This is a genomic window from Enterococcus sp. AAFC-DPL-6103 (assembly GCF_058216595.1).
In genome coordinates this window covers 1-57,671 of record NZ_JBZADC010000002.1, presented here as the reverse complement: position 1 = coordinate 57,671, position 57,671 = coordinate 1, and the positions used below count along the sequence as shown (strand labels likewise).

Annotated in this window: 45 protein-coding genes and 8 pseudogenes (1 of these 53 running past the window's edge); 19 read left to right on the top strand and 34 right to left on the bottom strand. The window is 30.6% G+C overall.

Going from position 1 to position 57,671, the window contains the following annotated elements; genetic code table 11:
* From AC4BC3_RS12875 to AC4BC3_RS12860, 4 genes and pseudogenes are all read right to left on the bottom strand, one after another.
* Positions 1-82, bottom strand: a pseudogene (locus AC4BC3_RS12875) (type VI secretion protein); its annotated part reaches 188 nt to the left of the window's first position; the annotation flags it as partial.
* 112 nt (positions 83-194) lie between these two features.
* On the bottom strand, positions 195-1,256 hold the full coding sequence (locus tag AC4BC3_RS12870; RefSeq protein ID WP_490467356.1) for a YncE family protein: 1,062 nt from the start codon (positions 1,254-1,256) through the stop codon (positions 195-197).
* Positions 1,257-1,336: 80 nt separating this feature from the next.
* Positions 1,337-1,972 carry a hypothetical protein gene (locus tag AC4BC3_RS12865; protein WP_490467355.1) on the bottom strand — a complete coding sequence of 212 codons (636 nt, stop codon included), beginning with the start codon at positions 1,970-1,972 and terminating at the stop codon, positions 1,337-1,339.
* A gap of 270 nt (positions 1,973-2,242) precedes the next feature.
* Positions 2,243-2,650, bottom strand: a complete 408-nt coding sequence (locus tag AC4BC3_RS12860; RefSeq protein WP_490467354.1) for a hypothetical protein — start codon at positions 2,648-2,650, stop codon at positions 2,243-2,245.
* 448 nt (positions 2,651-3,098) lie between these two features.
* Between AC4BC3_RS12860 and AC4BC3_RS12855 the strand changes: the two genes are divergently transcribed.
* Positions 3,099-3,455 carry a potassium channel family protein gene (locus AC4BC3_RS12855; RefSeq protein ID WP_490467353.1) on the top strand — a complete coding sequence of 119 codons (357 nt, stop codon included), beginning with the start codon at positions 3,099-3,101 and terminating at the stop codon, positions 3,453-3,455.
* A gap of 348 nt (positions 3,456-3,803) precedes the next feature.
* Entirely contained in the window at positions 3,804-4,181 is a 378-nt protein-coding gene (locus AC4BC3_RS12850) for a MarR family winged helix-turn-helix transcriptional regulator (protein WP_490467352.1), read from the top strand.
* 315 nt (positions 4,182-4,496) lie between these two features.
* Here the strand turns inward: AC4BC3_RS12850 and AC4BC3_RS12845 are convergent, their stop codons facing one another.
* The 18 genes from AC4BC3_RS12845 to AC4BC3_RS12760 all read right to left on the bottom strand — a co-directional run bounded on the left by AC4BC3_RS12845 (position 4,497) and on the right by AC4BC3_RS12760 (position 29,505).
* Entirely contained in the window at positions 4,497-5,270 is a 774-nt protein-coding gene (locus AC4BC3_RS12845) for a carbonic anhydrase (RefSeq protein WP_490467351.1), read from the bottom strand.
* 585 nt (positions 5,271-5,855) lie between these two features.
* A complete protein-coding gene (locus AC4BC3_RS12840; protein WP_490467350.1) occupies positions 5,856-6,686 on the bottom strand; it encodes a hypothetical protein in 831 nt (276 codons plus the stop codon).
* A gap of 21 nt (positions 6,687-6,707) precedes the next feature.
* Entirely contained in the window at positions 6,708-7,625 is a 918-nt protein-coding gene (locus tag AC4BC3_RS12835) for an ABC transporter ATP-binding protein (RefSeq protein ID WP_490467349.1), read from the bottom strand.
* A gap of 20 nt (positions 7,626-7,645) precedes the next feature.
* Positions 7,646-8,455: an ABC transporter permease gene (locus AC4BC3_RS12830; RefSeq protein WP_490467348.1), complete on the bottom strand. Its 810-nt coding sequence runs from the start codon at positions 8,453-8,455 to the stop codon at positions 7,646-7,648.
* Positions 8,452-9,510, bottom strand: a complete 1,059-nt coding sequence (locus AC4BC3_RS12825; RefSeq protein WP_490467347.1) for a hypothetical protein — start codon at positions 9,508-9,510, stop codon at positions 8,452-8,454. Before AC4BC3_RS12825 ends, AC4BC3_RS12830 begins: the two co-directional genes overlap by 4 nt.
* 22 nt (positions 9,511-9,532) lie before the next feature.
* Entirely contained in the window at positions 9,533-10,324 is a 792-nt protein-coding gene (locus AC4BC3_RS12820; protein ID WP_490467346.1) for a serpin family protein, read from the bottom strand.
* A 14-nt stretch (positions 10,325-10,338) separates the two neighbouring features.
* Positions 10,339-10,650, bottom strand: a complete 312-nt coding sequence (locus tag AC4BC3_RS12815; protein ID WP_490467345.1) for a hypothetical protein — start codon at positions 10,648-10,650, stop codon at positions 10,339-10,341.
* 18 nt (positions 10,651-10,668) lie between these two features.
* Positions 10,669-12,810, bottom strand: a complete 2,142-nt coding sequence (locus AC4BC3_RS12810; protein WP_490467344.1) for a glycosyltransferase — start codon at positions 12,808-12,810, stop codon at positions 10,669-10,671.
* Positions 12,811-12,819: 9 nt separating this feature from the next.
* Positions 12,820-14,994, bottom strand: a complete 2,175-nt coding sequence (locus tag AC4BC3_RS12805; RefSeq protein ID WP_490467343.1) for a CgeB family protein — start codon at positions 14,992-14,994, stop codon at positions 12,820-12,822.
* A complete protein-coding gene (locus tag AC4BC3_RS12800) occupies positions 14,967-15,416 on the bottom strand; it encodes a hypothetical protein (RefSeq protein WP_098040916.1) in 450 nt (149 codons plus the stop codon). Before AC4BC3_RS12800 ends, AC4BC3_RS12805 begins: the two co-directional genes overlap by 28 nt.
* Positions 15,417-16,652, bottom strand: a complete 1,236-nt coding sequence (locus AC4BC3_RS12795; RefSeq protein ID WP_490467342.1) for a glycosyltransferase — start codon at positions 16,650-16,652, stop codon at positions 15,417-15,419.
* Positions 16,645-17,781 carry a glycosyltransferase family 4 protein gene (locus AC4BC3_RS12790; protein WP_490467432.1) on the bottom strand — a complete coding sequence of 379 codons (1,137 nt, stop codon included), beginning with the start codon at positions 17,779-17,781 and terminating at the stop codon, positions 16,645-16,647. The genes AC4BC3_RS12795 and AC4BC3_RS12790 overlap by 8 nt, the downstream gene beginning before the upstream one ends.
* Positions 17,782-17,872: 91 nt before the next feature.
* Positions 17,873-19,129 carry a nucleotide sugar dehydrogenase gene (locus tag AC4BC3_RS12785; protein WP_490467341.1) on the bottom strand — a complete coding sequence of 419 codons (1,257 nt, stop codon included), beginning with the start codon at positions 19,127-19,129 and terminating at the stop codon, positions 17,873-17,875.
* 28 nt (positions 19,130-19,157) lie between these two features.
* On the bottom strand, positions 19,158-19,637 hold the full coding sequence (locus AC4BC3_RS12780) for a DUF4352 domain-containing protein (protein ID WP_490467340.1): 480 nt from the start codon (positions 19,635-19,637) through the stop codon (positions 19,158-19,160).
* Positions 19,638-19,748: 111 nt separating this feature from the next.
* The gene (locus tag AC4BC3_RS12775; protein ID WP_490467339.1) at positions 19,749-22,337 is read right to left on the bottom strand and encodes an immunoglobulin-like domain-containing protein; all 2,589 of its coding nucleotides are present in this window, start codon (positions 22,335-22,337) and stop codon (positions 19,749-19,751) included.
* A 434-nt stretch (positions 22,338-22,771) separates the two neighbouring features.
* Positions 22,772-24,256 carry an AcpB/EbpR/MafR family transcriptional regulator gene (locus AC4BC3_RS12770; RefSeq protein WP_490467338.1) on the bottom strand — a complete coding sequence of 495 codons (1,485 nt, stop codon included), beginning with the start codon at positions 24,254-24,256 and terminating at the stop codon, positions 22,772-22,774.
* 673 nt (positions 24,257-24,929) lie between these two features.
* Positions 24,930-26,414, bottom strand: a complete 1,485-nt coding sequence (locus AC4BC3_RS12765) for a helix-turn-helix domain-containing protein (RefSeq protein ID WP_490467337.1) — start codon at positions 26,412-26,414, stop codon at positions 24,930-24,932.
* A 607-nt stretch (positions 26,415-27,021) separates the two neighbouring features.
* Positions 27,022-29,505: a SpaA isopeptide-forming pilin-related protein gene (locus AC4BC3_RS12760; protein ID WP_490467336.1), complete on the bottom strand. Its 2,484-nt coding sequence runs from the start codon at positions 29,503-29,505 to the stop codon at positions 27,022-27,024.
* Between the two features lie 515 nt (positions 29,506-30,020).
* Between AC4BC3_RS12760 and AC4BC3_RS12755 the strand changes: the two genes are divergently transcribed.
* Positions 30,021-31,508 carry a helix-turn-helix domain-containing protein gene (locus tag AC4BC3_RS12755; protein WP_490467335.1) on the top strand — a complete coding sequence of 496 codons (1,488 nt, stop codon included), beginning with the start codon at positions 30,021-30,023 and terminating at the stop codon, positions 31,506-31,508.
* A 528-nt stretch (positions 31,509-32,036) separates the two neighbouring features.
* Here the strand turns inward: AC4BC3_RS12755 and AC4BC3_RS12750 are convergent.
* The 3 genes and pseudogenes from AC4BC3_RS12750 to AC4BC3_RS12740 form a co-directional block, all read right to left on the bottom strand.
* Positions 32,037-32,864 (bottom strand): annotated as a pseudogene (locus AC4BC3_RS12750) (nucleotidyl transferase AbiEii/AbiGii toxin family protein).
* 12 nt (positions 32,865-32,876) lie between these two features.
* Positions 32,877-33,125 (bottom strand): annotated as a pseudogene (locus AC4BC3_RS12745) (type IV toxin-antitoxin system AbiEi family antitoxin domain-containing protein); the annotation flags it as partial.
* Positions 33,126-33,345: 220 nt separating this feature from the next.
* Positions 33,346-34,434, bottom strand: coding sequence for a replication initiator protein A (locus AC4BC3_RS12740; protein WP_490467334.1), 1,089 nt, complete (start codon positions 34,432-34,434; stop codon positions 33,346-33,348).
* An 886-nt stretch (positions 34,435-35,320) separates the two neighbouring features.
* Here AC4BC3_RS12740 and AC4BC3_RS12735 point away from each other — a divergent pair.
* Both AC4BC3_RS12735 and AC4BC3_RS12730 read left to right on the top strand, forming a co-directional pair.
* Positions 35,321-36,178 carry a ParA family protein gene (locus AC4BC3_RS12735; protein WP_206911180.1) on the top strand — a complete coding sequence of 286 codons (858 nt, stop codon included), beginning with the start codon at positions 35,321-35,323 and terminating at the stop codon, positions 36,176-36,178.
* A 4-nt stretch (positions 36,179-36,182) separates the two neighbouring features.
* Positions 36,183-36,734: a hypothetical protein gene (locus AC4BC3_RS12730; RefSeq protein WP_490467333.1), complete on the top strand. Its 552-nt coding sequence runs from the start codon at positions 36,183-36,185 to the stop codon at positions 36,732-36,734.
* A 272-nt stretch (positions 36,735-37,006) separates the two neighbouring features.
* On the opposite strand, the pseudogene AC4BC3_RS12725 reads toward AC4BC3_RS12730, so the two are convergent.
* A pseudogene (locus AC4BC3_RS12725) lies at positions 37,007-37,159 on the bottom strand (tyrosine-type recombinase/integrase); the annotation flags it as partial.
* A gap of 300 nt (positions 37,160-37,459) precedes the next feature.
* On the opposite strand from AC4BC3_RS12725, the pseudogene xerS reads away from it, so the two are divergent.
* Positions 37,460-38,212 (top strand): annotated as a pseudogene (gene xerS / locus AC4BC3_RS12720) (tyrosine recombinase XerS); the annotation flags it as partial.
* A 996-nt stretch (positions 38,213-39,208) separates the two neighbouring features.
* Here xerS and AC4BC3_RS12715 read toward each other — a convergent pair.
* From AC4BC3_RS12715 to AC4BC3_RS12705, 3 genes are all read right to left on the bottom strand, one after another.
* A complete protein-coding gene (locus AC4BC3_RS12715) occupies positions 39,209-39,382 on the bottom strand; it encodes a polysaccharide deacetylase family protein (protein ID WP_490467431.1) in 174 nt (57 codons plus the stop codon).
* A 131-nt stretch (positions 39,383-39,513) separates the two neighbouring features.
* Positions 39,514-40,989 (bottom strand): glucosaminidase domain-containing protein, encoded by a 1,476-nt coding sequence (locus AC4BC3_RS12710; protein WP_490467332.1) that lies wholly within the window; start codon positions 40,987-40,989, stop codon positions 39,514-39,516.
* 1,419 nt (positions 40,990-42,408) lie between these two features.
* Entirely contained in the window at positions 42,409-42,849 is a 441-nt protein-coding gene (locus tag AC4BC3_RS12705; protein ID WP_490467331.1) for a MarR family winged helix-turn-helix transcriptional regulator, read from the bottom strand.
* 126 nt (positions 42,850-42,975) lie between these two features.
* Here AC4BC3_RS12705 and AC4BC3_RS12700 point away from each other — a divergent pair, with 126 nt between their 5' ends.
* Complete coding sequence (locus AC4BC3_RS12700) at positions 42,976-43,929, top strand: alpha/beta hydrolase (protein ID WP_490467330.1); 954 nt, start codon at positions 42,976-42,978, stop codon at positions 43,927-43,929.
* Positions 43,930-44,159: 230 nt separating this feature from the next.
* On the opposite strand, the gene AC4BC3_RS12695 is transcribed toward AC4BC3_RS12700, so the two are convergent.
* Positions 44,160-44,678, bottom strand: coding sequence for an HdeD family acid-resistance protein (locus AC4BC3_RS12695; protein ID WP_206911227.1), 519 nt, complete (start codon positions 44,676-44,678; stop codon positions 44,160-44,162).
* Positions 44,679-44,833: 155 nt separating this feature from the next.
* Between AC4BC3_RS12695 and AC4BC3_RS12690 the strand changes: the two genes are divergently transcribed.
* Positions 44,834-45,241, top strand: a complete 408-nt coding sequence (locus tag AC4BC3_RS12690; RefSeq protein WP_206911229.1) for a hypothetical protein — start codon at positions 44,834-44,836, stop codon at positions 45,239-45,241.
* Positions 45,242-45,557: 316 nt separating this feature from the next.
* A pseudogene (locus AC4BC3_RS12685) lies at positions 45,558-45,927 on the top strand (IS3 family transposase); the annotation flags it as partial.
* Positions 45,928-46,185: 258 nt separating this feature from the next.
* Here the strand turns inward: AC4BC3_RS12685 and AC4BC3_RS12680 are convergent.
* Positions 46,186-47,691, bottom strand: coding sequence for a helix-turn-helix domain-containing protein (locus tag AC4BC3_RS12680; RefSeq protein WP_490467329.1), 1,506 nt, complete (start codon positions 47,689-47,691; stop codon positions 46,186-46,188).
* A gap of 524 nt (positions 47,692-48,215) precedes the next feature.
* Positions 48,216-49,196 carry a choloylglycine hydrolase family protein gene (locus AC4BC3_RS12675; RefSeq protein WP_490467328.1) on the bottom strand — a complete coding sequence of 327 codons (981 nt, stop codon included), beginning with the start codon at positions 49,194-49,196 and terminating at the stop codon, positions 48,216-48,218.
* Between the two features lie 438 nt (positions 49,197-49,634).
* On the opposite strand from AC4BC3_RS12675, the gene AC4BC3_RS12670 reads away from it, so the two are divergent.
* The 6 genes from AC4BC3_RS12670 to AC4BC3_RS12645 all read left to right on the top strand — a co-directional run bounded on the left by AC4BC3_RS12670 (position 49,635) and on the right by AC4BC3_RS12645 (position 53,838).
* A complete protein-coding gene (locus AC4BC3_RS12670; protein ID WP_490467327.1) occupies positions 49,635-50,048 on the top strand; it encodes an SRPBCC family protein in 414 nt (137 codons plus the stop codon).
* A complete protein-coding gene (locus AC4BC3_RS12665; protein WP_490467326.1) occupies positions 50,035-50,556 on the top strand; it encodes a hypothetical protein in 522 nt (173 codons plus the stop codon). The genes AC4BC3_RS12670 and AC4BC3_RS12665 overlap by 14 nt, the downstream gene beginning before the upstream one ends.
* Positions 50,557-50,682: 126 nt before the next feature.
* Entirely contained in the window at positions 50,683-51,336 is a 654-nt protein-coding gene (gene ribB, locus AC4BC3_RS12660) for a 3,4-dihydroxy-2-butanone-4-phosphate synthase (protein ID WP_490467325.1), read from the top strand.
* Entirely contained in the window at positions 51,329-52,561 is a 1,233-nt protein-coding gene (locus AC4BC3_RS12655) for a lysophospholipid acyltransferase family protein (protein ID WP_490467324.1), read from the top strand. The genes ribB and AC4BC3_RS12655 overlap by 8 nt, the downstream gene beginning before the upstream one ends.
* Positions 52,558-53,292 (top strand): 3-oxoacyl-ACP reductase FabG, encoded by a 735-nt coding sequence (fabG, locus tag AC4BC3_RS12650; RefSeq protein WP_490467323.1) that lies wholly within the window; start codon positions 52,558-52,560, stop codon positions 53,290-53,292. Before AC4BC3_RS12655 ends, fabG begins: the two co-directional genes overlap by 4 nt.
* A gap of 24 nt (positions 53,293-53,316) precedes the next feature.
* Positions 53,317-53,838, top strand: coding sequence for a hypothetical protein (locus AC4BC3_RS12645; protein WP_490467322.1), 522 nt, complete (start codon positions 53,317-53,319; stop codon positions 53,836-53,838).
* Here the strand turns inward: AC4BC3_RS12645 and AC4BC3_RS12640 are convergent.
* Positions 53,825-54,703, bottom strand: a complete 879-nt coding sequence (locus AC4BC3_RS12640) for a helix-turn-helix domain-containing protein (protein ID WP_206911184.1) — start codon at positions 54,701-54,703, stop codon at positions 53,825-53,827. The genes AC4BC3_RS12645 and AC4BC3_RS12640 overlap by 14 nt on opposite strands.
* A 144-nt stretch (positions 54,704-54,847) precedes the next feature.
* Here AC4BC3_RS12640 and AC4BC3_RS12635 point away from each other — a divergent pair, with 144 nt between their 5' ends.
* Positions 54,848-55,666 carry a helix-turn-helix domain-containing protein gene (locus AC4BC3_RS12635; protein ID WP_490467321.1) on the top strand — a complete coding sequence of 273 codons (819 nt, stop codon included), beginning with the start codon at positions 54,848-54,850 and terminating at the stop codon, positions 55,664-55,666.
* 29 nt (positions 55,667-55,695) lie between these two features.
* On the opposite strand, the pseudogene AC4BC3_RS12630 reads toward AC4BC3_RS12635, so the two are convergent.
* Positions 55,696-55,874: pseudogene (locus tag AC4BC3_RS12630) on the bottom strand (type III secretion system protein PrgN); the annotation flags it as partial.
* Between AC4BC3_RS12630 and AC4BC3_RS12625 the strand changes: the two are divergent.
* The 3 genes and pseudogenes from AC4BC3_RS12625 to AC4BC3_RS12615 all read left to right on the top strand — a co-directional run.
* Positions 55,869-56,039 (top strand): annotated as a pseudogene (locus AC4BC3_RS12625) (zinc ribbon domain-containing protein); the annotation flags it as partial. The pseudogenes AC4BC3_RS12630 and AC4BC3_RS12625 overlap by 6 nt on opposite strands.
* A 160-nt stretch (positions 56,040-56,199) precedes the next feature.
* Complete coding sequence (locus AC4BC3_RS12620; protein WP_490467320.1) at positions 56,200-57,042, top strand: ParA family protein; 843 nt, start codon at positions 56,200-56,202, stop codon at positions 57,040-57,042.
* A 92-nt stretch (positions 57,043-57,134) separates the two neighbouring features.
* Entirely contained in the window at positions 57,135-57,464 is a 330-nt protein-coding gene (locus tag AC4BC3_RS12615; RefSeq protein ID WP_490467319.1) for a hypothetical protein, read from the top strand.
* The last annotated feature ends 207 nt before the right edge of the window (positions 57,465-57,671 follow it).

Below are 57,671 nucleotides of genomic sequence, written 5' to 3'. Positions count from 1 at the left end.
GAAGTGACTCTGAAGTCGCATACAAATAGAACGGACTTTCCTTATATTCGTACCGAATGAATAACTGATTGAATAGCTTGCGATGGGTTTCTGATAACTCGTCAAACTGTTTATCGAATACAATGAGAACTATCTTAAAAGTTTCTTTTGTAACACACTCTTTTAAAGGAGCTACGATTCATCAGCGTCCCTTACTAATTTAATACCTTTTGTTCATCTAGTTGTAGTACTCTGTCCACTTTAATTATTTTGTTGTTTTTTCTAAAACGCTTGGTACCTGACTCGAAAATAGCATATAAACTATTTTCTTTAGAATAAATCTGCTCTAAATAAGGTGGTGCCTCAATCTCCTTAACTAAATCTTCTTTCAAAGAGAATGAATTCTTTTCATCATTATAAATCAATATTTTCGATTTCTCTGATCCATATGACTGAGAAAATAAAATATAGTTCTCATAGAATGTGACTCCTTGAATTTCTTTATTAATGTTATACGTCTGATCTGGTTTATCCTCAATTACGATTTTTCTATCAGATGTTTGCTTGACCGTTCCCTGTTCATTCAAAGTATATCTATTCAGTTTTCCATGTCTCTTATCAGAAAAGTCACCTATATAAAGAGCATGATTCTTATAGCCAATAAAAGATGCTTTATTTAAGTCAGTCAAATCAATTGTCTGGTTGTATTCAATAGGCTCATAGTTCTCACTGAATCGATATTTTTTTAAATCGGATAAAGAAATGGATGAAATCCTTGCTGTGGAAGTATTCCTTTTATCATTACAAACCCAAATATTTTGATTGACCGGATCATAGATAATACCTCCCACATGTGGATTACCATCCAAGACCACGGTCTTTATATACGAATGTGTCTTATTATCTAAAACATAGATCACTGAATTGTAATCCGTTTTGTGACTATAAGCGCTAATTAGCACATAGTCTTCTGCAACTGTTATCCCTTGCGGATCCATCTCGTCACTAATTTCTTGTTTTCCTGTTCGATTCGCTTTTAAAGTTTCTGTTTTTAAGAGACCAGGGATAACGTATGTACCGCTATCTTGCTTATCATTAGAAAAAGCTAAATCGTAAAACATAGGCATCTTCTCTAATTCCTTCTTTTGTTCATCTAAAGAATAAAGCGTGGGCTTCACGTTTGTTTGGTTTTTTCCGTTATCAGCTTCTCGATTTGAACAACCAGCTAAGCTAAGAATGAAAACACAAGCAAGGGCTAGTTTAACGTACCATTTCATAGAAGTTCCTCCTCAATTAAAAAAAGCATTTACTATCTAATGAATTGATTATTAGATAGTAAATGCCTAAAAGATTATTCCTATGGTTCTAGTGGAAGATCCACGTTGAATGTGTGGGTTTCATCATCATCTGCTTTAAAGCCGATTTCTAAAGACTTTATTTCTTCCAATTTTTGTTCTTCTTTAATTTTGAAATGTAGATACCCATCTTTATGTTTGTCATGGGTCAAAACTTCGTCATCCCAATCATCCTCAAATACAAGCGCTTCAACTTTTTCTCCATCATTTAAAATCAAATAAGCTTTATCAGGTTTGATGTGTTTGTCCTTTGAGTCTTCATTATACATTTTATATTTTATAGAGAGCAATGTACTGAACTTATCATCATTTTTATCTTTGTATTTATCGACATTAACAATTTTAATGTGATCAATCACAAATTTTGTATCATCCCAATCAGAATTTTCATAATCTGTTTGATAAGAAACTTCACTCTTTATCTTAGGATCAATTCCATTCGTTACGATATCCTTGAAATACCCATCATCTTTCAATGTTACTTCGTCTACCGCAACTTTTGTGGATGAACTACTCACAACTGTTTCTTTTCCAGACTCATCCACGATTTTTCCTGATTCTTCAGTTTTTGAACACGCACCTAGTGTTACCAATGTGATTGCTGCAAAACACATTCCGATTATTCTTTTTGATCTCATACTGTTTTCCTCCTCAATATTAATATTGTCAGATATACTCTGACTAGATATTCTTCAAACCAACTGATGGGTTTAAATTAGTAGATAGATGAATTGTTGCCAAATGTTCTTTGTCTTGTGACAATGGGTATAACAAAGTGAACCACGAAAGTCCAAAAGTTAGGGGAAGACTCTGTCACAATTCGCCAATTTTTTTGAAGATAAGGTCACTGACCACATTTTACTAAGAAGAACTTACATAAAATTATTTACAGCCTCAATCAAACTTTTTTATAAGTCAAAAAATCGACTTGCGTCGTGTAAAATATTTTTTATATCACGAATAGCTGTTTTTTGAGCGATGAACCGTTTAGCTTTGTTGGCATTACCAGTTAATGTATAAAGCTGTTTTTCAAGATCCTTTAATTTTTTATTGATTTTTTTTAAGGTCTTTACTTCACTTGAAGCCCAGTCATCAATAGCTTGTTCTTCATGAACTTCCTCTTTATCCTCTAGATTACCAAGCTTAGCTTCATTTTCTAAAATATAAGAAATGTTTGCTAATGCAGCTTGTTGTTCTGAGTAAATTAAATCAATATCATCACTTGTATTGATAATATCCAAGTCAGTATCAATATTAGTAATACTATCATTGATTTTTGATAATACTTTGCTTTCTTTTTTTTGAATGTTTACCATAATATAACCTTCTTTCAAAAATAATTATATAAATAAACAAAAAGCTTACAAATAAAAAAACGGACTAATTATGTGTAATAAAATAACGCTACAAAAAAGTTAGAGATTCTTACATATTTAAAGATTTCTGATAAGTAGAAGACAGCTAATAAATTAGGAATTGAATTTGTTTATCTACACAAATTATAGATCGATGAAAACTTTTAGTAAAAAAAATATTATTAATTGATGCGCAAGTAAGGCTTAAAAATTTAATCAGTATTAATAAAAAAACAGAAGAATTATTTATGTGACTATGTGATTGTATTGTACAAGTCCTTTTGTATAGATAACTATGACTTGTTTATCTGGTATATTATATTTTAATAACTATATTAAATATAAAGCAGGTTCAAGGAGTGGAAACACGTTTCTTATGACAGACTGCTAAGAAATGGAGCTAGTTATCATGAATATGTATAAATCAATAAATATGTTATTAAGGAAATTCGTTTTAATCTTAAAAAATGAAGATATGCGCAGTATCTTGTTTTTAATGATAATTACATTATTTGTGGGGACTATGGGGTTTTTCTTAATAGAGGATATTAGTATATTTAATTCCTTTTATTTAAGTTTTATTACCTTAACGACAATAGGCTTTGGAGATATACATCCAGTAACTATCTTAGGTAAAACATTTTTGATTATCTACGGAACTTTTGGAATGGGAGTGATGAGTATTTTTATTTCATCACTAGTAAAGTATTATATTCATTCACATGAGTCACATAAACGACATCAAAGTGATAAACATCAAGCATAATAATCAACTTTATTCTGTGGCTAATCAGACAAAGAAAATTCTGTAAAAATCAGAAAGAATCAGTATCTTATAATTTTTGAAGATACTGATTCTTTAATTACTACAGAGAACTTCAAAACAATAATCTTCCTGCAAGTTGGTGTGATAGCTATTCCCACGATGGAGGTGCCTCTTTAGCAATATGTTAATAAGGTTCGAGGCAGGGTCAATGGTTGAGAATCATAAAATAGGTTCAGGAAACTACTCTCAAGCAATCCATAGAACATATAAACCTGATTTATTATTTTCACCACTAGATTGGAGTGCACTTATGAAAGCAGATAAAAACTTAGTTCCTTTGAATGAACATTGTTTTTCGCTTTATACCTTTATACCACTTCTCGTGCCATTCAGAGACTTTATCGTCCAATGCTAGAGAAACATGGACTGACCTATCCTCAATATTTGATCTTAGTCATCCTTCACGATGAAAACACCCTTTCAGTAAAAATGATTGGTGAGAAGTTAGATTTATCAAGCAATACTCTGACACCTCTATTAAAGCGAATGGAACAACACGGATTAGTAAAACGAATTCGCAGTAAAGAAGATGAGCGTGTATTGCTGATTACTATTACCAAACTAGGAAAAACGACTCGAGAAGAAGCATATGATCTTCCGAATATTTTATTAGACCGTTCAACCCTTTCTTTTTTCCGAATGGAACGAACTAAACCGCTTACTTGATCGTTTATTTGAAGATACAAAAAATTGATTAGTTAATTAAAACATAAATATTTAATTTTATAGTCCAGTAGGATATTTCCTATTGGACTATAACTCATTGGTATTTTAGCAGGCATCTTGTCAAAATTGCCTGCATAATAATAGATGGGTGTATTGCCAATATCTATTTTTTTATTAGATAAAATATAATGTTCATAATTTCAGTTCTTAACAGCTCCTATCTTCATCGTTTAATTTTCATCAAAATTATTGATACTAATTAAGGGGCTAGCACTTATAGAATCAGATTGAAAGAAGTTTTTATCACTAATTTATTTATTCGTTATGCTCAATTATTGCTCTACCATTCAACGGTTGAATATCCCTATTATTATGAGAGTATAGTTTTTTAAAAGATTCAATTTGCTCTGGTGATACTTCAATGTTGTTTTTCATAACATACCATTCAACATTTTCAGTTAATGGGGGTGTTGTTAAAGAACCTAAATAATGATAGTAACTTTTATTAGTAGGAATCATATCATTTAAATTCTTAATAGGTTCTGGTTTCTCCTTGTTCACATCATCCAACACTTCTTGAAATCCTTTGTTTTCTGTTCCTTCTGTAAAAAAGACGCCTATTACTGCGATTCGTCCATCTTGAGACATATTAACAAAATGAGCTTCGATGGGATAATGTTCACCATCTACAGTATGCTCACTTTCCGCATGAAAATGGAATTGACTTAATTCAAAATTTCTTCCGTTAATGATAGCTTGTCCTCCTCCAGTAACCTGGATGCTGTGGCCATTATTTTCAACACTCGTGATATCCTTACTATAATCTAATGTAATTGTTCCATTATCTGGCGTCATTTTTTCAGTCTTATCCCCTAGAATGTCAATTGGAGATTGCATTTTTCCAGAAGTAAATTCCCAATCTGCTTGATCATCATAGTCAACATGGCCTGATTTTTCTGCATGTTTTGATGCCTCTGTGGTTGCCCATTCTTTTTCTGACGAATTAATTGTAGTATTACTTGAAGAACATCCAACAAATAATACAACGGTGCAGTTCAAAAGTAACATAACGAGCACTTTTCTTTTCATTTTTCATCCTTCTTAATATTAGTTTTCTCCAATATACATGAAATTAAAGTATTTAAGTGTCATATTTAGTTATTTATAATACCTATTTTTACCCACTTGAATATAAAGTACAGCATCATGTCAAATAGTTAAAAAAATTTACCAATAAATATTTGTAACTTGTTTTCCGGTCAATCGATAGTTCATGAGCTATTTCAATACCATTTTTATACCTCTCAATATTTCTTAAATAATCAAGTATTTCTATTTTTTTTCACATCATTATCAATAAAACAATTTATATCCATCTCAACCTCCTAAACATTTAAAATAATAGTGTAAACTATGAAATAACAGTGTACCATGATGAAATTGTCTAGATAAATTTCATCATGGTACACTGTTATTTTAAATGTTCATTATTTTTATAAGATATGAAAAGCTATAGAACTTATTGTTGTTAGTTAGTAACACAGGAGCTAACCTTTCGGTGGTGCACATCATAATTTTTTTTGGGTTTTCTTACAGCTAGCAATTAATCCACCTAATTTTAAAATTAGTCTAATGGGAAAATCTATTATTGCTGTAAAAGTGTTACAACTAAGTTTACTGCATACCTATAGCTTTATAAGTCGCAATATGGACATTATCTGATACAGAAGTAAACTCATCTTCGTTCCAAAGAATATCTTGATCTAATCTTTGAATTAGTGAAGTAACTAACTTTGTATGATTTTTAATCAACGGATTGTGTGGCTCAGGTGTAGGCATTATTAATAATTGACTATGTATGTCTAATACTTCGTTAAGTTTTCGATGGAAATTAACGAGTTCTTTAAAACCATAGTCACGAACCCCTGTAAAAAAGTAAAAACTTGTTTTTTTAGTAGCATACTTCATGTTTTTAAATATAATATCATTGTTAAAAATATTTTTTACTTGTTCTTCAAATAATTTATCATTGTTGAAAAAAAGATCTTTACCGCTATCACCAAAGCCATCAGTAGATATTCTTAAATCTGGTACCATTGCAAATACTTTATCAATAAACTTATTATGTAAAGCCATTAGAATAGATCCAGCACCGCCTTTAGAGCTACCCACCAAATAAACTTTTTGATAATTATTTTCCACTATAAGTTGTTCTATTTTTTGACTTAATTCTTCATAAATAAATTTACCATGATCAAAAATATACCAACCATAGAGCTTTGAGTAATAATCTTTTAAATACAAATAATCTCTTTTATCATTCCTTTGTGATAATTTCATAAAATGATAATAATTATGAAGATTTTTGACAGATTCTTCATCTATCTGTCCATTAACAATGCTTTTCGCGTACATTTCGTTTGTTTTAGAGAAAACTCCTTGTAATACAATAACTAATGTATCTGAATTATTCTTTATGTGTTTTCCCTCTATCATAACTTCCAAATTCTAACATCCCTTCTCAGATTAAAGAATACCAATTAGCTTAAATCCAGTAATAATTACAATAAAAAATAAAATTGTTACTGATATAATTGGAAACTTAAAAGAGTCATGTTTAATTTTTGTTCTTAACTTTCTTTCTTGCCCTGCCATCATTTTTTTTTGATATATTTTTTTTTCAGACCGACTCAGTTTATTAAAGTGATGGATAAACTTACTATATTCTAAACAAACGGTCTCACATTCTCCAAATTGTCGTAACTTGCCATAGTGAATCCAGGCAACAACATCAGCAATATCTCTCATTTGACTAGTCGCATGACTGACAAAAATAATAGTTTTTTTCTGACTTTTAAATTTTTCAATTTCGTCTAAGCATTTTCTATAAAAGGTTTGGTCGCCTACAGATAGCGCCTCATCAATAATTAAAATATCTGGATCTGTTTGTACAGCAATGCCAAAACCTAATTTTGCTCTCATCCCACTTGAATAATGCTTTAAAGGTTTATCAATAAAATCATATAATTCTGTAAATTCTATGATTTTATTGATTCTACGGTTAATCTCTTTATTACTGAACCCCATCAATAACATTTTCAGTCTAATATTTTCACGGCCTGTTAAATTTGGTTTAAGACCTGAACTGATCGCCAATAAAGAAGTAGTCCCTTTAAAATTAAATTCTCCGTATGTCGGTTTTAAGTGCTTAGCCAAAATATTCGCCAAAGTTGTCTTTCCTGAACCATTTAATCCAACTAACCCAACACATTGACCGGGCTTAAATGTGAATGTGATTTCATCCAAAGCTTCAAAATATTGATATCTTTTTCTATTTTTTTTATTATTCTTCTTACTATCCTTCTTTACATAATATAATTTAGTAATATTACGTACATTAATCTTTTCATTAGAATCTGATAAGAAAGTTTTTTCTTTAGCCAATAATTTCTCCTACTTTCTTGCTACATGTATTCTACAAAATCATTCTTATACTTTTCAGTAATATATATTCCTACAAGCAAAATTAAAGCGACGCTAGAAAAGAAATAAGCCATTTTGGGAATATTATGAAAAAACCATCCTCTTGAAAGAAGTGCATCTCTAAATCCTTCTATAATATAAACAAAAGGATTCAAAAGTAATAATTTAGCTAGTCTAGAATCAGTATTACTACTCACATTGATAACTGTGCCAGAAATAAAAAATAATAACCTCATACTTGAACTAATCAAAGGTTGTAAATCTCTAAACATAACGGTTATTGCAGAAGTAACTACAGAAATTGCAAGTAACGAAATTATCATGCAGAAAAAATAATAAATTAACTGTATCCATTCCAAAGTTGGATAAAATCCCTGGATTATGAAATAGAAAAGAAATAATCCCATCATGGTAAAAAAACTATTTAATCCTTTAAGAATAGAAATTGTAGGAAGGATTTCTACTGGAAATTTTGTTTTTGAAATTAAATTTAAGTTTTGATATATAGACCCTGACCCTACAACAATACTAGAACTGATGTAAAACCAAGGTATCATGCCTATCAACATCCAATCAATATATGGTATTTGAGAATTAATCATCGTTTGCCCTTTTAGTCGAACGCCAAAGACAAAATAATAAATCAAAATTTGAATTGTAGGACTTAGAAATTCCCAAAAAAATCCGAATGAATAACTTTGACTAATCGATTTTTTGTCAAAATGAGTTATTCTCAAAATGCGAGGTATGTTGAGAATTTGTAATTTCAACCATGAAAACAAAAGTTTCATTTATTATTCTCCTTATCTTGAATAATTTCATGAATTTTGTTTTGTAAAAAAGGAGTAAAATAAAGTCCTGTTTGACTATGATCATCATAAAGTTTCAAGTCCAAACTGTAATCAACTTCCTTCTTTTCAAATAAATTTAACAATGGTTTGAGGTGTTGCTCATAATGAAAGTCTCCTTCACCAACATGAAAATGCAGGTTTGGAAATTGATCTGTCATAATCACTTGATTTAAGATCAAATTGTTCCAAAAAGCTTGCCCAAATTTTCTATCTTTTCCCAATAATTTATAATATCTTTTACGCATAGATTTAGAGTTAGCGCGTTGTTGCAAATATTTGGAAATATAAATCTGTGGAGCCCCAATAATGGCATGGCCAAAATAATATTTTATACTAAAATAAAGTGCAGCTGAGCCACCTTTACTTGAACCCGTAGCAATTATATTATCTACAGGTATTTTCAATCTATTTGCAACACTCATTATTAAAGCAAACACGCTACGTTCAAATTCCTTCGATCCTCCAAAACCTACATAATAACAAAATTGTTCTTCATAAGAATCCAAGATAAATAATTTGTTTGTATCTATTGTTTCCAAAGTTCGAATATGATTATATACTGGCGGTCCACCTTGAAATTCTGTCGAATATAATCCTGAAAAAGAAATTACTAAATAAGGAGAATTATTTTTGGATTCTTGTAAAACAAATTTAACAGGGTGATCATTAAAATAGACTCTTTCTGAGTTAAAATTAGAAGGAATTGTTTTTTTTTCTTCTACACTGATCCACAGAAGATTCGATTGTTGATTTAATATGATCTTTTCTTTATATTTAACAAATAGTCGAATCTGATAGGAACCACTAAATAATGGAACTTCTACAATCTCTTGATACCTCGAAGATGATGTTTGATACCATATCCGTTTTATAACCTTTCCGTCTTGATACAAGTAGTATGCATATTCATATTCCGATGGTTGTAATGTATCTACTTCAAAAGCCAGTTTTAACTTTTCTTCTGTAAAAACCAGCTCATCTAACATTATTTTCATAATTACTAGTACTAATTTTGGGCTACTTCAAAATAAAACACTCTTCACTTATTTGATACGTTAACCGATTAGTACGTCTATCCTCCTCCTCAATTAAGTCCTCTAAAAAACTATAAATAAAATTAGTATACTGATTTACTAATCGAGTATGCTTTTCATCACTGCGGTTTAAATAAAGCTTACTGACAATATTTTTATCTTTTAAAAATTTTCTATATTCAAGTAAGTTATTGAATTGAATATCTTGGGAACCTGTGTAAAAATTAATGTTGGTTTGAGAGTAATCATTATATAAATCAGAAGAATAAAATAGATTATTTACTTTTTGTTCAAACTCTAAACTATTATGAAAAAAAAGACTTTTTTCATTTGGACAGAGTTTGTTAATAAAAGTAGCGACATTAATTTGTGGAACTAAGGAGAAGACATCCGTAATAAACGGATTGATTAAGCCGTATAGTAAGGCTCCTGTCCCCCCTTTACTAGAACCAAAACTAATCACTCTTTTATATTTATTTTTTTTAATAAACATTGTCAGTTGTTTATTAAATTCTTCATAAATAAATTTTCCTTCATCCATGATATACCAGCCATAAACACTAGAAAAATGATCCTTTACAAATAAATAATCAACTTTACTACATGTTTTCGCAAACTTAATCCAAGTATATTGTTCATGCATTTCACTAACTTCAGCTTGACTTATTTTGTTCAAATAAATATTGGGTATCGCTTCATTTAATGGTTTCGCAGCATTTTGGAAAACAATAACCAGTGTCTTTCTTCCATTTTGAAAATGTTTTCCGTGTAACATTTGCTTCTTCTCCTTTAAAAATCAATGACAGTCGTTTTTTGTACAGGTGAGCTCATCATAGTTTTAATTTCGTTTGTGGTATTATTTTTAACAAAAACCTTTACTCTATATTCACCATTATCTACTAACTTAATTTGATTAGTATCAAACGAGCTGTAATCTGAACGATATATAGCATCTGCTCTATCTTGCTGATATACATAAAAAGCAAAAGAATACCCTTTTTTTGATGTTGTTAGCTGACATTTTGTTTGTAAATACTGTTTAACTAAAAATACATCAACACTTTTAATTAAATCTTCTTTCGTTTCTTTTTTTTTACTCAAAATAGAAATCAATCCCTTTTATTTTCTTCTTTGGGTAATACTAGATCTCACCATATTTTCTATCTGCCTTGAAATTTTTTTCTTATCAAACTTATCAAAAGCTTCTTTCTTACGAGACTCCATAGCTTCTTCTGACCAATCGGCATGTTTAACTTTTTCAATTGCCGAACCTAAAGAATTTACAATATATTTCTCAAAATAGATTGTATTTGCTCCGGCCCAATTTCGAATAATAGGAATGGAGCCACTGGCTATTGCTTCTGAGACAGAAACATGTGACCCTTCATAGTCACTAGGAGAAAGGAGAAACCCAATTTTTTGCAACCATTCTGGTATATCGCTACCATGCCCATCAAATTGAACATTTTCCTTCCACGGTGCTGTTTCTATTCTATTCATCACTGATTCATAATAACTACGTTCACTTTTTCTAGCCATTAACCAAGCAACCTCTTCTGGTCTTTTCCCCTTAATAAACAGTTTATAACGATTGTCGGTTTCCCAAAGCGCCTCAAATAAATCTATAGCTATATCCAATCGTTTACGTGCTGGTAAAATCCCACATATTCCTAGATTGAATTTACTATCTTTGTTCTTTGGTAAATTTAGTTGATTAGCGTCAATCAAATTATCCACATAGTTTAATTTATATTTTGGAATTTCAAAAATACGATGAAACTCTTCTAACATATAGGGAGTGATTGCTATAAACTTATCTACTTTTTTAAAGTCTACCATTCTCAAAAATTTTAAATCTTTTTCTTGAAAATGAAGCCGTGCTATTAATGACTGATTATCTTTTTTATGGTTTGAATACCAAACTAAATTGCCTAATCCCCACTCACAAAAAATAACATCTGCCCATTCTACACATGCTTTACTGTGATTTACATCATGTTTTTCATGTGAACTAAATTGATCAATTTTTACTTCAAAACCTGCATTGTTTTCAAAGTGTTTAATAATCATGTTAGCAAATTTTAAATCATGTCCTGCAAAAACAATCTTTATAGGCTCTTTTTTAAATGACCAAATAAATTTACTTAATCGGTTATGTGCTGCCTGAAATGTATATTGAAGACTAGCATTATACATTTTTCGTGCTGCTTCGAAATATAAATCTTCATTTTGAAAAATATTTGTTACTTTGGCAATTACGTCTTCCTCTGAATCTACAAATAATGGATAATCTTTTCCAAGTAAATCTTCGTGCATTTTAGTTCTTCTAACTAAAGCCGGTTTCCCTAAGCGTCCGTATTCTAGTAATTTACTAGATAGTTCAACACTATTGTCATTGTCTAAAAACGCACTACGCCAACTAATTCCTATATCAGAATTTTCTATTATTTCTTGGCATTTTTCCCTAGAAACAGCCCCTACCCAATCAATTGATTCGGTTTCCTGTAGTGCTTTCTTTATTCGTAGCTGATTTTCTTTTTCTCTCAACGCATCTTGGAATTTATCACCAACAATTGTTGTCTTAATTCTATCGTCTAATAATGACAACTTTTTTGTTACTTTTATAATTTCCTCCGTATACCAATCTTCATGAAATTTACCACTATATACTAAACGATAATGCTTATTTCTAAAGTCTGGTTGTCCTACTGGATCCGGAATCATTGGGGTTAAAATGCGAATTTTTTCTCCTCCGACATTGATTAACTTTTGAAATGCACTTTTAGTTTCTTTGGTCTGTAAAAACATAAAATTAAAGTGATCATACACTTTTTTTAATTTTTCTCGTTCTTGCTTTGTGGAGCGTTCATCATGCTTAAAATCAGTTAAATAAGGAACTGTAATTTCTTTAAATTCTTTGTATTTCATAACTTCTGAGACTAAATCAAATCCTCTTATAATAACAAGATCATAACTTTTTTGTCTCTCTAACTTTCGCATGAAACTAACTGCTTCAATTACAGTTAGTCGTTCTGAACTATCACTATTCATTGCCTCTGATGCTGGGATGCAATGAATATTAGGGATATTTTTTACTGATTGTACTAAGTGTTTATTTTTTTCTTTAGCTTTTAACACTAAATCAATATTTACATTAGGATTTAGTGCTAGCATTTGTGCCATCGAAATTAGCCATACTGCTGAACCATCCATAAAATTTAGATCAATATCACCATATAACAAAATGTTCAAATTTCTCATGTTTCACCTCTATATTTCCACTTGCTTTCTACTGGTTGCTGTAACATTATTACAATCTTTTATAAAGTTATAACAATCGGAACTAAACATAATGCCACCATAACGTTTATATTCACTTAAACTTTCGTTATCTAAAAAACTTGAAAGCAATTGCTTAGCATCCTTACTGAAAGCATATCTGCTTTTAACTATTGAACTCTCTGGACGTAACTCATCCACATAGATATATTCTTGTCCGTCGTTGACTTTAACTAAATCTTCATTTTCATTCATACAATAATAGGTGTTTTTTCCAATAAAGTCAGCTTCTGTATAAATACTTGCTAACATTAAATCCTTTAGATAATTATATCCATAATAATTATCTAAATTAATAAACGCTAACCAATCTGTGGTAAACGCAGAACTAATTTCATCATAATTGTCCATATATGAAAGTAAATAAACGCTTATATCTTCTTCTTGATATACATTAAAGATATGATTTATATCTTTAATGTTGTTTTCTTCGTTAATTATCAAGACTAATTTTTTATTACTATAACTTTGAGATTTAAACAAAGCTATAGCTTTGTTTACGTCCTCTTCTGAATTTACAACGACCATTACTGTAACAGACTCTGGAGTAACAGCCACATCTATATCCATATTTTTTAAGATATACGATAATCTATGTTTATAGGTATGCTTTTCGTATACCTCTCTAATACCTAGTAATGATTTTCTATGATATGCTCTATCATTTTCAGAAATAAATTTTAGTTGTTTTCTTAGTCCATCTGCGTCTTCAGAGATCATTACAATATTATTAAATGTCTTCAAAATTCCCTCAGAATAACTACTCAAAATAGGGGTACCCGATGCTAAGCCCTCAAAAACTCTTCTTGAAAACATAGTTGGCGACTGTATAACACTATTGACATTTAACATAAACCGATATCCCTTATACGCTTTGTTAATGTCTTTATATGATAAACTCCCAATAATGTCTTCTGAGAATCTTTTTGGAAATCTGAATTCCTCTTCAGGACGTTCAAAATTACGATCGTAAATAACTAATCCATACTCTTGACAGATATCTAACATTTCATCCATAATTTTCCGTCGTTCTTCATGACGATTCGCATAATATGAACCTGCAAAACAAATTAAATCTTTTCGTGGTTCCTCCAGCTGGATTGGATTGTGTAACTTAGGATTAGCAGCAAATGGCAATGCAAAGACATTGTTATGATTAACATGCTTTTTATACTCACTCACCATATTTCTATCAGTGGTGTATATATAATCAAAATGCTTAGCAGTGTCGATAAATTTATTAAAATGAATAGGGTCTTCCTTATTCCAAAAAATAGTGGGGATACCATTTTGATTACACCACTTCAATAACTGAAATAGATTTTCCCGACTTACATTAGAATATTCTCCTATTTGATATTGCCATGTTCCATCGTTTCCATGCCATGCAGATTCAACAAATAAAAGGTGTGGCATATTATTTGTTAAAACAGTTTCCCAATTTTCTGGGGTAAATGTTATTAGTTCCACTTCATTTCTATAATTAGCCATTGTAAATGGATCAAAAATACACGCAATCTTTAACTCTTGAAATTTTGTTATTTGATTTGGATGTTTTTTTGCATTTTTAATTTCTTTTTTTCTATTAAACATTCTATCTAGCGTTACTTCTTTTATTCTCAAAATACCCTTACCACTAATTTTCATAGCTAATCGTAAATATTTAGTATCTTTATTCAATAAAATCTGTTCCTTTTGATTCAAATCTATAAGTGTTGTTTTTATTTTTTCAGTTACACTATATTCAATAATAGCTATTTTGGCTTTTAAACCTTCTGAAAATTCCGCTTGGATCTTAACACTCAAATTTTCATCGGGTAAAACTTCAATTTTATGATCTGGAAGACGATTAAATGCAACATTGCCTTCTAGAAAAGAAGCATAATTTGATCTATTATATGCATTCGCAAAGCAAAGTTCATCTTCTAAAATATATGCATGCAAGCCCTCATTTTTTACATACCACCAATTTTCGGCTTTACAGAATTCTTTTTGTGTAATTATTTGCGGGTAAATATCTGCAATTATTTCCTTTTGAAATGTATGCAGAGACTTATAGAAAAAATCGATTTGTTTTTTTAATGTATTTTCTTTAATAGATTCCAATACTTTCCAGTCCATTTCATTGTTTTTGTATTCATCATTTTCGTATATCTTTCCGTAATAATTTCCAGCTCTGTTTCTCTATCCAATAACTGTTTGGTTAGTTTGTCATTTTCACGTTCGATAGTGTCAACATCATTATAAAATGACTTAAGCCAAGTCTTCTGATTCTCAATCAGTCCATAAGAACGCTGTTTATAATCAATTAATTCTGATTGTAATTGTTTAACTTTTTCATTGAGTTGAATAGTTAATTCCTTATTTTCATATTTTGTTTCTATTTCCAACAGCAAATTATTTTTGTCATTGTTTAGTATTTTTACTTGTTCTTTCAAATAAGAAAGTTCTTTTTTTAATTCCTTATTTTCTGATCGCAAAGATATTTCTCTATCAATATATTGTTGAATATCTTCTTGGTCTTCCATCTACATCTCCTCCTTATATAATGCTTCATAAATTTTTAATAAATTTACTTTTTCTAATTCCCAATTGTATTTCATTCTAGCTTTAAGAGAATTTTCTTTTAACTGTGCCCATAATTGCGTATCCTCTACTAAAAGATTTACTCCATTAGCGATAGAAGTATAATCTGATGAATCCACAACTATTCCGGTACCTTCACCATCAATAATTTTTTTTATCTCTGGAAAATCACAACCAACAACTGGAACTCCAGCCATCATATATTCAAACAGCTTATTAGAAGCAGCTGAAAAATGATTGTAGCAAGTATTATTCAATAACTGAAAACCTATATATGCATTTCTGGTATACAGATGTAATAATTCCATTGGTACTTTATCAATAAATTTGATTCTATTCTCTAATTTATTTTTATGTGTCTCTTGTATTAAGTACTCTTTAAGTTTTCCATCACCTATGAAAACAACCGTACCCTTGTTAATAAAAGGGACAGCCTGTATTAATTGTTCCAACCCACGACCTTGTTGCAATCCCCCTTGATAGATCAAGAGTAATTCACTTTCGGGTAAATCTAATAGTTTGTGCATATTTATTTTCTTTTCATCTTGTCTTAAATACGGATAATTATAAAGTACTTGGGGTCGAAAACCATACAAATTTTCTATGTATTCCGCACGAGTATGATTTTCATGAATAACACAATTTGGAATGTGGATTAAAGATTTTTCCAGAAACGCGTATATCCATGAGTCATACCCTGAACGACTAGTATTAACTTCATGTGAATCAAAAATAAGCTTCTTCCCTTTGAGTTTTGCACAGATAGTTGCTTGAATTAAAGTATTTAGATCATTTGCATGATAGATATCTGTTTTTAATTTCAAACCCCAAAATAGCATTTTTGATAATAAGATTATTCTTCGTGTTATTATATTTATTTTTGAAATTTTAAGTAGGGCGCATACTACGAGAAATAAAATAGCTATTCTATAATTCCACATTAACAAATATATAGATGCACAAATAAATAGACATTTGAACATAAAACTGGTTCCAAAGTTGCGATGAGATACTCTATATATTTTAAACATTTCCTTACGATCTTCTATACTATCAGTTTTTCCTAATGCAATTAAATTAACTTGATAGCCAGCTTGTTCTAATGCTGTACACTCTCTCAATACACGAGAATCATTATAAAAATCATTCCATACGAACATTGTCACTTTTTTAGTCATCGAGATTTTTCAATACCTTTCCTAATAAATTTTGATTACTATCCCAATCAAAATGTTTCTGAGCGTATATCCTAGAGTTTTCTCCATAATATCTTCTAACATCTGAATGATAAATCAATCCTTCTATTGATTTTACCCAGCCATCAATTCCATCATCTAAATTCAAAACAATGCCCGCATCTGCTTCTTCAATTATTTTTCTTGAATATCCATATGTCAAAGCAATTATAGGTAATCCCGCTCCCATATAGTCAATAAGCTTTCCGGGTATAACTGTATGAAAAGCTGACTGATTTTCTAACCCTATATATGCAATATCCGATTCTTTCATTCTTTCGAGTACCTTTGCTCTGGGTTCTGGTTGTAAGATTTCTATATTTGTTAAGTTTCTTTTTTTTACAGTATCAATAATATCTTGGTTATAAATGCCATAACCCATTAAGATAAATGTAACTAGATTATTATCTTTAAATGCGTTAGCTAGTTCTAAAAAAACACTTAGATCTTGAGCAATCCCTAAATTACCTGCATAAATAATTTGAATGGTTTCTTTATTTTCATATTTTTTATCATAGTTAAATTCTTTAGTAGTTAAAGAGTTTGGTATAAATACAATTTCTTTATCTGGACCAATAATTTCTCGTATATATGGAATAAACGCTTCGCTATTTACAATAATACTATTAGAAGATTGATAAATTTTTTTTTCAAGCGGATAAGAAATATACTGAAGTATCAAAGAAGAAATACTTTTTATGGCCTTTAATGTTTCCGGCCATAAATCTCTAACATCTAAAATTAATTTAGCTTTAAATTTATGCTTTGCATAAATTCCTAATAGCGGAATAGATAAGGGAGGGCTGCTTACAAAAATAAAATCATACTTTTCTTTACTCAAATCGTTATGGATACCTCTAAATAATTTAATAAATACTTCTAAATATAGAAATAATCTCAACATTAAAAAATGTTTATAGGATTTTTTTTTTGTACTAACACGTATTACTTTAATATTCTCATTTACGTTACTCTGCCAATCTTTTTTATTTCTATACAATTCGGAATTTGGATACTGAGGTTCTGTAGTTAAGACCGTGACATCATAATCAGAACTGAAATATTTACTAATAAATGAAAGTCGATTAGCAGCGCTTCCTATCTCTGGGGAAAAATTTTGAGTAATTAAAAGTACTCTTTTTATTACAAGCAGCTCCTTTCTACTAAATTTGAGAAATATTTCCTAAGGTATAATAATTTTCATAATCAATACATTGATTTGCAATATTTTTAGCATCAATAACAATTGCATTTTTTGTTGTATTGAAATTTTCTGGAACCAAATTTTTAAATTCATCATGATCTACCAGTATCAGAACTAAACTAGCATCTTTTAATGCAGCCTCAAGATTATTTTCAACAATATCACTTTGCACATGTGGATCATACGCAACTACATCGTAATTTTTAGGGGAATTTTTCAACGTGTTATAAACTTCAAGTGCAGGACTTTCTCGGATATCGTCGATATTGCCTTTGTAAGTAAGTCCCATAACAACTACCTTATTTCCTGTAGCTTTTTCTAAAACATGGTTACTTTTTTCAACAATAAAATTCGGCATACTCGTATTAATTTCTCTAGAAATTTGAATTAATGGTGACACGTCAGGCACTTGTGCAGCAATGAAATAAGGATCTACAGCTAAACAATGTCCTCCTACTCCGGGTCCAGGGGTATGAAGATTAACACGTGGATGTTTGTTAGCTAATTCTATTACTTCAAGCGCGTTAATTTCTAATGAGTCACAAATTTTTACTAATTCATTAGCCAATGCGATATTGACGTCTCTATATGTGTTTTCCATTAATTTGGATAATTCTGCGACTGATGCAGATGTTCCCAAAAGTTCTCCCTTAACAAATTGTCCATATATATATTTACCTTTTTCAGTACAGTTTGGTGTAATGCCTCCAATAATTCTATTATTAAAAACAAGTTCCTCAAGCACTTTTCCTGGCAAAACTCTCTCTGGACAATGAACTAAAAAGACATCTTCTCCAGGGGTAAATCCAGCACCTTCAATCATTGGTTGAATTTTGTCTGACATACTTCTAGGTGCTATAGTAGATTCAATAATTACAGTACTTCCATTTTTTAAAACAGGTAAAATCATTTTTACTGCAGATTGAACATATGACAAATCACATGATTTCAATTCATCATTCTTATTAGGTGTAGGAACTGAAATAATATATACATCTGCTGGTTGAACTTCATTGCTAACACTAAAGTTACCTTTTTCTATTGCTTGTTCTAGCGCAGCTTGTAGACCTGGTTCCTCAATGTGCACTTTTCCTTCTGTTAGTTGCTTTAATACTTCACTATTTGTATCATAGCCAATAACTTGTTGGTCATGATTTGCAAACATAACGGCTGTAGGTAATCCAATATACCCAAGACCTAATACTGATATTTTCACAATTTAAACCTTCCTTTTCTAATAAGAATTATTCAGGTGAAGGAATTTCAATTTCCCACTCCGCTAATACTTTATCTGCTGGTTTATAGACTAATTTAGCTTTTGTTAGTTTTTCTGGAATTACAAAAGTTAAGTTTTTCTTTAATTCCTTGCCAGAATCTACTGGTTCACCGAAATTATTTGAATTTGCATCTACCGTGTATTCTTTCCCATCACCCTCTAAATAAAAATCAATTGAACCAATATCTTTTCCTTCTAAACCGTTATTTTCAATATCCATTGTTAAAATAACTTTTTTATTATTATCTTCCTTTTTTGCCACCTTTACTTCAGAAACATTTAAAAGTAAATTATCTGCATCTTGAAGTGTAAATGATTGTGTAGTTTCTGAAGAATTACTTGAAGAATTGCTCTTAGTCTCTTCTTTTGAACACCCTGTAAGTAAAACTAAACTTAAGCTTAATCCTAAGACAAGTACACTAGCGGCTTTCCAATATCTTTTTTTCAATTAAATATCCTCCTTTTTAATTTTGCCCTTGTTAAAAAAACAAGGGCAAAACTAAAATTATGCTTAAAAACTATCATTTATTTACAATAAATAACCAAACTTTTTGCTTGATTAAACTAATTTAACGTTCACTCTATTTAGTTCGTTTCTTTGGTTATCATAGGCAACCATTACAACAGTATCATTTTTAGACTCAATTGCTGGTCTAGCATAATAGTCATAAGTTCCGTCACTGTTGACTGCTTTTTGTGATACTTCCAAACCATTAACAAACATTTTTACTACGGCAACATCTCCAGTTGTTTTACCATGGATGTACGCGTCTTTACCACCAACTTCATACTCATTAGCAGTAATTGTTCCTTGTTTTGGTTTTTCCATTTCTTTAAGATTTACATTTGCGCGATCCAATTCTTTTCCATCTGGACCGTATGCAACAACTGTAACTTTATCGTTTATTGAAGTAATATTGCTACCCACATAGTATTGGTATGGGCTACTTGTTGCAGGAATTGTTGTTAGTTCTTTACCGTTAACAATGACGCTAATTCTACTTACATCGCCAGTATACGTACCTTTGACATAACCATCTTGTTTAACTGTGAAATCATTAGCAGTAATTGTTCCTACATAACTTGGCGCTTCTTTATCTTTAAGATTTACATTTGCGCGATCCAATTCTTTTCCATTTGGACCGTATGCAACAACTGTAACGCTATCGTTTACTGAAGTAATTTTGCTACCCACATAGTATTGATAAGGACTACCTGTTGCACTAATTTTCGCTTGTTCTTTCCCATTAATAATGACACTGATTGTACTTACATCGCCAGTATACGTACCTTTAACATAGCCATCTTGTTTAACTGTGAAATCATTAGCAGTAATTGTTCCTACATAACTTGGTGCTTCTTTATCTTTAAGATTTACATTTGCGCGATCCAATTCTTTTCCATCTGGGCCGTATGCAACAACTGTAACTTTATCGTTTACTGAAGTAATTTTGCTACCCACATAGTATTGGTATGGACTACCTGTTGCAGTAATTTTCGCTTGTTCTTTCCCATTAATAATGACACTGATTGAACTTACATCGCCAGTATACGTACCTTTGATATAACCATCTTGTTTAACTGTGAAATCATTAGCAGTAATTGTTCCTACATAACTTGGTGCTTCTTTATCTTTAAGATTTACATTTGCGCGATCCAATTCTTTTCCATTTGGACCGTATGCAACAACTGTAACGCTATCGTTTACTGAAGTAATTTTGTTACCAACATAGTACTGGTATGGACTACCTGTTGCCTTAATTTCCGCTTGTTCTTTCCCATTAATAAAGACCTTGATTGTAGTTACGTCGCCAGTATACGTACCTTTGATATAACCGTCTTGTTTAATTGTGAAATCATTCGCAGTAATTGTTCCTTCATAACTGTTAGTGCTGTCATCGATAACAGTTACATAAATTGTTTTAGTTACTGTTTTACCATCAGCTGTTACTTCATACGTTACAGAATAGAATCCTTCTTTACTTGTATCTACATTATTTGCTATTACTTTAATGTTTGAAGTAATATCATTGTTGTCTTTGTCTGTTGCTGTTACACCTTCTAAAGGATCAAATGGATCATTTACATGAAGTTCTTTGTCTGATGCATTGATTACTACTTCATTTTCTTCTCCAGAATTAAAGATATCATTCATATCATCAAGTAATAAATTAAGAATTCTAATTTCATTTCTTAGAAAATGAGTTGTAATAAATGTTCCAATCCAAACTTCAGCGTTTCTTTGTTTTGTAATAGCTGCTTTAACATCTTCAACTGATTGTTTTGCCGCTGCCAAATCATATTCTGTATCGCCATTATTCACATTTGCTCTAGCAATATTCAAATATCTTACAAAGCTCTCGTAGTCAGAATCGATAATACCTCTCTGTGGTAAAAATAATGCTTGATTAGCTTTTTGTTGAGAATTTCTAAAATTATTTCTATCTGCATCTGTCAAAGTAGGTACTACAGAAATCAATCCCGTTTTATGACCACCTTGGTTGAGCATATATTTATGATTTGTTCCTAAATCTTGTTGGAATCCAGCAGGATTGATCCATGTCTGTGCTGAATAATCTCTCCACAAATCACGAAGCTCCCCAGCGCGTACCTCAATGCTATCGATTAATTTTAGTACTGCAGCTGCATCCTCTTGTTTTAATGATGCGCCTTCATTCGTCGCATCACTCACTCGTGAAGCTTCCACTTCTGTATTGCTTGTACTTTCTTCAGTTACTTCATCAGATTGTGAAGATTCCACTTCTGTATTGCTTGTACTTTCTTCAGTCGCTTCATCAGATTGTGAAGATTCCACTTCTGTATTGCTTGTACTTTCTTCAGTCGCTTCATCAGATTGTGAGGATTCCACTGTACTTTCTTCAGTCGCTTCATCAGATTGTGAAGATTCCACTGTACTTTCTTCAGTCGCTTCATTAGCTTGTGAAGATTCTACTACTTCTGTGTTGCTTGTAATTTTATTAGTCACATCATTAGCTTGTGAAGATTTTACTACTTCTGTGTTGCTTTTATTGTTCTCTTCCGCAAGCACAGTTGTCGGTACTACTGATAAAGATTGGAACAACATTACTGTCGTTGCCCCCAATGTTACGCACTTTTTAAACTTATCCATATATTTGATAATTAACATCTCCTTTTTTTTACAAATAATATAAGGGACATAGACTTATGTATCGATACCTATAACGTTACTCACTTTGCACAAAAGATAGATTGCTTAATCTTTTTTATTACTAATACACGCTCCTTTCCTATGAAACATATATCTAATTAGCAAATTCTTCTGTCTTTTTCGGAATACACTACATGAATCTGAAATACTGGATCTATAATACCCAAATACACAACTTTTACTCAGCAACATATATATTTTCATCTACTTTAGATATGACACACTCACTGCCGAGTGAATATACAATAACATTTTCAGAATCGACAGATAATCAAAAACAACACCTTAAAAAACACTTTTTTGACTGGGTTTTTTCAAATAAAAAAAATACACATACAAAAATCCGAAAAATGATTTTTGTACGTGTATTTTTTTCAAGAATATTCTTTTCACTATTCTAAATTATTCAATAGCTCTCGTTCAATTCTTCTTAAATCTCTATTTCTAATTTCTCGATTAATAGCAATGATCTTCGCATTAGGATACTCTCTATCTAGTCCATCAAGCGTATTAGTTGATAGAATAATATCCATCTCATTTTCATTATAATTCATGTCACTCGTATATACGTTAATATTATATTTGAAATTAAAATGACCTTCGACCATCTGTCTAAGTGTTTCTCTTAAAGATTTGGGTAAATCTGTTTCTAAAAGTAGATTTGTCTTTTTTTCATACATAGCTGCCTTATTAAAGTGGCTAAATATCGCCCAATAGTAAATAATTAAGTAGCTTTCTTCTAAAAAAATTTTATTATTGGTAGTTTTATACAAAATGTCTATAAGGTTGGATATACGTTTCTTTAATTCCGGGTAGTATAACTCAATCTTTCTTAAATACTGATACCCATTCAAATCAGTTAGCAAGTTTTCAAACAAACTAGCTGACATATGTGTAGCATATAAATAGGGTTCAATCTGTTTAATAAAACTTGGATTTAAAGTAAAAAAATATTCTTGAAAAAGCCTTAAAGTAGCATTTACTGAAATTGCTACACCACTTTGTTTCTCTTTCTCTTGCTCAATAATTCCAGCCATATCACTTGTCCATAAGAATATCTTCCATACTTCATAATGAAATATAATCTCATCCTCACTCAAAAAAATATCTTTTTTTAGTTCAGAAAAAGCTTCAAAAAATTTATCAAAATACGAATTGCGCTCCATTTCCCAGTCACGAATTATTTTAATATATTTTTTCTCTCTTGTTCGAATTAACGTAATTGCAATATAAAACATCATACGCCTACGCTCAATTCTAGAAACTTTTGATAAACCTTTCTTCTCATCACATAAATAATCTACTATTCTCTCTACTCTATGTTCAGAAATATTTCTAAATGGCCAACCAACCCCTTGATTAATCCTCCAATAAAACAACAACATAAAAATTCTAATTTGTTTCTCGGAGCCCTCTATTGAAAAATCTCTTCTAGCTATATCTATATTATATTGTCCAAGATAAGTTCTGATTTTTCTTATATATCTTCTTACTGTTGCTTCACTAATATAGTTATTTTGTGAATAATTTATAACAGAAATGAATGTATTAGAAAATAATTCATCCAATAAAGCAATCAAGGGACTCGTCAATAATAAATGAGATAACAATGTTTTCATATCAGTTTCTGAAGGAAGAACTAAATGAACTCCACCTCTTTTTACCCTTAATAATTGAATATTTTTATCACCATGATCCTTTACATGATCCTCTAATTTTTGCACAATTTTAGTAATCTTTTTGGTTTCTTCATTAAGAACCGATGATAGCTCTGCAGTAGAAACAAACCTATCAGCATTAAATAAATAATTAACTACTTTTATCTCTAAGTCTACTTCCTGTGTTAAAAGCCATTCCCTCGCAAGCATTCTTTCCATTTTAATTCCACCTTAATAATTTCAAACATTTTAGTACTACCCTTTTAAACGAGAAAACTTATGGCGTTAATAGTTGGTCACTGGCCTTTAGATACGGTAGCCTAATTGAAAAAATTCTTATATCTAAAAGCTATTTATTTTCTCGTTGTTATGGTTATTATTACTATTACTATTACATTTTTAATCTCTTATAAAACTAACTAGCTATCCTAAATTTTAGTAGAGAAGATGACCCTTTATGCTTTAATAAGTTTCTTTCTTTTTCAATGAGGTATGGAAAGTTTCAATACCTCAGACTTTACTTTTTTATAAATAGCTACGCTAATGTTGAACATTAGAATTTTTGGTTGAATTTATCAAGCATCAGCAGTTTAAGTATCTATACCGACCATAGTTTTAACTATTTCAAACACTTTACTTCTATCTTTAAATACAATTTGTTCTATTTCATTAAATAATTGTTCAACGTACCTCACAATTATAGAGTTTTCTGATACTTTATACTTGTGTACCTCATTCAATATTTCATCTTTATAGGTATTAAAATCTAAAATAGAATTCACCATTATCTCCCCTTTCTATGTAAACTAACCCAGTTCGAACTATTGTACTGAGTTAGTTTAGTTTATAAGAACAAAGAAAACGATTCCACCAAAACTCAACCGTAAGAAGACTAATATAAATTTCGTATAGCTATGTGAATATGAATTATTTCATATAAGGTCAAATTTCGTGAAACAGTGACTCTCAAGTTATCATTAGTGTCGTACATTCTTAAGTTGGATACTATTAAATCGGGGGTAACTTCAGGGGGGAGTTCTTCTTCAAATAAAACAGATACATTATATGTTTTTTGCAAAATGTATTCTAATATATCCCGTTGATAATTTCTTATATATGAATTTAACTCTGTTTCAAATAAAACATATATTTTTTTTTCATAGACTGTTAGTTTATTTGCTAGATAGAAAATCATACAATATCGTATATTCAATAATCTTTCCTTATCAAAAATATTGCTCTGTAAATTATTTTGCAAATCATTTATGAAAAACTTTATTCTTTCAGACAATTTTGGGACTAAGGTGTTTATATAACGTATATAAGAATTACCCAATTCATCAATTTCTAAATTTGGGCTTATTTTTACCATAGTATGTGTACTAAATAAAAACATTTTTGTTTGCTTGTATACTCTCATATCACTTATTTGAAAAAACTCTTTTTCAAATAAGTCTAAGACCACGCTTGTTTGCACAGCTTCAGGTACATAGTTAGATAGTTCCTCACAAAAGCACTCCTCCATATTTGGAAGAAAATTAAAAACTTTAAATACATCAAATAGTCCATGAAATTCATGAATATTTGATGTACGAATCAAATCAGCTTTCTCCATTTCTTGTTTAAATTTTTGAAATACTTTTCCCTCATATACATCGCTATTCTCAATGAAGTTCTTTTGTGCTATCCGTAATTTCCATATAGCTATATGATAAACTAGCTTTCTTTTTTCGATTCGATTTAATTGTTTTACATATGACCACTCATTAACAATGCTGACTATTTCATTCTCATTAATATACTCGAATGGCCAAGCATCTTTGTTCACTTTCCAATAAAATGTAAAGATCAAAAATCTTATCTTATTTTCAGGACCGATTAACGTCATTTTGTTTCTATCGATAGAAACATCTAATTTTTCTACAGATTTTTTTAGCTTTGATAAATCTTTTTTTAGTTTTGACTCACTGATAAACTTTTCTTGACAATATTTTTGAACTGACGTAATTCGTTTAAAAATAATATCATGTAATAACACAACCATAGGATTTTTATATATAAGTTCTGTTATAAACCCTCTTAAATCCGTACCATCATGATCTTCTAGAAAGTATCCCTTGCCTCTAATAAAGTCAATTGAGCTCTCATTATCTTTAAAATAAGTATCCATTTCATTTTTTAAATCCAAAAGCATCATGTTACTTTTTTTATATGTAATATTAAAATTCCCAGCTATTTCATTTGCTGGCACATAATAAGGGCGGAGTTTTAGGTATTCCAAAATAAGCATCTTTAAATAGGTATCTTTATCAATAAAACGTAAAAATTCTACATTCATTTGGGTCTCTAATTTAGATTGATTATTAGGAATATACATAAAAAACATTCTCCTTCATTATAAATGTTATGTAGAATGATACCTCAATCCAAAAAACAAAGCGAATATGTTGCATAACTATCTTAATTTAAAGTAAAAAAATGAACCTGAGATATAGACATGGTTCTCAAATGTGATAACTTGCCATCCACGAATGATTTTGAAATTAGCACTATGTATGTCCAAGCAATCTGTCTTAATACCAGAACTTTACTTCCATTAAAAATTGCTCCAAACTCATCTTATCTATATTTTTTTGATAGTTTAAAAAGAGAATTAATAGAAACAAAGAAAACGCTCCAACTAAAATTAGTATTTACTATAAAACTAATAAATGACCATTTATTTTAAAAAATTGAAGTTACCAAAAAATGTAGAGTTTTTCGAAGCAGAGAACGCTACTCGTCCATTTGATTGGTAGAAGTCATAGACAATTCTGATTTTTCTTGTTTGGAAAATCGGAATCTTTTAAAACAGAGCTATAATTTAACCATAAAAAATCGACCTCCAAAAATTAGATTTTTGGTCTAATTTTTGAAGGTCCGATTAATAAAGACATCTTTTTATATCTCAAATCTTCTAGCATTTATTTACTATAAAATTTAGTTTAATGTTTTTTGCTCTTGCGTAAACTAAATACTGCTAATCCAATAAATGCTAACCCAATGATAATAACAATTGGATTACTTCCGGAATCACCTGTCTTAGGAAGAGAGCCACCGCTTGATTGATCTGAACTTCCATTTGGCTTATTACTTGATGAACCTGTTGTTAAATCATTTTTTGATTCTGTTGTACTTGGTTCTGTCGTACTTGGTTCCGTTGTACTTGGTTCTGTTGTACTTGGTTCTGTCGTGCTTGGTTCCGTTGTACTTGGTTCTGTCGTACTTGGTTCTGTCGTGCTTGGTTCCGTTGTACTTGGTTCTGTCGTACTTGGTTCTGTCGTGCTTGGTTCCGTTGTACTTGGTTCTGTCGTACTTGGTTCTGTTGTACTTGGTTCTGTTGTACTTGGTTCTGTTGTACTTGGTTCTGTTGTACTTGGTTCCGTTGGAATAAGTGTATTCTTTTTCGTCACTTTTACGTCTGTATCATCATCTTTATAAATCGTAAACGTAATTGGTGTCTCATCCAATTCATATCCATCTGGAGCTTTCGTCTCAATAAATTTATAATTACCCGGTTCTAAGTCCGATACATGGATTAGGCCATTTTCATCTGTAATTAAATTTTCATCAAGTACTGTTCCATCTTCTTTAACAAGTTTGAACTCTGCACCAGCCAATGTTTTATTACTTTCACTTGATACTTTTTTCAAAGTAACTGACCCGGTTATAGGTACATTAAGTTTATTAGTGGCAGTTAAATTAATAGCTGTTTCTTGCCCTTCTGTCACAATAAATGGAATTGGTGATTCATCTAAAACGTAGCCATTCGGAGCTTTTGTTTCAACAAAGGCATAGTTTCCTGGTGACAGTATCCCCGAATTAATAAATCCCTTTTCGTCAGTAACAAGATTTTCGACAACTGTATTTCCTTCAGCATCAACTATTTTAAATTCTGCACCAGCTAAAGGATTTTCATTATCTGCATCTATTTTATAAAGATGTGCACTACCATCTAGTGTTGTTGTAGTATCCTTACTAGATATATTTGTTCCACTGTAATTAAAATATGCTTTGTTTACAATTGTTTCTCCAGGCACAGCATCAGGGTTTTCAAAATGAACTTTAAAAGAAACTTTAACGCTCTCACCTGCTGGTAAATCTTTCAACAATTCATAAGATACACTATTTGTTTCTGAATCATATTCTACATCAGATAAATACCCACTGGAGTTATCAGTTGTAGAAACAAAAGATAGAAACTCTGGTAGTGGATCTGTCAATTTCGTGCCAGCAGTTGTTTTACCCACGTTATTCTTAAATGTTAAAGTATAAATCAGATCCCCTGAATTGACAGCTAATGTTGATTGAGAGACTTCTTTATTTAAAGTTACTGAATCAAATTGTACTTCTTTTAATGCCATGTAAGTACCAGATTGTCTGATTTCTTCTCCATTACTAGTTAATACTGCATTATTTAAACGAGATCCAAATTCATCTGGTGTAAAATCTCCATCAATATTCTGTGCATACATGAGAACATAGCTATCGTTGGGAGTTAAATTTCCAAAGTCAACTGTAAATCCGCTATCTGTTAAAAATATTTTATCAGAAAACTCTGTAGTAACATATTCCCAACTATTTGGAATCCCATTTTCATCTCTACCATTAACTTTTGCAATTCTAAAGTGGTTAATGACTGTACTATCCCCAGTTGCAGGAATATATTTATCTGGATCTGTCAAATAAGTACCTTCTGGTATCGTATCTACTATTTGAACATTATCCAAACTCTGCTGATTATAGTTCACTATAATTGCAAATTTATTCCTTGATGGGTTATTAGGATCTAAGATGGCTGAATCATGTCCATATAATTCTTCATATCCTCCATCAGTTATAGCAAACTTACTCAAAAGTGGGTTACCAGGTGTTATAGTACTCACCTGTGATACCGTTTTGTCACTACTAATAATATTATTTCCCATATACAGATCTGAACTAAACTCCACTTCATCTGGATAATTATTATTAGGATCTGTCGAATTCAAGTAAGGTGCTTTAAACAAAATTTTAACAGTGTTACCTTGGGCATCATGTGGATCATATTTTGTGTGATCATATGCAATATTGATAATATAGTTTCCCTCATTATCCTCTTCCAAGGCTGGATCAGCTAAATAAAAAGGATCATCAATAACGATGTTATTCATCATGTACTCTTTGTTTGAAACAATAACTTTAGGAATTGCAACCTTAATAACTCCATCTTCCGTAATTGTACCCGCTGTCGATGCCATTGACACATCAACCTGAACGTTACCACTCGGATAAATCGGATTTGTAGCAGTAATTGTCACTCCAGGATCATCTCCCGCAACTTTAGGAGTGGAATTTTCTGCAAATGCCATTCCCATAAACCCAAATTGGCTCATTACAATAACAATTATAGAAAGCAAATATGAATACTTCGGCAATCTCTTTTTCATTTTTTTCCTCCTTAATATTTATAGTCATTAACTATATAATAAGCAGATTATATCTTATGAAATCAATGAAAAAAGACCTATTTATGTACTATAGAAGTACCTTATAAGAACAATGAATTCCACTACAATAAATAAAAAAGCATATGGTATCTCTGCTATTCAAATCTATATTGAATAACAGAGATACCATATGCTTTTTTATTGACTATTTTAAATAAACTTTCTAGTATATACTTAATAACTATCTTGAAAAAAAGAAATTTTTCTAGTGAAGAATTTCTTTTTGCTATATTTATTAGCAACAAAATAGGTATTATTTGAACAAAATTATATTTATTTGCTTATAAACTATTCATTTTTTCATTGAACAATTTAACTCTATTTATGCTCTGTTGCTACTCACCCACTTAAAACTAGCAAACGTCCATGTTTTTGTCCATGCTCTATTGATGACTTAGTAATACATACTTATTTGCTTTTATAATATCTTTTCAAAAAGAAATGTGAGGATTACAATGGAAAATTTCAATAAGATTTTGGGAAAAGAGGTCCAAAAAAAAACTGAATTATTATCTCTGTTATATAAACAACCTACTATAATTACCACTAATGAATTGAGTAAAAAATTAAAGATGGATCGCCGATCTATTTATAAGTATTTTGGTTTACTATCAAAGCTCCCATATGTTCAAGAGAATAATGGTATTTTGGTTGAGAAACACGGTCAAGGATATAAATTTAACGGGACAAAAAAAGATTATAAAATTCTTTCTACACAGATTATACAGGAAAGCCCTTTCTTTAAATTGATTGAAAATATTTTAACTAATACGCAAGTAAATATTGTCCAATTTGCTTATGATAATTTTTTATCGGAATCTCTGGTTAATAAAAAACTATCCTTACTAAGAAAGCATCTAAATACAATGAATCTTGATTTAAAAAAAAGACAGGGAATTGTGAGATTAGTCGGAGATGAAGAAAAAATTCGATTTTTAATCGTTTCTTTTTTTTGGAGAAACTACAATGGTATCGATTGGCCTTTTGCAGGTATTTCAAAAGCTAATTGTAAAAAAATAATATCTACTATCTATACTCAAAATGGCATTGAAGTACCTCCTGCTAAAATGGAGCTAAGTTGCTATATTTTAGCAACAACTATTCTAAGATCTAAAAAAGGAGGTACAATAATCAATCAACATCTTAATACGTTAACCAAGACCTTTTTCCTTTCGGATAATTTTTTCATTAAAATAAAACATTTTAGTCGTTCTATGTATGAACATCTATCTCCTAAATATCATTTAAAAAGAGAAGACATCGAATACTTGACAATCCTAGCTTGTCGAGAACCTTTTTTTCTAATGCAAATTTTTAAAGATGTTAATACTATTTCTGAAGTTTTTAATAATAAAAATCTATTAGAATTATTATTATATTCAGATGATATCGAAAGGAATTTTACTTACTCTAATTTCCAAACAAAAAAAATTTTCATTAGTAGTATTATTGCCGCTTTTGTTTCAGCTGAAACAATCGGAAAAGTTGATTATACTATCTCTGGTTATAATATTAATAAATATATTCATAAAAATTATCCTACCATTAAACCAATAATCAATGCTATTTTAGATGAAAATAATGTATACAGTGAAGATTCTAATAAACGTTCAAGTTTAATTACCCCTTTAGCGTCTTCTTATGCCTTACTTATATCACCATCTAAAAATCAAAAGCTCATTAAAATTAAAATTGAAACAGATTTATCTCAAAGTTTAGAAACTTTGATTATTGAAAGAATTTCAGATGCATTCAAAAGTTTTTACCATCTAGAGCTTAATAGCTCAATCCCAGAATCAGAAGCTGCATTTTGTTTATGTACAAACTATAGGTCATTAGATTTTATTAATATCGATACACTTTTGATTGACGCACAAGTTTCTTTTAAAGATTTCATAAACATCCAAAATAAAATTAAAAGTATTTTAAGTAAGCATAAATGATACGTTCCTTCCCCCACCTCAAACATTAGTCGAAAAGACTAACGTTTGAGGTGTTTTTATATGACAAAATTTCGATTTAAATATCAAAATTACTAAATTTACTACAAAATTCATCAATAATCAACATTGTTCGTATGACATACTCTGCTATTCAAAGATTGCAAAAGAACAAAATATTACGAGAAAAACCGTATATAGAATAAAAAAAGACAGCGTGATTAATGACGAGTAATCAACTAAAAGCGACAAGGACAAGGGCGCGTAGTGTGCCATTTACCCTTGTCCTTGTCGCTTTTTGATGATAAAAGGCAACTTGTTGCCGGTCTGGCAAATCAATAAAGAAATAGCGAACAGGAACGAACCTTTTGGTGAGAGAAAGTTTTTTCTATTTTGTTTTGCAAGGCAAAACACCTTATCTTAGTGAACGTGCAACGTTCACTTCCTTTTTTCTCGAACGGCGGTGGCGGTTGGAGTGAGAGAAAGTTTTTTCAATTGAGAAGGCGTTTGTGCCTTCCTAAACAGGCCTTTTCATTTCTTCCTGTTTCTATGTAAAACAAAAAGCATTGTCTCTTCGTACGTGATTGACGCAGCATAAGGATTACTATTTTGATATTTCTTCCAGGTATCTTTTAGCTCGTGACTATTTTTCAGTACATCCATATCCTTCTCGTAATAAGTCTTTAACGGATCCGTTTTTCCTCGACGTGTAAATGTATTTCTCACACTATCTTTCAAGGTCTTTTCGTCGATTTTCTCCATTTTAGGAATAGTATAGAGATCATAAAAATCTTTTCCTCTCGAATTATCTGTTAAAAAATCAAAGGTTGCACTTAATTTTTCGGCAATAATTTGTTCTGTAGGATAGGATTCCTAAAGAATCGTTCGATACTCAAACATCAATTTGTGGCTGTGAGTGATTGTTTTAGGATAGATCGAATCACCTGTAGTCATATCTACCTTAAAATCTGGCCGCATGTTTTACAAATGTGCCAGCACACGTAAGCTAAATCCTGGATAGTAATCGGCTTCTCTCGTTTCTTTCATCTCTTGAATCTCAATTTGAATGCCTTCTTTCGTTGGCGTCGAAAAAATGTCGTTTAGAACCATTGTCAATGTCTCTTTGGTTACTTTCATTTCACGTAAGGTCGTATCAATGTCTTTGGTTGTGCGATTTTCAATGCCATATTTTGAGCCAATTAAGAAACTGCCTTTTAACACAAAATTTTCACGATAAGGAGACTCCGATATTTTTTCCAAGAATTTTTCCATCATAAAATGTCTTAAAACAAGTTGCGGATCAACTTCTTTTTCTCTGGAAATATTTTTCACTTTTGCTTTTAACTGTGTAGGTGTTATGTATCTTCTCCTTTAATTTAAAGCCATAATATAAGAACGCATCGATTTATCTGTTGGTAAAATTCGTCGATACTCATTCAATTTTCTAATATTTTTTCTGTCCGACGCCATGTAGTTTTTAACTGCTTTTACTTTGATTTCATCCTCAACGTTATACCAGGGATTCCAAATGTCACATAAGGTTCTTTCTGGATCATAGGCTATAACAGGATTATTGTAACGACTTTTTACTTCGATCTTACCTAATTCATACCATTCCGCAAATAACCGAAGAAGAAAAAGAAGATCTCTTTCGGCAATTAGTTCATTTCAAGTATTGGACTAATTTTTACGTTAAAATCGTCATGGATTTCACTTAGATCATACCTTTGACTATCAGCTAAGTGAAATTGGCGGTAGTAGGGTATGTTCTTTTCACATGTCTTAATTCAACAAGGAATGCCAAAATAATCTATCATCTTCTTTGAACTTGTTAGAACGGCTAAGCTTTAACAGAATTTTTTAATTCTTCTTCAAGCCAATTTTTTGTTGTCGCAATGGAATTTGAATGATTCGTTTGCAATGCAGCATATTTTGCTGGATAACAATGTTCAATAAACCAATTTCTCACATAAACAAAAATCAAATTTTGCTTATTCTCGATTTTTTCAGTCTTAATTCGTTGGTATGCTTTCAACAAAGTAGTGTATAGTTCTGTCTCTGCATTGATTCCATAACTTTCTAGGTCTTCAAAGATTAAAACGTCCCCATTATTTAACTGCTGTGCTTTATGTTTGGCATTATGGATTGTTTTGATTGTTTGCTGTGCTTCAGCGTAAGTGTCAGAAAATACTTTTATCAATTCTAGAACATGTTCGGGAACAAAGGTATCGATACTTTCATCGCTCATAATGGTTGAAAGATTGTCTAACAACAATTTATTTTGTAAAGCGTCTTTTTCAGTGTCTATATAGTGTCTATTAGTGTCTAAAGAATTAATAGAATATAATAGATTGTCTGCGATTTTCGCATTTACGGTGGAAGCCTTGATATCATTGGCTTTTTCCGTATTTGCGATTTTCGCATTTACGGTATAATCGTTGTCATAATAGTCTTTTGCCGTACTTGCGATTTTCGCATTTACGGTGGAGCTTTCAGTTTCTTGAGATGGCGGTGAAATTTGGTCACTTTCTGTAATTTTGAAAACATCAGTAGAAGTAACTTCTGCTTTACCTAGATAAAGTCGATTAGGCGTTGTTTTTATTTGGCCATTTGTTGTGTTGATACGCCCCTTTTTTTGTTTTAAAAGATTTACTTTTTCTAATTCTTTTTTTATTTTTGCTACTTTTCCTTCTCTGCAATGTAGAAGTTCCATTAATTCTGCCACGGTATAGATAAAATAAATATTATCATCGGAATCTACCCAGTTATTTTGAACAGAATGATCGAAACGATCTTTTAGCAGCATATATGCAATTTTTGCGTCATTGGATAATTGCACATATTTTTCGTTTGTAAAAAAAACTTTCGGCATTTGGTAATATTTTTCTCGATAAACTTCTTTTGATTTATAGAACTGAAATTCTGACATATCAACCCTCTACTTTCAATCTAGTAATTTATGTACTCTGTTTGAAAAATAGCAAATAAAAATAGAAAAAGCAATGTGCCAAAAACACATAAATTAATTAGTTACTACCTTTTGTTGGCAATAACATCGATTAAGTACTACCAAACAAAGCTATTAGTTACTACCAGTTTAAAAAAACATTTTCTATTAAGCACTACCTTTTTTAGGTAGTGCTTAATAATCTATGTAGATTAAATACTACCATTTTTTTCTTTAAGGTACTACCTCTAACCATAATTACATACTACCATTTTAAGGTAGTGTGTAATTATAAAGCCTTATGTTTATTAGTTAAGGATATTTTGGTTCTAATTAAGTACTACCATTTTATTTAGATTGTTTAATTATCTACTACCTCCTTTTAAAAAAAAAGGAATTAAGTACTACCTTTTAGTTATAGGTAGTACTTAATCGTTATAATTAAGTACTACCTTTTTTATATGGGAGACTTTCTTTTTATGAAATAGGTACTACCATTACACGTAATTAGGTACTACCTAACTGATCATATTTTCTTAATTAAATACTACCTTACATTAATTAAATACTACCAGTACAAAAAAGGTAGTACATAATTTTTAAGAAGTTACTTTATAGACTGCAAATAAAAGAATAAATAAAATCAACAAACTTTATCTGCTTAGTTAACGCCTAATTTTTAGATTGAATAGTTAGCAATACTACCTGTGTAGGTAGGCGATTTATCAATGATTTATAGGTTGCTATATTGAATACTACTAATTTAAGGTAGTATTCAATATAAACATTTTGGGTAGTATTTATTATTTGTGATATACTAAAATAAATCAATTAAAGTAGTATCTAATTAAAAGAAAAGAGGTAGGACATGGTAGCGAAGAAATATGTTATTGGTAATTTCAAAGGTGGGGTTGGAAAAAGCACTTGTGCACAAATGTTAGGTTTCGAATCTGCTGTTCATGAAAATAAGCGCACACTCATTATCGATTTAGATATGCAAGGGAATACTTCAGACGTGATGAATTTAACACACATGAATTTTCCAGCAGATGAAGGCGGGGGAGATGGCACACCGATTGCTTATGAAAATACTGTGACCGATGTACTCATTAATGATTTGCCAGCAGAAGAAGCTGTCTACAAAGTAATTGATAATTTATATATTTTGCCAGCAGATATGTCATTTGAAATGTATGATGATTGGGTGAAAGAACATTTCAGCGATTCTTTATCACAATTTAAGTATATGGAAGAAAGACTACAGCCATTATTCGATCAATTTGAAGTTATTTACTTAGATGTACCTCCTTCTATTTCAGTTTATAGTAAGTCAGCTATGTACATTGCCGATTGGGCCATTGTTGTTTTGCAAACCCAAGTTAAATCTATGAGAAATGCAATGCAATATTTGGAATATATGGACTTTTTTGTCAAAGAATTTGATACAGAGCTATATGTTGCAGGGGTCATTCCTTTCATGCTAGAAAGTGGTGACGCTGTTGATCAAGAAATGTATAAGCAAGCACAAGAAATTTATGGTGAACATTTAATTAAAAATGTGGTATTAAAAAATGCGCGTTTGAAGCGTTATGACGGCTCGGGAATTACTATGGAAAAAACGAAAAAAGGTTTATTAAAACAATGGGATAGAAAAAGCCATGAATTGTTTATCAACATATTAAAAGAACTGGAAGAGCATGAAAATTGGTATGCGGAGGTGAACTAATTCAATGGCAGATATTAAAGGGTTAGATATTTTTGGGAATAATAAAGGGCTTGCTAAAATAAAAAAAGAAGCGGAAGCAAAGAAAAAGCAACCAGTGGTTAAACCTAAAGTAGAAGCAAAGCCAAAAGAACAAAATAATAATTTGAATAATGTACCTACAAGTCAAAATCAATTGAAGCAGGAACATGCAAAAAAAGCAGGAGCCCCTATTAGGAAATTTGATAAAGTCTACTCTGCAAAGCATCCATTGAAATTATCAACGTTACTCAATGCAACTTCTAGAGTTTTAGTTGAAAAATATGAAACGAGTATGACGCGTGATGAATTGCTGAGAAAGGCCTTAGATGAGTACATTAAACAAAACTTGACACAAGAAGACAAGCAAGATTTATTTAATGACGTGAACAAAGAGTTGGATTTGTTTCGAGAAAAGTATCCAATTATTCCAGAGTTAGATAGTAATGGCAAGATTATTCGCTCTGCCAAACAAATTGAAAAAGATACAAAGGAATCAATCCAAAGTAATTGGGGAATGAATTCTAAATCAAGAAATTAAAAATAAGATACTACCTAATAGAGGTAGTATCTTATTTTTTTACTCAATCTTGAAAACTAGAATAAGAAAACTCGCTTTAGTATTAGCGCCGATAATTAATCATAGTTTGATAGTAGCTAAAAATTTTTTTTGCTTCTCAAGATAAAAAATTTTGTGTTGTTCAATAATATCATGAAAAAACTCTACTATTATGTAGAAGGTTTTTATGCTCTTAAAAATATGTTAGCTGCTCTTCATCCACTAAATATTTCATAATATCGTAAGTGAATTTTTCATATGCCAATTTTAAAGTCTGCTAGTGAAGCACCAATTTCATCTTCTGTAATTCCAATGTATCTTTTAGTGATTGCCTGAGAACTATGATTAAAAATAAACATCAGTGTAGCAATATCGTGTGTTCGTTTGTAGTAATGGTAACCAAAAGTCTAATGAACTTAAAAGAATTAAAAAACAAAACGTTAATAAATGCGAATTTTAGTTCATGATTTTACATAAAATAGTGAACTCAGAATATTTTATATTTATCTGTACATTAATTTGTAATATACATAATAGAAGATTTCAGAATGGGAGGAGAGGCAGAATCATTAGATTCCCTACAGATACGGATTGCTACGCAATATAAAGCCTACCTTCTTAGCAGAAAAAAACAAAATTAGAAACAGGTCAATAAGGATGGCTCTCCAAAGGAATCCACTGCAACTTTGTCAAAAGTAACAATCTAGCGAAATATTACTGCATTAAAGGTTTTATTTAAGTATCTATCGGAAAGTCACAATAATGTAATCGGCAAACCTTACCTGTCTCACAATATTATGCAGGAAATATCAAATGTGACTGAAAGACAAACACTTCAAGCTAGAGCAGATTTGCTAGAAGAAAAGCTGTTTCTCGGCAATGAAACTGAAGAGTATTTGAACTATATTAATGATGTTTATCCTAGCACTCTCTCACCGCAAGCGATGAAGTACTATAAACGGGACCGAGAAAGAGACCTTGCAATTAATGCATTGATGTTAGGTAGCGGTCTTCGATCATCCGAAGTAGTCAACTTGAATGTCGATGATATTAGTTTTGAACAAAATCGAGTTTCAGTCGTCCGTAAAGGTGACAAAAAAGACTCAGTTAGGATTGCATCTTTTGCAATGGAATACTTAGCAAATTATCTAACTATTAGAGATTCACGTTATCACCCAGATAAATACGAAACAGCATTCTTCGTCTCAATTAGCAAAGGTATAGCTAAAAGAATTACGGGATCAGCAATCGAAAAAATGGTGGAGAAATACTCTTCTGGATTTAAAGTACGTGTAACGCCGCATAAGCTTCGCCACACGCTTGCTACAAGATTATATAAGCAATCTGGAGGAGATTTGATCCTAACTGCTCAGCAACTAGGACACAGTTCAACACTTACGACGAACTTGTATGTCCACGTGGAAAACAATACAATTACAGATGCATTGAATTCTTTATAAAGCTCAACAAGACATAAGTAAAAAGTTTAAAAAGAAAAAATAGAGCTACCACAATACTTCTGTGGTAGCTCTTATCATTCAAGTAACTATGCTTTATTTTTGCAGTTACCTATTAACCGATGGCTCATTGCAGATTTTTAGATTCAATTATCTAGAAATATTAATCAAGATCCCTCACATTTAGTTACTACTGAGAGTGAAAAAGAAGAAATCAAGCATTTATTGGCACCTGATTTTACAGAAGACGATCAACAAACTGAACAAAATGGTTTATTCCAAACCTATACGAAAGAAATAAATGATGTCTCGATCCAAATAGACAAGGAAAACAAGAAAACAACGATTCAAAGTGATCAGTATAAAAAAAGAATTCTCTTGGGTAGACGATCAAGGTAACCGCCTCGTGGATGCTAATCAAGTAGAATATAGTTTTAGTAAAGAATAATATTTCTAAAACTCGTAACAAAGGCGCATGGGGTATGGATCTGTTTATTTAATTGATGTATTTCCTCTTATTTTACATAATCGCTACGATAAGTATCCGTACTATCAAGCCAATTTTACCTTAACTTTGTGAAATTCTAATTTCTAAAAATAACTTGCTTGTTATATTTACGGTATTTTTTAAGCACATTTCATGGATAAGTACCCACTCAAACAACCGAAACTGCCTTAAAATCACTATTTATTAATTGTTTAAACAATTATTTGTCTTTAAACTCATACAATATGGTTAATATTCTGGAACCCAATGCAAACCAAAGGCTCCCGACACTTTAAACAATATATTTGATACCAGCAAAGACATTGCGGATCTTGAAATTTTAGCAATGTAAAAACATATTAACGAAGTTTGTCTTCCAATCTTCAAAATCTACAGATCATTGAATAAATGGTCTATTAACGGCAAGGGTATTTTCACTCGTAATAGAGCCATAGGGTGCTTGTTTACCAGTTACTTTTTTAATAGCATCATTGGTACTTTGATTTTCATGATCATAAAGTATGATTTCCAATCTCATGACCTTCTTCTGATGCTTGTTTAACGATTTGAGAATATTTTTCTGTATTTTTTCCTAATAGAAAAAATGTAACATGCACATCTTTAGACTTTAGAATTTCAAAAAGTTGTGGTGTAGTCGATTGTCTAGGTCCATCATCAAAACTAATTGCTACACTTTTATTAGCTTCATTACTTGAATTATCATTTTCAATTGAATTTGAAAAAATATTTTATAATTATTTATTTTCATGATACAGATAACAGATTCGTAGTATAAATAAAAAAAAGGTCTTATTCTTTAGAATAAGACCTTTTCTGGATCAACCAATTGTGATTGACTTAAACTATGATCTAAACATAATTCAAAATGTAAATGGCTACCTGTGCTATTTCCTGTCGAGCCAACATAACCAATGATCTGACCTTGTTTTACTTTATCACCAACCTTGACTTGATATTCTTGTTGGTGCGCATATAAAGCCGTTGTACCGTCTTCATGCTCAATAGCTACATAATTTCCCCATGATGGGTGAAACTCTGCTTTAACGACCGTTCCTGCTTTGCTGGCATAGATTGGCTCGCCTTGTGCTGCTGCCAAATCTAATCCTCTATGAAATTCTCCCCCACGAGTACCAAATGGACTAGAAATCGTATAGTTTTTCACTGGTACAATATAGCCTTCTTTACTTAATTGTGGTCCTGCGACTTCCTTGTCGTAGTCCGTTAAATGGTAGGTCTCGATTAAACCATTTAATTTTTGATCGTATTTCGTATCAGTTGCATATCTGCCAGTTAAGAATTTGGTTGCTTCTTGATAAGTTTTTGCGTTTGTTTTCCATACACCACTATAAAATTGACTATTACCAGTCAAACCTTCTTTAAGCAACTGTGCATAATCATTTAAGCTATCTTCATAGTTTTCATACTGTCTAAAAGTGGCTTGTGTGGTGTAAAGAGTGCCGTTACCTAAATCCTCTTGTGTGGCAAAAGAAACACTTTTTCCGTTATGCGTACCTTTTATTCCAAATAAATTGTAGTTTGGTGCTTGTGCTAACTGACTTTGACCGCTAGCTGATTCCAAAATGGCTTGCGCAATTATGACAGAAGCGTATAAATCGTTTTCCTGTCCTACTTTGCGAGCAGATTCGCCGATTTTTCGGACAAAGCTTTCTACGGACTCATCTTTTTCAAAATGAATGTTTCCTTCAGCCGTTTCTTTGCTTGAAGGAACTAATTCTTGAATAGGCGCAGTTGGCGTTTGGTGATACGGTTTTGACTCGCTTTCTGCTGGGTTAGCTTGCTGCTCTTCATTTGGTGCTTTTATTTGATTGTTTGAAGGTTCAGTTGTTGACTGAGTCTGTGATTCATTCGTAGAACTACCAGTATTCGGCTTTTCTGGTTTTGATTCACTTGGCTTTGTTTCGCTAGGTTTGGTTTCATCTGGTTTAGACTCACTACTGGATTCCGTTGTACTCGTTGAATCTGTTGTACTGTCTTCTGTAGGCTTTTCAGCCGATTCTGTTGTAGATGTCGTATCCTCAGGTGTACTTTGATCTGTACTACTTTCTGTGGAATCAGTCGTTGTGTGCGTAGTAGATGTTCCTGTTTGTTCATCACTACTTGAAGTAGATTCTTCAGACTGATTATTCATCGTGCTAGATTGACTGGTTGGTATTGAAAGCTGTTCATCTGCTAATACCTGTAACGGTGTTGTCAATAGCATTTGAGAAAGAAGAACAGCAGAAGCTATTTTTGAAATATGTTTTTTTTTCAATTTTTTTTCCTTCCTTATTGCATTTAAGATACTTTTTTTGTAAAAATCTATCTAAGCTTTATCTCTTATTCAAATATGTCAATAGAATAGATAGCTTTTTTTCTGTGAAGTGTCTATTTTACTAGGAGAATTTTTGCTTTCACTTCCCTTATCTTCACCATTGGTATAAATATTGATCTGTTTCACATTTCAAAGACTTGATATTAATAGTAATCATAGAACTCAGATTATATAATAGATTTAGGTATTTCTTTATTTAAATATTATATCCAAAATTTCTTGATTAATTTCACGAAATCTATTTCTAGAAGATTAATCAAGAATGTTTAGGTAAGGTATCTCTAAAATTTTGTTTTAAAATTTCATTTATTTAGCCATCCATTTGATTTTGTAATTCCCTAACATAATAGAATAGTTTGAAATTTTTTTACAATTTATTTTCGGGACCAGAATCACGAACCTTGCAAAACACTAATTTTTATAAATCAAGGTAGATTCAATCTGATTAGCCATATTTACTTCCTACTAGTTGAAATTTTCTAGTCTGACATATAGAACCAATATTTTTTTATTGTTAAGAATGGTGCTGTAAACATATATTATCATTCTGATGATTTGGAAATAATCAAAATACGTATTTAGAATAGTACTTTATTGAGCAAATCAGAATTCTATGCTTTCTTATATATATATTGGCATCCACACTATTTTTTAACTATTATCATTTCACATGCAGTATTTTAAGAATTGGAGCTAATACTGCGGTAATGTCATTCCGATAGCTTCTTTATTCATTATTAATGTTATATTAGGAAGAATCGGGACATTGCTTTCTTTTATGAGAAAGCTAAAAATATAAGTTACTCTTCACGTCAGTTTCAATTTTCTCAACGTTCTCGATATACCTTTCGGATGTTCTTATTCGAATACCGCCTAAAATACTTTATTTAAATAATTCTTTAGGAATTTTCAATTGATTTAGCACATCTATGTCCCCTTTTCTCCTTTAACTGCAACTTTCAACATAATATTCTTTGAGCTAAGCTATCTACTTTTTTAATCTTTAAAAAAACATTTTCTAATTCTCTTCTTTTATGTATTACAAAAACATATGTTCTTAATGATAAAGAAGAAGTAGCTAAATACACAAAAGAAGAAGTAATCTATTACCTTACTTCTTCTTTCAATTTATAAGATTAATTAGTATATCACTTTATTGTAACTTTAAAAACAGCAAACTCTTTTAGAGTGAGGGTCTGCAGATTAGTTATACGGAACCTTTTTTAAGTTCCATTCTTTAATATTAACAAATAATCATTAAGCATAAAATGCCATCTGACTACAACTTCCATATTTACTTTTCACCCTTAAAAATGTCCTTTTATAGTTTTAGAGCGTGCTTACACATATAATAAAAAATTATCCATCTTTTGTATCTTCATGCAATCGCTCAATTAATCGTGTCAACTCATTCATTTCTAAATCGGTTAAGCTTGAATGATTTAAAAGAATAGCAGGAAGATCGTAAGAATCTTGTCTTTTCTGTTTACCAAAATCTGTGATAGTCACTAACACAATGCGTTCATCATCTGTATTTCTTGTACGTTTCACTAATCCATGTTGTTCCATCCTCTTCAATAATGGAGTCAGTGTGTTACTTGATAAATCTAACTTTTCACCTAATGCTTTTATGGATAAACAATCTACATCATAAAGAAGAACTAAAATCAGATATTGAGGATAAGTCAATCCATTTTTTTCTAAAGAAGGATTATACATACGCTGAACGGATCGAGATGTAACATAAAGCAAAAAGCACAGATGATCACTTAAAGGGGTTAATTTTTTTTCATTTTCCATTACATTACCTCCTTATCTACTGATTCATTAGTTTAAAACAAAAAAGTAACTCACACAAGCTTTTATCTTTGACGATTAAATCGTGTGAGATTATAATAAAAATATAAATTAAAGGAGTGATTGATTATGGAAAAACAAATTTCATTAGAAAAAGAAGCGATTGATTTTAGCGAGGCAAATGCCCCACATCCACGTATCTATGAATTAGATCCAAAAGATGGACGTGCATTACTCGAAGAGGTACAAGAATCTCCTGTTAATAAATATAATGTAGATATCGAAGATCAACTGATGGATACTGGAAAATATGGCTCAATCAATGTCCGGTTTATTCGACCAGCTGGCAATTATACTACTCTACCTGTAATTTTTTATATCCATGGTGCGGGTTGGGTATTTGGTAGTGCCAAAACACATGATAAATTAGTGCGAGAATTAGCTGTTCGAACGAATTCAGTTGTGGTATTTCCAGAGTATACATTATCTCCAGAAGCAAAATACCCAACAGCCATTGAACAAAACTACGCAATTTTACAACAATTACCAACAATTTCAGAAGCAAAAAAAATGGACATTTCCCGTTTAACTGTAGCAGGTGACTCTGTTGGTGGAAATATGGCCACAGTAATGACGATTATGACAAAACAACGTAATGGCCTGACAATCAACCAGCAATTATTGTATTATCCTGTAACAGACGCGAATTTTAACACGGAATCTTATAACGAATTTGCAGAAAATTATTTCTTAACAAAAGAAGGTATGCAATGGTTCTGGGATCAATATACAACTGATGAAAAACAACGTGCAGAAATCACTGCATCACCTTTGCGAGCAACTCTTGATGAACTGAAAGGATTGCCAAAAGCAATGATTTTAAATGGTGAAGCAGACGTTTTACGTGACGAAGGTGAAGCTTATGCACGAAAATTACGTGAAGCTGAAGTTGACGTCACACAAGTCCGATTTCAAGGAATGATTCACGATTTTGTGATGGTTAATGTATTGGATCAAACAAAAGCAGCAAGAGCTGCGATGACTTTATCTACGGAATGGATCAATCGTAACAATAATCAATAGGAACTTCTTGAACATACAATAAGCAAAAAGCTCAGCAAAGTGTAACCTTGCTGAGCTTTTTCATAAACGTCATAATTGTAATCAAATAATGCGAAAGAGAGTGGAATAATAATCAGAATTTTTTCTGATTAATATGTACCTACCCCCAAAAGTTAGACAGAAAAAGTTAACTTTTGGAGTTCACTACACTCCTCCACTCTCTTTATTTAAATTATATATCTATTGTTTGGTTAAAAAGCAAAGACAATTTCTTCTATACCTAACACTAAAAAATAGAAGCCTAGTAAAAAGCTTGCTGTGATTGCTGAAGAAATTGGATCAAATAATAAAGAGATACCAATAAAAATTCCGATAATATTAATAACTAGTGAAAATATATATCGAGATTTACTAAATTCTTTCAAATAGGAAGAATTAAATAAGTAGAAAATTGAATTAACAATAAACCAAATAGCAAAAACATAAGGTAAAAGGAGTAATCCTTGCCAAATATGAAGTGCTAATCCAATCCCCATAATAAGATAAATAGTTCCTAGAATAATATTATTCGCTTTAGTATTTCCAAAGAAACCCGTTGTTTCATTCAAGTTAACTAATAAAACTATGCCTTTTAAAGTTAATATGATACTTACCAAAACTACAATAGAAGTTAAACTACTTACAGGGTTCCTAAAGGCAATTAATGAAGCCCAAATTGATAATATTCCTAATAAAAATAAACTAAATTTAAACTGATGTTTTTCTTGCATCTAAACACTCCTATTCTAATGTAATGATTACATTATCTAGAATTCAAGAGTTTGTTGAAAGAAAAAAATACACTTTAATCGTGTATTTTTTTCTCTTTTTTCTATTCTCTATGCTTTACAATCAATTCTATCTAAAATAGAAAAGAGGTAATTTTATGACACATTTAGAAAAAAAAGAAAGCCATATTTTAAGTAAGATTCAAGGGGAAATAAATAATTTGAATTATGATCTAACTGACATGGATAATACTGACAATATTGATGTTGCCTATGCCGAAGAACAGGATGCATTGGAAACAATTGGCTCTATTCTTAAAAATGATACAAAGCTTGATAAATTAGAAGATAAAAGTGCTGCGAAAGATGAAAAAGAGTTTGATAAATGGGTAGATAATGAAGAAAAAATTTTAAAAAGAATAAAGAACGAGTTGGTTAATTTAAATAAACAGTTAAAAACATTGACTGGTGATTCAAATAAAATGAAGAGATATTTTGCACAAAAAAAAGCTTTACTAGACATCAAGAAAATTTTACATGAAGCTAGTGAGTTCTTTAAATTGTAAAAAATTTTTTAAGCTAGTAAGTAAATAATAAAAACTAAGATAGTATAATCAGATTAATCGAATTTCTTTACAAAAATCCATAACTTGTTTTTGTAAAGCGTATATGCCCTATTATCAAATTTACGAATTGTCATAAGAAAAGTGAGAACAAGGATAAGCCTACTGAGAATAGACTGATCCTTTTTCTCACTTTTCTTATACAAAACCTTCACATTTCGCAATTAAATTACAGCAGCTTTTTCCATGAAAGTATACTCCATTGACTGCCTAACATATATAATTATGGAAAAGTATTCTGTTCTATTTAAGCTGGATGCAATTGTATCTAGATCCTTTTATGGATATGTTCAATAGTGAAATTTTATCCTATCGTACCTATGAAAAATCCGATGCATTTCCAATGCATTAGCGTTAATGGAATGTTTGGAGGAAGCTATCCAGACCTCTAACGATTGTCCTTATCGTCGTACGTTTCATTCAGATCAAGGTTGGGCATATCAAATAAAAGCTTATAGAAACAAATTGAAGGAATACAAAATTTTTCACAGGAAAGTTTATAACTGTTTCGAGGAATTGAAATCAGCCATCGATAACTATATCTATTACTACACAATGAACGGATAAAACAGAAATTCAACTGGCAAAGTCCCGTCCAATTTCGTAAAACAGCCGTAACGTTTGCGTAAAAATATCACTTTAGAGCATGAAAAAAGAGTGGATTTCTCCACTCCAAAAAAGTCTAACTTTTTGGTGTCATTACATTACTACAGTTTTTTGATCTCTTTTTTTCTTCAAAGACTTCTAGATTAAAAATTGATTTTTGAATTTTTTGTGTTTCCTGTAAAGTTCGATGAAATTGTATTGAAAGAATCTCCCCTATAAGATAAGACAGCCTAACAGAATTAAATTTAGTAATTTATCTTACATTCTATTAAAAAACTAATCTAGATTTCTTTTAATTTTGATTCATATATTTCTAAAAGTATTAGGTCCAACTGTCTATAATCTTTTAATGAAACACTACTATCTACATAAGCAATATACTCATATCTCAATTTGGGCTCAATCAAACTGTAATTGATGTCTGTTGTGGTAACTAAAAGATCATATTTTTGTTCAAGTTGAATATCTTTATATCTATCACATAGTACTACATTAAAGTGTAACGTCATTATATTAGATAGTTCTCTTAAGAAGATTTTTGTTTCACTATACGGCATATCAGTATCTACCAGTACAGATATTTGAGGCTCTAAGAAAGTAAGATCTTCTACTTTCGCTAAAGCTAAACTGTATTGATTAACTAAATATTCAACTTTTTCAAAAAGGGAATATCCAGTTTTTATATAGAGTTTTTCACACATTTCCTTGAAAATATTAGTTGTTCTGATTAAATATTTTTCTGTACTCGAATTTAGAAAAAACTCTAAAGGATCTTTTTTGTCATAAAAAAAATCAGTATATAAATTAATAGAATAGAGATATTTCTTAAATTCATCTTTTTTATCTGAATCCAATGGGCAAATATTTTTATCAAAATACATAATAACCTCTTGCGTTGCCAACCAAGCTTGAGTATGCTCAATATAATTATAATTCTCCAAATAAAGATCACTATATTTTAATGTAAATGTCACTCTAGTACTTAAAAATGCCAAAAAGTAATTGCTTTCTACCTTACTTTTATTTATTTTAGCAAACCAATACTTCTGTAAACCTGTTTCTTCACCTATTAGCGTAAATAGCGTGCTATATTCCGTATTAAAAAAATCAGCAGAAATTTCTTTTTTTCTACTATATCTAATAATAGTTATTGCTAAGAAGTAAGCAATTTGTAAGCGACCATTTCCGCTAACTGGGATATCCAATTTTTCGATATAGTGATTCAATGATTTTAATAGCTCGTCTTGTGATATTCCTGCGTACTTCCATTCAGATCCTCTATAAATAGTCCATAGAAAATTAAAGTAGAAAAAGCGGATATTATTTTCTGGTCCTTCAATAGAGAAAAAACCTTTTTTATAAACAATCGTTAGACTATACTCTTCTAAATTTTTTCTCATTTCACACATTTTTTTATTTATAAATGCTTCACTTATATGATACTTTTCTATCAAGTTAGTCAAACTTTCATCTTTTGATAACAACTTAATTAAAAAGATAATAGGAAAGCAAGATTCAACCATTTTCTTTTTCAAAAATAAATATTCTTTCGTATGATTTTCATTTATTCGATAACCTTTTCCCTTAACATAATCAAGCAAAGACGATACTTTTTGTTCTTCTGCAAATATTAATAATTCCTCTAAATATTTGTAACTTGTTTTCCGGTCAATCGATAGTTCATGAGCTATTTCAATACCATTTTTATACCCCTCGATATTTCTTAAATAATCAAGTATTTCTATTTTTTTTTTCACATCATTATCAATAAAACAATTTATATCCATCTCAACCTCCTAAACATTTAAAATAATAGTGAAAACTATGAAATAACAGTGTACCATGATGAAATTGTCTAGACAAATTTCATCATGGTACACTGTTATTTTTATAAGATATGAAAATCTATAGAACTTATTGTTGTTGATTAGTAATGCAGGAGTTTATATCTAATCCTAATATTAAAAAATAAAAAACAATCAGATAACTAGCTGTTAAGGTCGAACTAACTGGATCAAAGAACAACGAAATCCCTATAATTACTCCAAGTATATTGAAGATGATAGAAAAAATATATCTGGGCTGACTAATCTCTTTGAGAATTGTAATCCATTCATTGAAGCCTACTTATCGTTGATCGAAAAGCGGGCTTCAATGAATGTCTTATTACATTTTTCGCATTTATAAACATTCTCTTTTCTATTTTTAGTGCCTTATCCTCACATTCAATGAAGCTTGCACGTTACTCTTCGTATATGCTCAATGGTAGTCCGTAAAAGTTAAAAATTCTAACAATAATGATAAATATTTTTTAGTTTAACTGAACGGAAGTAAACTCAGTATCAACTGTAAATTCAATCGGCTTTTCAGAAGAAAGTAACGCGTCATCTAATTTAACTGAGTACACCTGTTCGGTAGTATATGGATTAAAGTAATAGGTTAACTCATCTACATCTAAAATCGAACGATATTGTGTATAATCTACTGATCCATCATTTTTAATATTTACACCTTTTGGAATTGTGACACTATTTAAAATATGAAAAATCGCACTCACTGCTTCATCCGTAGTTTTCCCTGCTTGAGTGAACTGTCTATAATAAACAGTTCGTACAAAACGTTCTGGTGACGTTAGTCCCCCAGGCATCCCAAATGTACCAGAACCTTGTCCAAACGGTTTAATAGAATAGGCTCCTATTTTTTTTTCTTTAAAATTTGTGGGACGCATGGAAAGATAGTTATTTAAATTTTTTAAATGCCATTCAAGTTCAGGACTGTTAGTCATTACACCAACGGGATTTTCCTTCAATTCAATTTCTCCGGTATTTGTTTCGACTACTACCGTCATACCTGTTCTATCAGTCACAATATAATGTAAAGGCACTACTAAAGACAAAAGTGAGTTTTCTTCATTAATTATATTTATTTCAAAAATACGTTTTTTTAACTCCTCAACACTAGAAATTTCACCCAGCAGCCACATAATAAATCCATGAGGCGATATGTTCAACTTTCCCTCTCTTGATTCATTATATTTTGCTTCATCAAGGAAATAGAGTTCTGCCACCGCAAGTCCCTGTTCGTTCACACCATCTGCTAACAAATATCCGTCTAGATTCCGTCCTGTGCCAATAAAACCAAATCGTGTTTTTCTAGTTGTGTTCGACGTAGCATTCCATTCATACTGTCTAGGGATAAAGATAGGAAGTCCATTTAATTCAAAACCAAAATCCATTGTTCGTGCTAAAAAATGATGCCTGTTTCCAGATTGATAGGTTAAACTTGTACACATCATAATACCTTCTTTCAACTATTTTTAGTTCGTTTCTATTTACTCTAGGTCGGAATGTAAGTGATATCAGCTATCCATTTTTCACTTATAAGTTATATACTATTAAATATATAATACCCCTTAAAGGTTATAATGCACAGCATTTATGCGTTTTTTGAGTGTACCCTAAATATACAAAAAGTCTGTACATTATCTGTTCGTTGTTATCTCTTTCTTAAAGCAAGTTTTTATTTATGTTTGAGAAAAAGGATATACTGAATAAATTTCTTAGTTAGGCAACTTTTGTTATAGAAGTTTTATTGAATCTAGGGTGTAGTCTATACCTCAATAATAGGGAGAATATCTACAAAGAAATAAGCAATATTATTAGAATACTAATTTTTTATTTTTTGTTTTTTATCATATCCTTGGTTTATCAAATAAAGGAGGTAGTTTTAAATGAATAAACCCTTATTCACTAATGTAGTTATTGTTAATCAAAAGAAAGAGGTAGTAGAAACTTTTTTAGGTGATTTAAAAAATATTTTAAAATGGAATGATGAAATTGCTGTTATTGCAGAAGTAGAGGAAGGTTTTAAGATTGAGAGAGTTAGCCAATCTTTAAATGATAGTGAGTTAGTCAAGGTAGAACATAAAGACAATAAAATTTATTATCATAGTAAAGGGAATAGATTGAACTATGATGTTATTTTCGAATGTACATCACTTGGTGATAAGACTGAGTTGTCAGAAACAGTTTATTTATCAGAAGATGTAGATAGTCATTTGCCTATTAGTATTCTTAAACCAATTGTAAAACATGCATTTGGATCTAAACTTTATATATTAGCGAAAACTCTTGAAACAGCATAAGCTATTAGAGTCTCTTAGTTTAGAATATTTGGACTATCTGTATGTCAATAAAGTTTTACTAACCAATAAGACTGATTTTTTTAAACATATTAGTGGTATTTTTTTTGTAGAATATGAAGATAAAATTATTTATATAGGTGATGGATTTTACACTGAAAAAAAAAATAACCCAAGTGAAGAAAGATATTTATTTCAAAGAATAAATCAGCATTTTACATTATCAAATTCTGGAGGTAACAAAAATCTTCAAACTTATTTGCTTAAATCTATGAAAAAAAAGAATGTGCTAGATACAAATCTCCAGAATGCATTTAATAAATTTTGTAAAGAAGAAATTAAAATACATTATATCGATTTAACAAATATAGCTATGGATACAAATGAGGTTGAATTTATTAAATATTATTTCATAGCTAAACTAAAACCAGTGTTAATTAAATCTAAGCCCATATTAAAAATTGAAAGAAAACCTAAACGAAAAACCAATTTATCAATTAAATATGTTTAAACCTTCCTTTATATCTTAAGGAAGGTTTTTTTATAAGTATACTTATAAAATATATTATTATCTTTATTAGAATCAGTAAATAACGTTGCTATATACTATCAACATTAAGAGAAAGGAGATACAAATATGAATAAAAAATATCATGATTCAATTGAAACTGCTCTAGAAGTATTATCTGATGGAGGTGTAATTATTATTTCTGATAATGAAGATAGAGAAAACGAAGGAGATATCTTAGGTTTAGCAGAAACAATTACTGAAGATGGTCTAAATTTTATGATTACAGAAGGAAAAGGTCTGGTATGCACTCCTATTAGTGAAGAACTTGCAAAAACATTAGCATTACAACCTATGGTTAAAAACAATACCGAAATGAATGGTACAGCATTTACTAATTCTATTGATGGAAGTTATGACATTACAGGCGTTACCACAGGGATTTCAGTGGGGGATAGATTAGCCACTATAAAAAGAATGATTGATGACGATGTGAAATCAACAGATTTTGTACAACCTGGACATACATTTCCGTTAGTTGCTAAAGAAGAAGGTGTATTGGAACGAGAAGGTCATACTGAAGCTGCTGTTGATCTAGCAAAACTTTGTGGGATGAAACCAGCTGGTGTGATTTGTGAGATTATTAAACCAGATGGATCAATGGCACGCACAGATTATTTATTTGATATGGCAGAAAAGTTTAACATTCCGTTTATAACAATTAAAGACCTAGTAAACTATAGAAAAAACAATGTAGCTAGTTTGGAACTTTCTCATGCTTAACTCGCTATTTAATACTGTTATAGCTAAACTAATAGAATGGTTTTTTTTAGATAAAATTGAAGGTGTAGAAAACATAAAAATCGATGGACCTGTAATAATTGTCGCTAATCATAATAGCTATTTAGATCATTTTTTTATTTTGTATTTATACCGAAAGTATTGGAATTCAAATGAGTTATATTTTCTAACAAAAGAAGAAGCATTCAAACAATTCTTTTCTAGAAAATGGCATGAAATAATGAAGTCCATATCAGTAAGTAGAGCAAGTGCTGGTCAAGAAGGATTAAAGGAGTTAAAAAAAATACTCCTAAATAAAAAAGCAAGCGTCGTTCTTTATCCCGAAGGGACTAGAAGTAAGACTGGGTTTCTTCAACCAGGAAAAATGGGAGCAGTAGCATTGGCAGCAACCACTGGTATTCCAATAGTTCCGATTGGTTTAGAAGGTACATTTGATATTTTACCTCCTAAAAAAATTCTACCTAGGCGTACTAAGGCAAGTATAAAAGTTGGAAAGATCATAAAAGTCAAAAAAATTCCAAAAACTGAGCTACTAGAAATTCATAATAAATTAATGCAGCAATTATCTCAATTAAGTAATGAGTCTTTTGATTTGATTGTTGATAAATCTGTTGAGGATAAAAAAATTTATTATGCTAATTACTACAATGAGTTAGGCATTCGTAATTATGTAGATAATGAATACATTCCAAATGTTTATCACCGTAGAGCAAAGTATTTGTGTAACCAACTATTAAATAACGGAGTAGAATCTGATGAAATTTACTTTGAAATTTCTAGATCTGTAGGCCGGTTAGGACTCAACTCTAAAAATTTTATGTATAAGATTGTTAGATTATTACAAACTAAGTACTATGCCTATAAATCTCTTAAACAAAATAAAAAATTTGCACCTGCACACTATGTATTAGCGAACTATTATCTGAATATGTTTACTCTTTTTCCAAAAAAAAGTCTAATCAAAGCAGAAAATCATTATAAATTAGCTATTAATAGCGATTCAAGTAGTATTTATATAAAACTGGGTTTTGTAAGGTTATTATTGAAGAAAAAAAATTATACGGAAGCGGAGCAATTTTTAAATCAGATCCAGAGAGCTAAAGTTTTTAACTCTGTAGACTATCGACGAAAGTTAGAAGCTAAAATTTTATTGATGCGATTTAAACCGGTATACGCTAACAAATTTATGGAGGCAGAAATTAAATGAAGAAAGTTGCATTGGTAACTGGAGGCACTGATGGTATTGGCTATTCTATTAGTTCGAAGTTATTGGAAAAAGATGTTTTTGTTATAGCCACATATGCTTCAAATGAAGAAAAAGCGTGGGAAAGTAAACAAGAATTTGCAAAAATATCATCAAACTTTCAGATAATAAAAAGTTCTAATAATGTAGAAAAAGACGTAGTTTCATTAGCAAATATCATAAAAAAACAATTCGGGAAACTAGATTTTTTAATTAATAATGCAGGTATATCAAAGTCTAACATTTCATTAAAGATGAGTATGGAAGAATGGGATAGAGTGTTAGATGTAAATTTAACAGGGACTTTTTTAACCTCTAAAAATATGGCCCCGTTGTTGTTTAAATCAAAAACACCAAGTATAGTAAACATTTCTTCCCAAGTAGGGACCTATGGGAATATAGGTCAGGCTAACTATGCAGCAGCGAAAGCAGGTATCTTTGGGTTGACACATACCTTAGCACAAGAATTTTCCAAAAAAAAGGTACGTGTTAATTCTGTAGCTCCTGGTTTCGTAGAAACAAAGATATTAACTGAAATACCAGAGAATTTAGTTGAAAAAAGAAAAGAAAGAATTTTACTAAATAGGTTTGCAGAACCAGAAGAAATTGCAAACGTGGTGTATTTTCTTGTATCTGAAGATAGTAGCTATATAAATTCAACAACTATAAATGTTGATGGTGGGATAGCTTTTTAAATAGCTTTTTAAGGAGAAATCACAATGATTAATGAATTTAAAATAGTAGAAGGATTATCTGGGAAATCGTTGGTAATAAGCGCAGAAGGTAAGTGTAGAGCAGTTTGGAAAAGCAATGATGAAATTTCTGACTGGGCTAAATTAGAAAAAATCTTCCCGAATGAACAAGATGAAAAAGAACTGACAAAGCTTATTGAGTCTGGACATAATATTGTTTTGCCGATTGAAGATCCTAAGGTTAAGGCAACATACTGGATCTTTAAAAAAGAAAATAATTTAAGGCAAGAGAACATTATTATTAACGAATTTGATGATCTTCATGAAATTGAATTTTTCCCATTTAATTGGCTCCCAGAGAGGTTGTACAATTTAGTATTAAACTCATATGAACAATATAAAAATAGAACTGAAGTAGAAACATTATTACAACCCAATGTCGTATATGTTTATGAAACCGGGTATCTAGATGGTAAAATGATATTAACTAACCAAATAAAATATGCTACAAGTTCCATGATTGATAGTTTGCTGTCTACAAATCTTTAAAAATACTATCATGAAACAAATTATTCATGAGCTTATATGCGTCAAATGATACTTTATATTGTTCGTCATCGTCGATGTATTCATAGCATTTAGCTAATAAATAGAAAAGATTTGATAACATATAGTGTGACTGATTGATTCCTGAAAAGTTTATTCCATCTTTTAAAATGGATATAGCTAAATTTATATTTTTTTGTTTGAATAAAGAATGAGAGTATTGATAAAAAAATAGGTTAATAGATTCGTCATAAACTGTAAAATGTTCATGCTTTATCGCGTCATAGGCCATATTAAAATAAGCAGTACTCTCTTCTTTTTGATTTAAGTCAGCATAGACAACACCTAAATTACTTAAAAGAGAAATTTCAATAGGAGTTAAAAACTTTTTTTGTTTTCTACTTATATTTGTGTAATCTAAAGCTAAATGAAAATATCTCATCGATAGTTGAATTTCAGAAGTTGTTTGGTAAATTGCGCATCCATAATAGTAATAATATAACTGTAAGTCTTGGTCCTTTTTTAATGTTTGAATAATAGAAGAGTCATTTATAAAGTCCAATAATTTTTCATATTGACGCGTGTCACAGTAAGCTTTGGCTTCTGAGAAAAAATCAGCTATGTTTAGTGTTTCTGGATTATCATTTGTGAAAAATTGTTCAATAGAAATACCCAATTTGAAACAAATTTTACTCAATAAAATAGCATTTATACTGTATTCGCCCTTCTCTATGCTACTAATCATTGCTTGTGAGCAAATCTCTTTTGCTAATTCTTGTTGGGACATACCTTGTGACGTTCTCTCTGATTTGATTATTTTTCCTATATTACTCCAATAGTTGATTGAAGTGTCTAAATTATCACTCATATTTATTATCCTTGCTATTTAAAGTTAATTTAAATAGTATTATATATTATCTTAACTAATTTGTGAAAAAATTCATGAACTTAATTATATAGTATATGTAGTCTTAATAGGCAATTATTAAATTGTAGAATTGGAGATGATCTTTTGAAAAAACAATCTTTTGGAAACGAGATTAGACGAGTCAGAAAAGAAAAAAAAATATCACAGTCAGATTTAGCGAAAGATATTTGCTCTCAAGCGACCATATCTGCTATTGAATCAGGTAAATATATGCCTAACGTTAAGATTCTAGTAGAATTATGTAACAAACTAGACTTAAATACAGATATGTTGATATTACACGATTATTATAAGATTAGTTCTATTGAAAAATTTAGTGAAGAGTGTGAACGTTTATGTAAAAACCATGAATATCAGAAGTTAGAAACTTTTTTGAACTCTACTGAAGTATTAAATTCCGTAGAAACCGAATGGGAATTACAAGCATATTATTATTATTTAGCGTGTGCCAACTTTCACTTAGACTCAGATTTAACAGGAAGCTATAGAAACTTTAAACTTTCTTTAGCTGAAAAAGAAAATAATACATTGGCCAGGTTGAGTTTTGCTTGTTTAGGTTTAATTAGTTCTTTAAAAAAACAGAAAAAGCAAACTTTTGAATATTTCTTAAACGCTTTTAAAAATATTGAGTCGATACCGTATGAACCCAATTTAAACATATTATTCTATTTAGAAGCGTATTCGTATTTAAACTTAGGTATGTTGGAGACTGCATTTCTTGTATTAGAATCAGCAATTGATTTTATATCGAATAACGATTCTCATTTTATGTTAGGAAATATTTATTTTTTAGCAACGAAAGTAGCTGAACGTGCGGAACAACTTAATATAGTAAGAGATAATGAACAAAAAAGTTCTATTTTTGAAGAACTATTTAATGAAAAAATATACAAAAATATATAAAGAATATTTCTAAAAAAGAGAGATTAGATTCATAATCTCTCTTTTTTACGATGTTTTCCTTGAATTGAATGCCATTTTTTGTCTGAATATCTAGTAAATCATTATAGACTTCATACATAATTTTTCCAGCAGATAATGATAAAGAATAGATAAACGCAGTAGGTAAGCTTTCGACACTTTTTTCTCTAGTAACCCATGAATCAATTGTGGACATAAGGATGGCAAGAAATATCTCAAAATTAGAGAATGGACTTGTCCTATTTGTTGTTCTCATCATGACCGAGATGTAAACGCTAGTATAAACATTCTGACCGAAGGTCTTAGAATGAGAGCGTTAGCTTGGATAAAATCAAAAACCGTAATATTTAGCTAAGTGGTGAGTAGTTCAAAAACTAGTTGATAAACAATATCAAATAAAGATATTAAAAAAAGATATTGTTTTTAATATCTTTATTGGCTAATTTAATATTAAATGTTAATATCTATTTAAGATATTAAAAAAGATATTGCTTTTTAGATAAGGAGAAATTTATATGACTAAAACTATTTCAGTTGTTATTGACAAAGGCGGTGTTGGTAAAACAACAACCATAATCAATGCTCTTTTTTATTCTGCAAGACGTTTGGGAAAAAAATGTTTGCTAATTGATTTGGACCAATCGCCAAGTTCTACAGCACGCTTCATTGATAAAATTGATCAAAAATATTTTGATGAAGATCATGAAATAAAGCGTAATTACACAGTTGCAAAATTTTTTGACACCACAGACGGAAACCCTGAAATTATTGAAATTGAACCCAAGATTCACTTGATTGCTGGTTACAAACAATTAAGTGATCTAAAAGAAAAAGCTAATGCAGGCTTACAACGACTATATTTATTAAACTGGTATTATCGAAATATTGATTTTATTGAATCCAACTATGACTATATTTTTATAGATAACCACAATGATTTAGAAATATTCACTGATAATGCTATTGCTGTTTCAGATGTTGTTATAGCAGTCGCAGATGTTGATTTAGATAGTATGGGTAAATTAGTTCAGGTAGATTCGCATGTTGAATATTTAAAAACAATTATTAAGGACCCAATGACACAAAGAAGTTATGTTAATGCACAAGTAGTGAAAATTGGAAATATTGTTGAATACAATACAACTGATTCACATGCGTTTGTAGAAGCTTTTGAATCTATGAAAAAGCAAGACTCCACGTATTTAGGATATCTTTATAAGCGAACAGCACTAAAACAAACAAAAACAAAGAATCGCCCGCTAGTAGAAGTTGAAGACAACCAATCTAGTTTTACAGAAAATGAAAAACAATTTTACGCACAGACGTGGGCGTTATTCGATAAAATTTTAGATATCTAAAATAGATATCTATTAAAGATGTTAATTTTTAATATCTTTAAATAATATCTTTCTTAGTTTCAAATCAAAATCAGTTACAGGAGGACTTTAAAATGGCAAAAAAAGGGTTAGCTGATAGCTTTTTAAAACAAATGCAGGGATCACCAAAAGTTGAAGAACCTAAAAAAACACAAAAATCAGAATCTACAAAACAAAAAAAGAACACGGCTTTAAATACTCAACAAGGTGGCTTACTAGATAAGCTTGCTCCTGTTGAAAAAAAACAAAGAGAAATGTATCCAGTTTATCTAAACAAGGAAGAACATGCTATTTTGATGCAAGCAGCGGTGGAACTTGGTTTAACTAGAAAGAAAAAAGGTGAAGATAAACAAGTGGGTAATTTGAGTGCGGTTGTTCAATATATCGCTAAGAACTTAAACTAACTCCAATACACTTCAACAGACTTAAGTCAAGATCAGATTTTGATCTTGGGCTTTTTGTTTTTGATTTTTAACTTAATTCAGGCAGAAGTCGCCCATCCTCTATAGGTGGGTGATGAATGCCGTTCGGTATGAGGGTTACTGTTGGTAACTCGAAAACCGACATACAAGGCTGATTGCCTTTTTATTTTGTTCTATACTATAATCAGG

Coding starts and splice junctions, on each gene's coding strand:
- AC4BC3_RS12760 (WP_490467336.1), bottom strand. CDS start 29,505: ATGAAAAAGAGATTGCCGAAGTATTCATATTTGCTTTCTATAATTGTT.
- AC4BC3_RS12615 (WP_490467319.1), top strand. CDS start 57,135: ATGGCAAAAAAAGGGTTAGCTGATAGCTTTTTAAAACAAATGCAGGGA.
- AC4BC3_RS12620 (WP_490467320.1), top strand. CDS start 56,200: ATGACTAAAACTATTTCAGTTGTTATTGACAAAGGCGGTGTTGGTAAA.
- AC4BC3_RS12795 (WP_490467342.1), bottom strand. CDS start 16,652: ATGACTAAAAAAGTGACAATGTTCGTATGGAATGATTTTTATAATGAT.
- AC4BC3_RS12775 (WP_490467339.1), bottom strand. CDS start 22,337: ATGTTAATTATCAAATATATGGATAAGTTTAAAAAGTGCGTAACATTG.
- AC4BC3_RS12730 (WP_490467333.1), top strand. CDS start 36,183: ATGGCAGATATTAAAGGGTTAGATATTTTTGGGAATAATAAAGGGCTT.
- AC4BC3_RS12765 (WP_490467337.1), bottom strand. CDS start 26,414: ATGTATATTCCTAATAATCAATCTAAATTAGAGACCCAAATGAATGTA.
- AC4BC3_RS12845 (WP_490467351.1), bottom strand. CDS start 5,270: ATGAAAAGAAAAGTGCTCGTTATGTTACTTTTGAACTGCACCGTTGTA.
- AC4BC3_RS12695 (WP_206911227.1), bottom strand. CDS start 44,678: ATGCAAGAAAAACATCAGTTTAAATTTAGTTTATTTTTATTAGGAATA.
- AC4BC3_RS12800 (WP_098040916.1), bottom strand. CDS start 15,416: ATGGAAGACCAAGAAGATATTCAACAATATATTGATAGAGAAATATCT.
- AC4BC3_RS12645 (WP_490467322.1), top strand. CDS start 53,317: ATGATTAATGAATTTAAAATAGTAGAAGGATTATCTGGGAAATCGTTG.
- AC4BC3_RS12810 (WP_490467344.1), bottom strand. CDS start 12,810: ATGAGAAATTTGAACATTTTGTTATATGGTGATATTGATCTAAATTTT.
- AC4BC3_RS12860 (WP_490467354.1), bottom strand. CDS start 2,650: ATGGTAAACATTCAAAAAAAAGAAAGCAAAGTATTATCAAAAATCAAT.
- AC4BC3_RS12865 (WP_490467355.1), bottom strand. CDS start 1,972: ATGAGATCAAAAAGAATAATCGGAATGTGTTTTGCAGCAATCACATTG.
- AC4BC3_RS12830 (WP_490467348.1), bottom strand. CDS start 8,455: ATGAAACTTTTGTTTTCATGGTTGAAATTACAAATTCTCAACATACCT.
- AC4BC3_RS12740 (WP_490467334.1), bottom strand. CDS start 34,434: ATGTCAGAATTTCAGTTCTATAAATCAAAAGAAGTTTATCGAGAAAAA.
- AC4BC3_RS12770 (WP_490467338.1), bottom strand. CDS start 24,256: ATGGAAAGAATGCTTGCGAGGGAATGGCTTTTAACACAGGAAGTAGAC.
- AC4BC3_RS12670 (WP_490467327.1), top strand. CDS start 49,635: ATGAATAAACCCTTATTCACTAATGTAGTTATTGTTAATCAAAAGAAA.
- AC4BC3_RS12655 (WP_490467324.1), top strand. CDS start 51,329: ATGCTTAACTCGCTATTTAATACTGTTATAGCTAAACTAATAGAATGG.
- AC4BC3_RS12735 (WP_206911180.1), top strand. CDS start 35,321: ATGGTAGCGAAGAAATATGTTATTGGTAATTTCAAAGGTGGGGTTGGA.
- AC4BC3_RS12825 (WP_490467347.1), bottom strand. CDS start 9,510: ATGAAAATAATGTTAGATGAGCTGGTTTTTACAGAAGAAAAGTTAAAA.
- AC4BC3_RS12855 (WP_490467353.1), top strand. CDS start 3,099: ATGAATATGTATAAATCAATAAATATGTTATTAAGGAAATTCGTTTTA.
- AC4BC3_RS12690 (WP_206911229.1), top strand. CDS start 44,834: ATGACACATTTAGAAAAAAAAGAAAGCCATATTTTAAGTAAGATTCAA.
- ribB (WP_490467325.1), top strand. CDS start 50,683: ATGAATAAAAAATATCATGATTCAATTGAAACTGCTCTAGAAGTATTA.
- AC4BC3_RS12675 (WP_490467328.1), bottom strand. CDS start 49,196: ATGTGTACAAGTTTAACCTATCAATCTGGAAACAGGCATCATTTTTTA.
- AC4BC3_RS12870 (WP_490467356.1), bottom strand. CDS start 1,256: ATGAAATGGTACGTTAAACTAGCCCTTGCTTGTGTTTTCATTCTTAGC.
- AC4BC3_RS12755 (WP_490467335.1), top strand. CDS start 30,021: ATGGAAAATTTCAATAAGATTTTGGGAAAAGAGGTCCAAAAAAAAACT.
- AC4BC3_RS12705 (WP_490467331.1), bottom strand. CDS start 42,849: ATGGAAAATGAAAAAAAATTAACCCCTTTAAGTGATCATCTGTGCTTT.
- fabG (WP_490467323.1), top strand. CDS start 52,558: ATGAAGAAAGTTGCATTGGTAACTGGAGGCACTGATGGTATTGGCTAT.
- AC4BC3_RS12640 (WP_206911184.1), bottom strand. CDS start 54,703: ATGAGTGATAATTTAGACACTTCAATCAACTATTGGAGTAATATAGGA.
- AC4BC3_RS12820 (WP_490467346.1), bottom strand. CDS start 10,324: ATGTTACACGGAAAACATTTTCAAAATGGAAGAAAGACACTGGTTATT.
- AC4BC3_RS12680 (WP_490467329.1), bottom strand. CDS start 47,691: ATGGATATAAATTGTTTTATTGATAATGATGTGAAAAAAAAAATAGAA.
- AC4BC3_RS12700 (WP_490467330.1), top strand. CDS start 42,976: ATGGAAAAACAAATTTCATTAGAAAAAGAAGCGATTGATTTTAGCGAG.